Here is a 57,671-nt window from a genome sequence, read left to right as displayed (position 1 = left end):
CCTCAAATTATGACTTTTTACAGGCCCGTATCGGCCACTCGTTTGAAACGGGTATCCGCAGCCGCCTGAGCTATGACGTGAGTGCCGGTGCTTTCCTGACCAGCCAGAAGGTCTATGCGCCGGACTTCAAGCACTTCATGGGCAACGAGTTTTTCCTGCAACAGGGCGATCCGGTAAGTGTCTTCCGGATGCTGCCGTATTATCAGTACAGTACCGGCAAACGCTTTTTTGAAGCCCACGTGCTGAGCGAGCACCGCAAGTTCCTGATTACGCAACTGACCATGGCCCGTCTGGTTGGCCTCAAAGAAAACCTGTTTGTGCATTATCTGGCGACACCACGCTCACCACAATACACCGAGGTGGGTTACGGACTCGACGGCCTGATTCCGGGCGTGCTGCCGTTTTTCCGCGTGGAGGTCATCAGTCAATGGGAGAATACGACCTACAAAGGACTTGGCTTCCGCGTGGGAACAACGCTGAAGTTTGGCAGGAACTAAGCCCACTGCCGTACCTCCCCGAGGGTTTTAAACTCTCGGGGAGGTAAATCCGTTACCTAACCATGAAAGCCAATCACCTGTTTCTTATCGGCTGCCTGCTGCTGATCGGCGGGATACTCGGCTGGCGGTGGCTGCATCCGGAACCGGCCCGTAAATCTGCGTTCGAGCGCTCGGGCGTGGTGCCCCCACAGGGTCGCCGTGTGGTAAAAACGGATGCGGAGTGGGAAGAGCTGCTGACCGCGCCTCAATTTTATGTAACGCGGGAGAAAGGCACCGAAGGCCGCAACAGCAGCCCCCTCACCCACCTGCACCAGGCTGGCGTTTATGAGTGTGTTTGTTGCCACAATCCGCTGTTTGCCTCCCGAACCAAGTTTGACTCCCGCACCGGCTGGCCCAGCTTTTATGTCCCCATCGCTCCGAACGCCGTTTATACCGACTTCGACGGCCGCCGCACCGAGGTGCTTTGCTCCGTCTGCGATGCGCATCTCGGCCATGTTTTTACCGATGGTCCTGAACCGACCGGGCTCCGGTATTGCATGAACGGAACCGCTCTGACCTTCAAACCGGCCCGCTAGGGCGTGAGCCGAATCGTTTTTTCGGCCACCGACTGCACTTTTTCTTTTGAGAAATACACCGGAAAATACCCGTTCTCGGCCCACAACCCGAACAGGTCGCGGTAATGCGGGCTATCGGGATCGCCGGATTGACCGGGCGTATTGATGCCCATGGTCCGGTCCCAGTCTTCGGTATCCACCAATATCCGGAACGACGCCCCATGCGTCTGGTTCAAGGCCGGACCCGTTACATTGGGCGTTTCGGCGTAGCCGCCCCGCGCAACCGGTCCCAGATTAATCTTCTTCTGCATGCCGGCATCTACCAGCCCGCTCAAGGGATGTGTCAGGGTAATGTGTTTATTTTTGGTTTGCCCATACTGCCACTCATCCATATCAGGACCAAGGCGTTTAGCCAGCTCATCGGTAGCGCGGGTCAGGCTCGTCAGCAGCAGGCTGTCCCGCCGGGCAACCGGAGCCGCCACTACGCGGTCAATCATGCGTTTAACAGGCAGTGTCGTAAAATAGGCACGGGCCTTTTCCGGCACCGCTTCTTCATACAGCAGCCGGCGCAGCTGCCCTTCCCAGGCCACGTAAATGGCCGCCGGTACCGAATTTGGTTCTAACCGGTAGTCCCAGCGCCGCAAATAGCTTAAAGCCCGTTCGGTTTTATCGTCGGACGAAGAAAGCAGGGCCAGAAACGGCACCAGTGTCCGGGCAGGCAACGAAAGGTAATCGGACTGAAGCTGCATGAAATCAGCCATCGTTTTGCGCTGCCCGTTTTTAAGAACTTCTTCGATCCGGTGTGCCCGCGACGGCCCCGACCAGATCCAGCCTACTGTGTTCCGGTATGGGTAGTCGACCGGTGTGAGGTTATTATTTGCCGTAACGATAATACCATCCGCCGGATTGGCTTTCGACGGCCGTTTCAGTACCGGCAGATAGCCAGCCCATTCGAAGCGTCCGTCGCCCGGAACCGGCACCAGCCCCGTCCAGTTTTTGCGAACCGGTGCCAGTCCGACAGCCTGCCAGCCGATTTCGGCCTTTTGCCCGGCAGTCGGGCGGGTGGCCCAGATCATGTTTTCGCCGGGAATGTAGCTATAGGTACAAGCCTGCCGGAACTCCGTCCACGACTTCGCCTGATTCATCCGCAGACTGGCCAGATAGGGAGCGCTGCCTTTATCAAGCCAGCCGGCCCGCACCGCATAGGCCTTGCCACGGGCTTTGTCCTCAAAAACAACCGGTCCGTGACGCGTATACTTCAACTCCACCGTTACGTCGGGCTGCCCTTTCACCGGAATGGTTTCCTTCCGTGTCCGCATGGTTTCCCAGGCACCTTTGTAGCGATACTGAGCCGGATTTTTCGGATTAATGTCGTATACGTAGAGGTCTTCGTTATCCGTATCGAAGATGGTCAGCCCCCAGGCGCCGTATTCGTTGTGGCCGATAGAAACGCCGGGCAGTGTCGGTTCTCCCCCACCCGCCACATGCCAGCCGGGCGCATCGAGGTGGACCCAGTACCGGAGCGAAGGCGTCGACTGCGTCCGGTGCGGATCATTGGCCAGCATCGGATATCCGCTTGCCGACTGGTTGCCATCGATCACCCAGTTATTCGAACCGACATATTGTTTTTCGGTATCGAACCACTCCTGCACTTCCTGAGCCGACAGGCCTACTTTGTCTTGTTCTTTCTGAAACGTCAACGGTAAGCGGAAGGCTTCGTAGAGTTCCAGAATGGGCTGAAACAAAGCCTCCCCGTCGACGTGCAGCGTCAGATCCGGCTCACCGTCTTTCGTGATCGGGTGAAACCACTGCAGCTCTTTCACCTTTTTCTCGCCCAGCAAGTGTACCAGCCGGCCGTAGTTCAGCTCCTCACGGATATTACTCAGCAGCCCCTGATGCCGGCTGATTACTACCTCCGGTGTCCAGAAACCAGGTTGGGTGTTCAGTACTTTAAATTCGAAGGGCAGCTTTTCGGGTGTTTTCAGTATGTCCCGGATATAGGCGTTGACGCCCTCGACAAACGCCCGGACAATCAGCGGGCCATGCGGGTGGTAATGCCGCAGTTCCGCATCCAGGTCTGTCGTTCTGAACGAAAACAACCGCGTCCCGATATCCCGTTTGAGTTCCTGCGGACCCAGCAGTTCGGCCACCGTACCGGTCGCCTGGCGCCGCCACAGTTCAAACTGGAACAGCCGGTCCTGAGCGGCGGAGTAGCCTTGCGCAAAAAACAGATCGTGTTCGTTTTGTGCATAAATGTGCGCGATTCCCCATTTGTCGCGTATGATCTCAACCGGCTTTTGCAGGCCGGGTATTTTTTGAGCCATGCCCGGGGTCAGGGCAAAACAGAGTAGATGTGTCAGCAGGCAGCGTATAAGCATCGGATGAAGCGATTGTCGGTTTGTAAAGATAAAATTCAGCCGACAAATACCTACGGTTCGTTGTCCGTACTTGGCGAATCAGCGGAAAAGCCTTAATATTAACCGGCTATTTACTGCTGTATGACTTCTGAGCCAGACGATATCACGCCCTTTTCCGGCAACGACCTGCAACCATATCTGCAGACCCCTGCCCTGCTACAGGCATTATTGAAGCAATTGATTAAGGATTTTTCGATGGCACGCGTGCAGTTGCCCGTAACCTGTGAGGAGCCCTATTCCTTTGAAGGGCTGAAGCAGGTTATTGCCGATACCCTGCGCGCGCAGGCGCCGCACGCTGCGCAGCTCCAGAATGTTTTTTACCGGGTCGACTTAACAGAAAAACTGGTAAGGAAGGCCCTGCATAACCATCAGGGCGATACCTTACCAGTGATCGCAGCATTAATTATCAAACGTGAATTACAAAAAGTAGTTATCCGTCATTGGTATCAGCAGAATGATTCGTCGACTTAGAGTTGTTTACGCAAGCGGGCTACCGGAATATTAAGTTGTTCGCGGTATTTAGCCACTGTCCGGCGGGCAATGTTGTACCCCCGTTCATTCAGCATTTTCTCCAGCTTATCGTCCGAGAGCGGATTCACTTTCGGCTCATTATCAATCAGTTCCTTCAGGATATTCTTTACTTCACGGCTACTGACATCCTCGCCCGAATCTGTCGAAATACCTTCTGAGAAAAAGTATTTAAGCGGATAAATGCCGAATTCGGTCTGTACCGATTTGCTGTTTGCTACCCGCGAAACCGTCGAAACATCCATGTCAATAAGGGTCGCGATGTCTTTCAGGATCATCGGCCGCAGCTTCGACTCATCGCCTGTCAGGAAGAAATCGTACTGAAACTTCACGATGGCATTCATCGTCTTCAGCAGGGTCTGCTGGCGCTGTTTGATAGCATCGATAAACCACTTGGCGGCATCCAGACGCTGCTTCACAAACGTTACTGTTTCGCGCAGGTTTTTATTATGTTTTGTGCTCTTGTCATAGGTATCGAGCATCTCTGCAAACGAACGGCTGATTTTCAGCTCAGGGGCGTTTTTCGAGTTCAGGGTCAGTTCAAGTTTTCCGCCGCTGTTGGTCAGGATAAAATCCGGAATGAGGTACTGCGCGGTACCGTCTTCGCCTTCAACCGATCCCGGTTTCGGGTTCAGCTTGGTAATGATGGCAATCACTTTCTTCAGCGTTTCATCGCTGATATTGAGTCGCTTCTGAATCTTATCGAAGTGTTTCTTCGAAAACTCATCAAAACTTTCCTGGATGATTTTGCTTGCCAGCCGTACACACTCATCGGTCTGGTCTTTTCGCTCCAGCTGCAGCAACAGGCATTCCTGCAAGGTACGGGCACCGATGCCGGGCGGATCGAATGTCTGGACCTTTCTTAAAACGAGTTCCAGCTCTTCTACATCCGTATAAATTCCCTGGGCAAAGGCCAGGTCATTGACGATGGCCTGCAGCGAACGCCGGATGTAGCCGTCACTCTCAATACTGCCGATTAGCTGCAACCCGATTGCGTGCTGCTCAGGGTCTAACCCCAGATAACCAAACTGCTGAATCAGTGAATCCGACAAGGTGGACCGCATAGCAATCGGCATCTCACGGTCTTCTTCCCCGTAAGCATCGCCCTGCATTTTGTACCCTGTATAGTCTTCGTTATGCAGATAGTTATCGATGTCTAAATCATCGGACCGGTCTTTGTAATCATCATCATAATCATCTGCAAACGGATCATCCGACTGACTGTTGTCGTCGTAATCCTCTGCGCCTTCTTCCAGGGCCGGGTTAATCTCTAATTCCTCCTCGATTCGCGCATCCAGCTCGGCAGTCGGTATTTGCAACAGCTTGATAAACTGTATCTGCTGGGGGGACAGCTTCTGTTGCAACGACTGGTTTAGGCTCAATTTCTGCATAGTACATAAACGGGATTAAGGTCTTATAGAACGTTGAGTCGTATGAAGCGGGCTGCATCTAAGCCCAGCCACAATTATTAGACCAATTTTACATTTTTTTTGTTTGCTGCGAAGAAAAATCTCAAAATATCTTTTTGTGTATCCTTGACGCTTTGCCCCTAAAAACTACTCAACATCCTGATTTAAGCCATTTTACCCACATTATTATCGCTTTATTTTCTGATTCAGTGGTACTCAGAATTAAGTATATCTAATAGACGCTTAATTAATACACCTGTAACAGGATTTGTAACAGATTTACCCCATTCTTTTTACGTATATGGATGTAGATAGTTTCACCGGAATGACTAATTCGTTAGCACAGGATTAAAATCTGTGCTTTTTTTGCAGACAGGCTTGTTATAGCTCTGTATTAGCTGCCAAACACCCGCAGGGGTTACGTATGAAATTGATCAAAGTTGCCGCCGGCGTACTGAATCAGATTCCGCTGGCGTGGGAACATAACCAGAAAAATATCATTGCGGCCATCGAAACGGCCCGTAAACAAGAGGTCAGCCTTTTATGTCTGCCAGAGCTCAGCATCTGTGGTTATGGCTGCGAAGATGCCTTTTTCGCGCAGAACACCATTGACCAATCGGTGGCCTCACTGTTTGAGATTTCGGAGCACACACACGACATGGCCGTGGCGCTCGGGCTGCCATTACGCTATAACAACCGAACTTACGATGTGGTTTGTCTGGTGGCCAACAAACAGATTCTGGGCTTTGCCTGTAAGCAGAATCTGGCCAACAACGGCATCCATTACGAGACCCGCTGGTTTCAGCCCTGGACGCTCGGCTTCCGCGACGAAATCCGGCTGGCAGCTCCCGGCCACAGCGAGATGTCGTACCCCATCGGCGACCTTGTCTTCGATCTGTCGGGAGTCCGGATCGGTTTCGAAATCTGTGAGGATGCCTGGATTGCCAGCCGACCCGGCCGGGCTTTGTATGAACGGGGCATCGACATTATCATGAACCCTTCGGCCAGCCATTTCGGCTTTAACAAGTCAGTGGTCCGGGAGCGGTTTGTGATTGATGCGTCCCGTTCGTTCGGGGTGAGTTATGTCTATACCAACATGCTGGGTAACGAAGCCGGCCGGGCAATCTACGACGGTGATGCCATGATTGCTTCCAACGGCGAACTGCTGGTATCGAGCCCGCGCCTTAGCTACGAAGACCATCATATTGTTACGGCGGTTATCGACGTCGACAGTACGCGCCTGAACCAGACCCAGAACCGGGTGAATATGGCCATGGCGTACCCTGCTCTGAAAGTACAGTCGCTTTTTCATTTCCCCGACATACGACCGGTACTGCAACGGGCCGAACTCGAATCATGGGAACGCGGTGGCTACATTAAAGAGGAAGAGTTTGCCCGTGCCGTGGCGCTCGGCCTCTTCGACTACCTACGCAAGAGCCGGTCACACGGCTATGTGCTTTCCCTCAGCGGCGGTGCTGACTCGTCGGCCATTGCCGCAACCGTTTTCCTGATGGTTCGTATGGCCATTGAAAACATCGGTATTGAAGGCATCAAACGAAAACTGAGCTACATCAAAGCCCTTCAGGATTGCCAGACCGCCGAACAGATTGTCGGCAAGCTCCTGACGGTGATCTATCAGGGCACGGAAAACTCGTCGGAAGACACGTATCTGTCGGCTAAAGAGCTGGCAGACAGCATCGGCGCTACATTCTATACCATCAACATCAACGGGCTGGTCGAAACCTATCGCGGATTAATTGAGGAACAGCTGGGCCGTACACTCAGCTGGGATACCGATGACCTGGCGCTGCAGAATATTCAGGCACGGGTGCGTGCCCCGGGCGTCTGGATGCTGGCTAACCTACAGAATGCATTGCTGCTGTCGACCTCTAACCGGTCGGAAGCGGCGGTTGGTTACGCCACCATGGACGGTGATACAGCGGGTAGTATCAGCCCGATTACCGGCATCGACAAGCATTTTCTACGCAGCTGGCTACGCTGGCTCGAAACAACAGGGCTGAACATTGCCGGCACGCCGTCGGCCGAAACCGCCATTAAACTATCGGGGCTGCACCGTGTGAATACCCTTCAGCCAACGGCCGAACTTCGCCCACTCGACAAAAAGCAAACCGATGAAGACGACCTGATGCCATACGATGTGCTGAACCAGATCGAAAACGCAGCCATCCGCGACAAGCAGGCACCGGTTGATGTGCTGAAGCTGATGGAGGTCCACTTCGAAGATGTTTATACGCGTGACCGGCTGATGTTGTGGGTAGAGCGTTTTTTCCGCTTATGGAGCCGCAACCAGTGGAAGCGGGAGCGTTACGCCCCATCGTTCCACCTCGACGACCACAACCTCGACCCGCGGACCTGGTGCCGTTTCCCGATTCTGTCGGGTGGTTTCGACAAGGAGATTGCGCAGATGAAGGAATGGGCCGCGGGCGAAAGCGGGAAAGGGCGCAAGGGGAAAATTGGATTTTGACCCATGAAACAACTTGTTCCCGGCCTGCTCTTCGCTGCCCTCTGGGCGTCGGCGTCGGCAGCTACCAAGTTTGGGGTCAAGGTGGCGCACCCGTTTATTCTGGCCAATGTCCGTTTTTTCATTGCCGGAGGCGGCATGCTGCTCTTTGCCTACGCCATCAAACGGTATGACAACGCGTGGCCAACGCGGACCGAATGGCAACGGCTGACGATCTTCGCCTTACTGAATACGACGATTTACCTCGGCGCGTATGTCCTCGCGCTTGAGCAGGTTTCGGCAGGGATTGGTAGCCTCTCAACGGCTACCAATCCGCTGTTTATCTCGGTGATGTCGGCCATATGGCTGCGCCGGCCTCTGCGCCTGAACGAAGGTATGGGCCTGCTGCTCGGGCTGCTGGGCGTGGCCGTGGCGACCTATCCGCTGCTCGAAAAAGCCTATGCCACCGTTGAGGGGCTGCTGATTCTGCTCTTCGCGATGGTGTCGGTCTCACTGGCTACGGTCTATTATGCCCGCTTCGAATGGCGTCTGCCCAATGTAGTTATCAATGGCTGGCAGGTATTCATCGGCGGTATCCTCCTGCTGCCCGTCACTCTCCTGACCGCCGACTTCGGGCAAAGCCAGTTCAATACCACGTTCTGGCTGTCGGTGATGTGGCTGATTATCCCGGTTTCGGTAGCAGCCCTGCAACTTTGGTTTTACCTCGTCCGGCAGGATGCGGTGCAGGCCTCACTCTGGCTGTTTCTCTGCCCTATCTTTGGCTTTGTTTATTCGTCATTATTGCTGAATGAGCCCATTACGGTATATACCGTTGCCGGTACAGCGCTCGTCATCGGTGGATTGTGGCTCGGGCGGACGGGCAAAAAATAACAATAAAAAAGTTACTCAACCACAATATCGACCCGTCGTTTCTGAGGAAGGGCAGTATTCAGATCAGCCTTGTTACCCGCCTGATTTATCCGGATACGCTCATTCAGGATACCGTTTCCGATGAGAAACGACCGGACAGCCTCTGCCCGGTCACCGGCCAACAGCTCGTTCAATACTGCATCTCCCTGACCGTCGGTATAGCCGATAAGCACAACCTGCTCCTTTGAGCCCTGAAGCCGCGTCAGAAGCGATTGTAAGGCCTGAACGGCCACCGTGGTCAAAGCGGCGCTGCGTGGCATGAAATAGACGGAAAGGGCCGAAGAACCGGTCATTGGTCCGGAGACGCGGGCAACCGGCGAGAGCTTAAACCGTTTACCGGTCACATGATTAACATAAGGCACTGTAAAATCGAGCACATCCTGTTCTGTTTGATAGCCCTCCGCCTGCACGTCAACCGTGTAGCGTTGTTTCGGACTGAGCCGGACACGGAAGGTCCCGTTGACCGGCGTTTGCTGGCGCGCGACGGTTTGCCCTTGCTCATTCAGCACCGACAAAGTTGCATACGCAATAGGTTGCCCTGTTTGCCGGTCTACGATAACCCCCTCAACCGACGCCAGCGACGGTTGCCCGTTCTGACCCGATACCGGTATCCATCCCATCAGCCATAAGCAGAACCAACCGATGGTATGGGCTGAGTTCCGGAAAATTACCCTGTTCATATTGTGCTCCGGATTAGTCAATCAAAGATATAGCGATTTGCCGGTACAGCCTGCATACCAGTGTTTTTAAGCGGGCGGAACCAAGGCCCGGAAAAGACCCTAAAACCACACACAACCAACTGTATAACAGCACATTACAAAGAAATATTTATTCCCTGAAACCGAACAGTTTTTCGCGTTTTTTTGTTAATTTTATAGGTAAACAACAATACTTCTGGCGATGAACACAGTAAACAATCAAGTGCCTCTGGCCAATGGTCAGATCATGGACGAAAACTGGCGGAAGAGCATACCGGCACAGGTGTTTCTGAACCATTTTTTTGCCATGGATTACCATATCCAGCATCAGAACGATCTCTTTGAGCTGATAAAATTCCCTGTTTTTCAGGATTTCACATCGACGGTGACGGATGAACAGCGTAAATCACTCGAAAAGCTGCTACTCAACAGCTGGAGTGCCGAGTATGCGCTGCGTATTACCCCTGTCGTTAACGACGAGCAATATTTACAAAGCTCCCTCCACTGGACATTTCCGCAGGCCTATTACAGCGTGTTGTTCAGTGCCCGCGCTTTTTTGACCGTTCAGGGCATTCATGTCAGCAACGAAGAGCTGATCCGGAAACGGATTGGCAGCAGTGTGGTCCGTGGTTTTTATCCTGCTTCGGTAGGGTACTATGCGTTGGGGCCATATAACAGTTACCGGATTCAGCGGTTACCTATGGCCAGATATAAACCGGAACTGGCCCTGCCCTCCCGCGAAAATCAGGCCCAGGCCGAGGTGGCGCAATTTCTGAAAACAACCCGTGATCAGCGTGTGAAGGCATTGCGGACCATAATTCAGAACAACCCCAAAACAGCCCTCCGGAGCGAACGTACCGGCGAAGTATTGCAGAAGTTCGGCGTGGAACAATACAAACTACTGGCCCGGCAGATTGGCTATACAACCTATTTCGATCTGCTCAGCCGGTTACGTATTTCGTCGAACAACCGCGAGATCGAACGATTCGTAGATTCCTCTATTGATGTGCGGCTTTTCCACCAGAGTCTGGTAAACATCGTGGCGCATGTCAATGCTGTACACGAGGTCTACATTGCCAAGGCGCTAGGGGCCGAAGTATATCAGCAGCTGATCAGTAAACTTCCGGCTTATTTACAGGAAAACTTTGTGCGGGAACGACTTCAATCAGTTATCCTGCCTATGCTCAGCAGCCCGGAAAAAGGGCCAAAACAGCACGAAATTGGCCGGATGATGCCCGGAATGGCTGCTTAATAAAATATGATTCTTATCAGAACTATAGCCGGAAACACCATCCGGCTATTTTTTTTATATCCGAATAATCATATTCTCCCGGGTATATATAGCACCCTGCAAACATTTGCTTTCACTATTAGAAGCTGACTGTTTTTATCTATCACTCATAGACAGAATTGATAAGGTTTCGGATTTGTTATGACTTATTTTTGTACAGTCGAATATGCTTCAATTCAATACAATCTGATAGATAACTATGAAAAATCACATTGTTTCAGTTGGTTCTCAGTTTCCTGAGTTCAAAAAATTAGCCGTTGTATCACTCGAAAAAGGCAACGAATTTTATGAAATCTCTTCTGAAGATCACAAGGCAAACGGCCAATGGCTGGTTATGTTCTGGTGGCCGAAAGATTTCACATTCGTTTGCCCGACAGAAATCGCTGAATTCAACAGCAAATACGAAGACTTTGCTGACCGTGACGCCGTTCTGATCGGTGCGTCTACCGACAGCGAGTTTGTTCACCTGGCATGGCGCAAAGACCACGACGATCTGCGTGGCCTGCGTTTCCCGATGCTGGCCGATACGTCGAAGTCACTGGCCGAAGAACTGGGTATCCTGGAAGCAAACGAGAAGGTAGCTTACCGCGTAACCTACATCGTTGATCCGCAAGGCATTGTCCGCTGGGTATCGGTTAACGACCTGTCAGTAGGCCGTAACGTAAACGAAGTACTGCGTGTGCTTGACGCCCTGCAAACTGATGAGCTTTGCCCTTGTAACTGGGTTAAAGGTCAGGAAACGCTTACCGTATAACTCAAATTGAGCGAATGGGTGGCAGTTGCTTATTAATTAAGTTAATCCGCACTCTTTCACATTTCTTTTATACCCGTGGCTGTTGTCCGTTCACTCATCCGCTCAATTACTCAATCACTCAATTAGTATGGTTTCAACACAAAACGAAACGGTTGTATCGTTGCTTGGGCTGGTAGGTCTGGAGGCATCGGCTGAATTCCCGGTTCTGGATTCGCTGAGCAAATCAGACAGCCGGTTTCTGCGCGACCTGAAAATAAACGTCGGAAATGCACTGAACAGCGGCCAACATCTGAGTAAAAAAGAAGCGCGTTTGTTAGCACTTTCGGTAGCCGCCAACGAAAAGCACCAGCCCCTGATTGACTCCCTGAGCGAGGCTGCCCGTCAGGAGGGTGCTACGGAAGCACAGATTGCGGAAACACTGGCGTGTACGTCGCTACTGAGCACCAACAATGTCTTCTACCGCTTCCGTCATTTTGTTGGTAAGGACTATTATAACAACACGCAGGCCGGTATCCGGATGAGCATCATGATGAATCCCGTGCTGGGCAAGGAGTTCTTTGAACTGATGAGCCTGGTTGTTTCGGCGATCAACGGTTGCGAAATGTGTGTCCGGTCCCATGAGGACAGCGTATTGAAGCACGGAGCCAGCGAGGCACGGGTTTTCGAAGCCATCCGCTTAGGCGCTGTGATTAAAGGATTGATTACTGTGCTGTAAACTTACTGCCGGTATGGATATGCAGAGGGCGGGTCTTGCGACCCGCCCTTATTTTTTAGCTAAACAGAAGCATTGAATTCAACACCTTCGTAAATCTCCGATACCGGAATCTGTACACCTATCGATTCCAGTAAAATCAGATCATCCATTTTCTGATAGGCCGAATAACGCCACAAATGGGCATCGGTTTTGTAATGCACAATGACGATTGGCTCCTCCTGGTCAATCAGAACATACTCACGAAAGGTTGGTATCTGTTGATAAAGGAAAAACTTTTTGTCTTTGTTGTACCCCTTATAACCTCAACAATAAGCGTCGGGTTCTTCACGGCGTTTTTATGTACCTCGAATGTCTCTACCGGCCCGCATACCACGCTGGCATCCGCAAACAGGTACCGGGTCTCTGAAACTGCGATCACAAGATTTGCATTAAAAACACGACAAGTGGCGTTTTTGAGCGCATTGCCTAAAGTGCCGGTAATGTTTGCCGCAATTAAGCTATGTTTGGGAGAGCAAGGCTTAAATGCATACAGCCGGCCATCGACATACTCCCATTTTGTTTGCGATTCGCGTAATAAGGAAACGTATTTCTCAACGCTTATATACGCTTTCCGGTCTTTGATTGCAGTTCCCATGCTTCATGCGGGTTACAGACCTGAAATAAACGTCATACCCGCGACTTAACCAAATCGGCCAGCAGCTCAATCCAGAGGGGGCTATCGTTCAGGCTTTCAACAAGATCCCACTGCTCGCCACCGTGTTCTTCGAAGAGCTCCTTGTATTCTTCCCCAACTTCGATGGTTGTCTCCAGACAATCGGCGACAAAGGCCGGGGAAAACGCCAGCACCCGCTTCATGCCTTTTTTGGGCAGTTCTTTAACCAGATCTTCGGTATACGGCTGAATCCACGGATCTTTACCTAAGCGTGACTGAAAACAGGTGGTGTATTGGCCTTCAGGTATACCGAGCTGCTTCACCAGACGGCGCGTCGTTTCAAAACACTGTGCCCGATAGCAGTACTGGTTCATCGCATTCAGCGAATCGCAGCAACTGCCTAGCTTACACACCTGTCCCTTTGTCACGTCACCTTTGCGGATTTGCCGTTCGGGCAGGCCGTGGTAACTGAACACAAAATGATCGTAGTCGGTTTGCTGAATGAATTTCTGCGCATTCCGGACGAAGCCTTCAATGAATTTCGGATGATCCAAGAAGCTGCTGACAAAGGTAAGATCAGGAATGATCTGCCATTCCCGCACAATTTCCATTACCTTATCATGGATGGAACCGGTTGTTGCCGACGCATACTGCGGGAAAAACGGAATAACAATAATTTTGGTAAGACCCTGCTTTTGAAAGATTTCCAGCCCGGACTGAATACTCGGACTCTGGTAGCGCATGGCCAGTTTTACCACAAATTCATCGCCCAGCACGCGTTGCAGTTCACGTTCGGCTACTTCACCGTAATATTTCAGCGGGGACCCGTTTTCGGTCCAGACTTCCTGATAGGTTTTGGCTGATTTGGGCGCACGAAACGGGGCAATAATGCCGTTTACAAGCAACGTTCGGGGAATCAGCGGGATGTCGATTACCCGCCCGTCCATCAGAAATTCACGCAGGTATTTGCGTACATCCGGTACCGAGGGGCTATCAGGTGTACCTAAATTAACCAGCAGTACGCCGGTTTTTCCTAGTTGTTTAGTTGCAGCAGGTTTTTGTAGAACAGAAGCTTCCATACGTATGTAGATAAGGTATCCAGGCGCTGATTAGTTCATTACTTTGCCTGTGGATACCGCGTCAGATCGGTTCTCGGGAAATCCGTAAAAACCTCACCCGGCAACCCGGTAAATACCATAATATCGGTGATATCGCGGTCACCACGGTCACCGCCCAGCAGAATCTGTCCATGCCGCTGATAATCACCCCACGGGCGGATAAAGCCCGGTTTTTCGTCGGTAAATTTCGGGAAGTAAGCCCACTGTGAGACAAGGTGGGTACTCTTGTCGATCCAGACTTTGTATTTGTTATCGGGCGTATTACCAACGCTTTTAAAGGTCATTTGAATGACGTCAGCCGGCTTGTTTTCCTGCGTATTTTCTTCGCCCAGGTATTTCAGGGTTACCCCTGAATCTTTCAGTTTGAAAGGCATTACCAGCCAGTAGGAATCATTGATCCAGGCGCCTTTTCCTTGTTTGACATATTTGGCCACGGAGTCGGCATCGGTTAGTTCAGCACCGTTTTTAAAAACACGGCCCTTATCGGTAAAAATATTCAGAATAACGGTCTGATCGTTTTTCAGGTTGTCGATCCGGACGTTACCCCGCCACTTGTCCCAGATCAGCCGGCGGTTTCCAAAGAAATTCCAGCTGATAAAATGGGTATTATCCCAGGCTTTACGACCGCCCATGGCTTTCATGGCACCATCAGCCAGTTCAATAGCTTTGGCATCCGAACCAGCCAGATCGAAGCCTTCGGCGTGTGGATTTGATTTATCCGGCTGGCCATACCCCGTCAGGGCAGCATAAAGATTAATGAATACAAATAAGGTGATATATTTAGCGGGCTTCATGGAACGAAGTTTTTCTTTTAAAATTAACAAATACGGCACTTTGTTTTGCCTTTATCGGTTATTTTGTAACATTAACTAAAGCAGGTAAAGAATTTTTTTCTTTTTTCGCACCCTTTTTCAAAAACTTGTCCGCAGGAACGACCCCGCTGCCGGGCCATTCGTATGACTCTTACACAGCTTGAGTACATTATTGCCGTAGACACGTATCGCCACTTTTCTGCTGCTGCGGAAACGTGCCATGTTACCCAGCCCACCTTAAGCATGCAAATCCAGAAGCTTGAAGATGAACTGGGTATCCTTATTTTTGACCGCTCCAAACAACCCGTCGTACCGACCGAAACCGGTCAGTTAATTCTTGCCCAGGCCCGCGAAGTGATCCAGGCGGCGCGTCGTATTCCGGAAATTGTCCGGGATGCCAACAATGATCTGAGCGGTGAGCTAAAACTAGGAATTATTCCTACACTGGCTCCTTACCTCCTCCCTTACTTTATTGGTAGTTTTATCGAAAAACGACCGGCCGTTACGGTTCAGATTCAGGAGCTTACTACGGAGCAAATTCTGGAACGCCTGCGGAACGGTTTACTGGATGTCGGCCTTGTTGTAACGCCGTTACACGAATCGGGGCTTTATGAACAACCGCTTTTTCATGAACCGTTTGTTGTCTATGCCTCGGATAATCACCCGCTTGCCGGAAAAGAAGTACTCCATGACAGCGATCTGAACAACGAAGGGCTCTGGCTCCTGACCGAGGGACATTGTTTCCGTGATCAGGTCATTAACCTGTGTAGCACTGAGCGGCTGTCGAATGCCCATGCCCATTCGCTGCATTACGAGACCGGTTCACTTGAAACCCTCATCAAACTCATTGATAAACAAGACGGTTTCACGCTTCTCCCTTACCTGGCAACCCTGGATCTTGACCCGATCCGTAAAAACCGGTTACGCCCCTTTCTGGACCCTCAACCGGTTCGGGAGGTTAGTCTGGTCGTGCATCGCCGGTTCCTGAAACGCAAACTGATTGATGCCCTGCAACGTGAAATCATTGCCCACGTGCCCCGCGAGCTGCTAACGCCGAAACGGAATCACATAGTCTCGATTAAATAACGGGGTTCAACCGTAGCGATAGGGCATGTCGTATCGCTACGGTTGCCAACCGGATTATTCTACCGTAACCGATTTGGCCAGATTTCGTGGCTGATCTACGTTCCGGCCCCGCATCACGGCAATGTCATAGGCCAGGATCTGCAACGGAATAACCGATATCAGCGGCAACAGTACCTCATGCACTTTCGGAATCTCAATGACAAAATCGACCATGTCCGGCAGGTGTTTATCCCCTTCTGTGGTAATGGCAATGACGCGGCCCTTCCGCGCCTTCACCTCCTGAATGTTTGAGACAACCTTCTCGTAGGAACTGTCTTTAGTCGCAATCACCACCACCGGCATATCTTCGTCGATCAAGGCAATCGGGCCGTGCTTCATTTCTGCCGCCGGATAGCCCTCCGCATGGATATACGAGATTTCTTTCAGCTTGAGGGCTCCCTCCAGCGCCACCGGAAAGTTCATGCCCCGGCCAAGGTAAATGAAGTTACGGGCGTAGGTAAAGATCTGGGCAATCTCACGGATCTTCGCCGCACTTTCCAGTACTTTCTCCACTTTCGCCGGAATACTGTCCATTTCGGCCAGTAACTGCCGCAAAAGACTATTCGAGATGGTTCCTTTGCGTTCAGCAGCGGCTAAGGCCATTAGTGTCAGAACCGTTACCTGTGCCGTAAAGGCTTTGGTACTGGCCACACCGATCTCCGGCCCGGCGTGCGTATAGGCACCGGCATGCGTTGCCCGCGCAATCGACGAACCAACTACATTACAAACCCCGAAAATGGTCGCTCCTTTGGCCTTTGCCAGTTCAATCGCCGCCAGGGTATCGGCGGTTTCGCCCGATTGGGAAATAGCAATCACCACATCCCGCTCCTTAATAATCGGGTTCCGGTAACGGAATTCAGAAGCATACTCTACCTCCACCGGAATGCGGGCCAGTTCTTCAAAAATGTATTCAGCCACGAGGCCGGCATGCCATGACGTACCGCAACCGATAATCACAATACGCTGTGAATTAGCCAGCTGATCCATATAATCGCGCAGACCGCCAAGTTGCAGATAACCTTCTGCCGCCTGTACACGTCCCCGCATGCTGTCAGCAATCGAACGAGGTTGCTCAAAAATCTCCTTCAGCATGAAGTGGTCGAAACCGCCTTTTTCGATGGCCGCCAGTTCAAGCTCAACTGTTTGCACATAAGGGACTGTCTGCGTATTGTCCAGCGTCAGGATTGTCAACGCTCCGTTGCGTACAATGGCAATCTCATAATCGTTCAGATACACAACTTCTTTCGTGTACTCGATGATCGGCGTGGCATCCGACGCGAAGAAAAACTCATTTTCGCCGACTCCGATCACCAGCGGACTCCCTTTACGGGCCGCAATCAGCTGCGTCGGATCATTCTCCGACATCACGACAATTGCGTATGCGCCCACCACTTCCTGAAGTGCCAGCCGAACGGCTTCTTCCAGCGAGCAGGCCGCGTTTTCCTGAATGTCTTCGATAAACTGAATCAGGACCTCTGAATCGGTCTCCGAACGAAACTCCCGCCCCTTTTTGATCAGGCTTTTCTTAATAGCCGCGTAGTTTTCGATAATGCCGTTGTGAATGATAGCCAACCCGCGGTGAAATGAGTAGTGCGGGTGCGCATTGACATCATTCGGCTCGCCATGGGTCGCCCAGCGTGTATGCCCCATGCCGATGGTGGCGTGCAGATCTTTCCCGGCCAGCTCCTGTTCGAGGTCAGCGACTTTTCCCTTTTTCTTGTAAACCTTCAGGCCTTCCCCATTCAGCAAGGCCACACCGGCACTGTCGTAGCCCCGGTATTCCAGCCGCTTTAATCCTTTAAGCACAAGCGGACACGCTTCACGCGGTCCGACATAGGCAACAATTCCACACATGATTTTCTTGTTAAGTAGACGCTGTAAAATAACAGCAATCCCGTGAAATGGCCTAAAAGATGTACTATTTTGACCGGAAAATATAAGCCCGGTACCCTCCGAAGAGAATACCGGGCGCTCAGTCTATTAGAATTGTCTTATAGCGTATTGGTATAGAACACGATCACTTTTACGCTCGCCTTCCCATCAAGGATCATCCGCCACAGGCGGTCGTTCAGGTAATAAGGGGCCAGGTTAGAGGCAACACCGGTACTGACATCGACCAGATTGCCCGTGCTTGGTGTCATCAGCAGCAGCCCGTTATTGGGTGTCAAGCCCGACATAATCGTCTGAAAATAGCCGGTCATGTCAAACGTATATGATTTATTGCGGGTGTTATAGCCACTCACCTGCGGATAGTACCAGGACGAAGCTGTACGGTTAAAGACAGACGTTGCAACCGGAACAAACTGAACGAAGTCCGTAGTCTGGTATCGCAGTAATTGATTCTGCGCATTTACCTCGGCCAGCGCCAGGTAAGGCGGCAGATTTAGTTGTGTACTTGGGGCAGCTACCGGTGTAATCACCAGGTCAGCACGGTTGATGGCAACACGGCGTTTTTTGAGATCGGAAAGGCCCGGAATCTCAATTTTTGTCGTTACGCCTGTCCCGGGCTGTACAAAGGTCTGTCCTTTCGTTTCCACAGAAGACGTTGCCTGTCCGGCTTTCAGAGTCGAAAGCAAGGTACCGGCACGGGTTGGCACAATACGGTTAAACCGGCCCTGAGCCATACTAACCATCAGCGTCTGACTCAATGCCGTGGTTTTTCCCTGAATATGATAGTAAACCTGTAAAACGGATGTGTAAGCGCCTGATGTCCCCATAGGGTTAAACGCCAGCACCGACGGGTTATTCGCCCCCGGAATCAGCGCAAGTCCTTTCACCGATTGCTGGAAAATACTATCGGCCTTACCAGCGTCTTTATTGGCGACAGCCACAATCTCTTTGCCAAAAGCCGCATCCATCGGAATCTTGACGTATGCGCTGGTTACCGGCGTTGGTTTAAACGCTAATTTGCCAAGCGGCTGCGGACTGTAGGCAATCGAAGACGTATAGTTGTAGTTTTTTGTACGCGATATATCTTCCGTTAAACGATGTACTGAAACTTCATGCGTCTGTAACGTATCCCCGCCATAGACCGGGGCATAGGTATATTGCAGATACAGAAATGTGGAGTCGTGAACAATCTGTCCTGCAGGGATATCCACTTTGAGGGAGTCCTGAACAATAAACTGACTACCCAGCGACAGCTGGGTAAAGGCACTTGCTGTTACCGGTCCGAAAACAGGATCTGTATAACGGCCAACCAGCAACGAAGCAGCCTTATTGGTCCGGACTGAGTCGAAAAGAATCGTTGAGCGGTTAATCGTTAGCGTATCGGTATAAAAAACCCCTACCGGTGAGGTGGGATCTAAACCAATTTCTTTCGGTTCCTGGCAGGCAGCCAGCGCCACGATACTTCCTGCAAACAGTGTGGCTTTAGCCAGCAAGCTGCGTGTAGAGGTTGTAGTACCGGCTGGCAACATCTGCGTCATCTTCTGTACGACCGAGTTTATTTTTGGGAATGTCATTGAGGATAGCAATCAAACTTTCACTTACTTCATCTTCTGCCTTAACAACGGCATCCGCATAGGTGGCACCCAAACGGACAAAGCCCTCGAAATCAGCAGATTTCAGATGAGCCAGCATTTCGTCATCAATATCCATCATTTTGGCTTTTTCGATAAGCTCATCCTGATTGAACCGGTGATCGAAGCTGTTGTTATAAATGGTGAACACCGACTTGGTGTCCTTAAACATCGGATCGTTTTTATATGTGGTTTTCAGATATAACGGAATCAGTGCCGTCATCCAGTCATTACAATGGACGATATCAGGAGACCAGCCTAATTTTTTTACGGTTTCCAATGCCCCTTTACAGAAGAAAATGGCCCGCTCATCGTTATCTGCATAGAAACGATCTTCTTTGTCAAAGAAAACGTACTTCCGCTGGAAATAGTCTTCGTTGTCAATGAAATAAACTTGTAATTTGGCGCTCGGAATAGATGCCACCTTGATAATCAGTGGTTTTTCCTCGTCACCAACCGAAATATTAATACCCGATAAGCGTACGACTTCGTGTAACCGGTTCTTGCGTTCGTTGATAAGCCCGAAACGAGGCACCAGAATCCGGATTTCCATTCCTCGCTCCTGCATGGCCTGGGGTAACTTTCGCACAAAGTCTGCGACTTCTGATGTCTTCAAAAAAGGATAAATTTCACTGGCAACGTACAAAATACGAAGTTTGCTCATAGACAATGGGAGGGAAAAAGTCCAAACGCTTGACCTAAAAAACTTGCAAAATTATACAATTTTTTCTCGTATTTCAATAAGAAATGTGCAAAAAGATTGCCCGACCTGCGTGATTTCGTTCATATGGTTTGTAAAACGAGAATGTTGTCCCGACCTTTGGCCCGGAACTTACACTTGACAACATGCTCACAGTTCAGACTGTATACGATCTCAGGCAGCAAATACGCGCGGCGCAGGCAGCCGGACAGCGTATTGGCCTCATCCCGACGATGGGGGCGTTGCACGAAGGTCATATTGCCCTGGTTGAACGCGCCCGCCGCGAATGCGATCTTGTCGTTTGCAGCGTTTTTGTGAACCCTATTCAATTCAATAACCCTGATGATCTGGCCCGCTATCCGCGGACTCTGGAAGCGGATCAGCAGATGCTGGAAAAGGCAGGCTGTGACCTCGTCTTTGCTCCTTCGGCTCAGGAAATGTACAGCGAACCGGCCCGGCTCAGGATTAATTTCGGCGAACTGGAAACCGTCATGGAAGGTGCTTTCCGACCCGGCCACTTCAACGGCGTCGGCATTGTTGTCGCCAAACTATTTAATCTGATCCAGCCGGATAAAGCTTATTTTGGCCAAAAGGACCTTCAGCAGGTAGCCGTAATCCGCCGGCTGATCCGCGATCTGAGCTTTCCGGTTGAACTGATCCGGTGCGACACGGTTCGTGAGCCCGACGGTCTGGCGATGTCATCGCGGAACCGGCTGCTGTCGCCCGAAGACCGCGCCGCCGCACCGGCCCTTTACGAAGCCCTCACCATGGCCCACGAACTAATGGCCGAAGGCCAGAGTCCGAGCCTTGCCAAGGCATCGGTTACCGGCTTTTTCAGTCAGCGCCCCGGCTTTACCCTGGAATATGTTGACGTAGCCAATGCAGACACCCTGCAACCGGTTCCGGAAATGCAGGCACCCGGTCAGACGGCCATCTGTATTGCCGCACATCTGGGTAAAGTCCGGTTAATTGATAATTTAGTGTTCTGATTTTAAACTGTCTACCAGTATGAATCCGCGAATTACCATTGAGCCGGATGTTTGCCATGGTAAACCCACCATCCGTGGTTCGAGACTTTTAGTTAGCACAATTCTGGAACTTCTTGCAGGGGGTGCAACATGGGAAGAGCTTATGGATGATTATCCCAATCTGGAATCTGAGGATATTAAGGCTTGTCTTGAATTTGCCGTTCGTTTAGTGCATTTCAGGTCATTACCACTAGCCGCATGAAGTTTATCATTGATGAACAACTGCCGTTTTTGTTGGCAGAGTGGCTTCAGTCAAAGGGGTATGATGCCATTCATGTGAGTTCACTTAGTACTGGCAATCAGATTTCTGACAGTTTTATCTTTAAGTATGCAGGAAAAACGAATGGTTATTACCAAAGATCCTGATTTTCTCAACACCTACATCGTCAAAAATCAACCTTATAAACTCATTTATCTGACAACAGGAAACCTTAGAAATCGTGCTTTGCTGGATCTCCTCGTTACAACAGCTGATCAACCATCTTGAGGAATCAAACGTCATTGAGTTAAATCATCATATGTTAAAAGTCTGGTTTTAACTACCGGATCAGCAATGGAACCCGCAGGACCTGGTTTTCTGTTCTGACGACATGCAGGTGAGCGCCTGATTTTACATTACCTTTGCGCGCCAACTACCACAAATCATGTTTCTTAACGTACTGAAATCAAAAATTCACCGGGTTAAGGTCACACAGGCAGAGTTGAATTATGTCGGAAGTATTACCATCGACGAAGACTTAATGGACGCTGCCGGACTCCTGGAAAATGAACAGGTTCATATCGTCAATAACAACAACGGCGAACGGCTGATTACCTATGTTATTAAAGGTGAACGGGGTTCGGGAATTATCTGCCTCAACGGCGCTGCCGCGCGCCGGGCTCAGGTCGGCGATATCGTCATTATCATCGCCTATGGCCTGATGACGCCGGAAGAAGCCGGAACGCACAAACCAACCGTTATTTTCCCCGACGAAAATAACCGGCTGGTGAAAGGATAGTTGCGATACATTCCGCTCAGAAATAGTAACGCGACAGTTTTGGCCAAACCCTGTTACTTTGCGACGGGGTTTGGCTTTTTCTTGTCCTGACATCGTTCACCGTTTATCCTCTTTGTTTATCCGACGGGCTGAAGCCCCATTATCTTATGACATTTGATCTGAAAAGCATCCTGAAGCTTCTGATTTCACTTGGCCTGGCAGCGGGCCTGCTCTGGTTATTCTTCACGTACAGCGGCATCCGCGTCGACGAGATTGTCGAACGGTTCAAACAGGCGGATTACCGCGTTGTGCTGCTTTCGGGTGCACTTACTATTGTGGCCCATTACAGCCGCGCCCTTCGCTGGCGAATGCTGATGGAGCCGGTAGGCTATAAACCAACGGGCAGTAATGCTTTTCTGGCCGTTCTGACCGGCTATTTCGCCAACACGCTCGTCCCGCGTCTGGGCGAGGTAACCCGTTGTGGTACACTCAACCGGCTGGAGGATGTACCGGTCAATGTGAGCTTCGGCACCGTTGTTGCCGAACGCATCATCGACGTACTGATGCTGCTTTTTCTGCTGGGTGCCACCTTCCTGCTTGAATTTGAGCGGCTCAGCACCTTTTTTATCGACTTTTTTTCGGCCAAATTAGGTGGCAACAGCAGCAAATCTGCCGGTAGTTCGCCGGTGCTGCTCTACCTTGCCGGTGGCCTGCTGGGAATGGCCATCGTTGCCTGGGTATTATTTCAGAAATACAAGGAAGTACTGCGGCAGAAACCGTTTTATCAGAAGATTGAGAAATTTGCGATTGGCCTGCTTGAGGGGCTGACGAGCGTGCGGAAGCTGAAGAATCCCGGGCTGTTCCTGTTTCATACGGTACTGATCTGGACCTCGTACTACCTGATGTCGTATATCCTGTTCTTCGCTATTCCGCAGACGAGCCACCTTGGTCTGCTGGCCGGTCTGACGTTTCTGGTCGTGGGCTCTATCGGGATGGCTACTCCTACCCCGGGCGGCACCGGCTCATTCCAGATTCTGGTTGGCAGTGTGCTCGTGCTCTATGGCCTCGACAGCAAAGACGGTGGCCTGCTGGCTACGTTTATCTGGGCTGTGCAAACCATTTCGGTCCTGATTCTGGGCGGTATCAGCTTTGTACTGGTCATGCTGAAAGCGCCCCGCAAAACTGAGCCCGTCCCGCAGAATTCATCCGTTAATACCCGCATTTAATCCTTTATCCGATGACGGAAACCAAAATACTCACCCGCCAGCAAGCCGTTGATCAGGTTGCCCGATGGCACCATGACGGCCTGAAAGTCGTTTTTACCAATGGCTGCTTTGACATTGTTCACCTGGGCCACATTGACTACCTCGAAAAAGCCCGCCACCTGGGCGATAAGCTGGTGCTTGGTCTGAATACTGATGCATCCGTAAGCCGCATCAAAGGCCCGCTGCGGCCGGTGGTAAACGAATATGCCCGCGCCCGGCTGATGGCTGCGCTTTCGTTTGTCGACGTGGTCACGCTTTTTGACGAGCCGACCCCCAAAGAGCTCATTGAAACCGTTCGGCCCGACATTCTGGTGAAAGGCGATGATTACACGGTCGACAACATCGTCGGGGCAGACTTTGTACTGGCCAACGGTGGCAGTGTGCAGACCATTTCACTGGTGAAAGGCTATTCAACAACCGCCCTGATTGAACGAATTAAGAACAGTTTTTAGGGTTAAGCGGTTGTTTAGGTATGTAAACGGACACTGGTGCGGGACGTTTTTCGGCAAACAATTGTTTTATTTGTACGCAGTAACCAACTTTTCAACCATTAACTGCAACCCTAAAAAGAAGATAAACATATGGCTGGTGCTTATTTAATTGGCATAATTGTCATGATCGTTAGCTGGATTGTCAGCTGGCGGTTAAAGAGTAAATTCAACGAGTATTCACAAATCGGGCTGGCCAACGGCCTGAGCGGGGCCGAAATTGCCCAGAAGATGCTCCAGGAAAACGGTATCTATGACGTCCGGGTGCTTTCGGTAGAAGGTATGCTGACCGACCACTATAACCCGCAGGACAAAACAGTTAACCTGAGTGCAGATGTTTATTACGGCCGGTCGGTGGCGGCGGCGGCAGTAGCGGCCCACGAGTGCGGTCACGCCGTGCAGCATGCGACAGCCTACGGTCCGCTGCAATTCCGTTCGGCGATGGTACCGTTTCTGACCATTTCATCGCAATGGATGCAGTGGGTTATTCTCGGCGGTATCCTGCTGATTAACACCACTACGATTCCGCTGGCGATTGGCGTGGCCCTGTTTGCGGTAACGACCCTGTTCAGCTTCATCACCCTGCCGGTTGAGTTTGATGCCAGCCGCCGGGCGCTGGCGTGGGTGCAAAACCGCGGTGTGGTCACACAACGCGAATATGGCTATGCGAAAGACGCCCTTTGGTGGGCCGCTATGACTTACGTAGTCGCTGCGGTAGGCTCTCTGGCCACGTTGCTGTACTACGTCAGCATTCTGATGGGAGCCAGCCGCCGGAGCGATTAATCAGACATTTTTTATAAAAGCCGAAAGCCCCGCTAAGAATTCTTAGCGGGGCTTTCGGCTAGTTATAAGAACAGAGCTGTAAATGCTGCGCCCTTCAATGCTTAACGTCCTCAGCAACAATCTGCCGGATCCAGGTCATGGAGTCATTGATAACGGTGTCATCAAACGCTGTTACGTAGCTGCGCGTGAAGTCTTTTCGGACAAAGTCAACGTACCGGCTCTTTTCGTGGTTGTGGAACAGCAAGACCGGATGCCCGTTTATCGGGAAAAACTGCACCCCTTCGCCGTGGTTAAAATACGAGACCGTCGGGCAGAGCGCCGAGCATAAATGAGCAGGCAACGAATCAATCGTAACGGCTACAGCGGCTTTTGAGGCTAAAGCCGCGAGTTCATACAGCGTTAACGTGTTGACCGTATCCAGTATATCCGTGGCGTATAGGGGCATTTCTGCCTGCATTTTAGCGGCCAGCTCTTTTGTGGCTGCCAGTTGCCCGCATACAATGAGCCGGCAATCCGTTTCTGACAGTATTCGTCGGGCCAGCTCCAGCCAGAATGCATCCGGCAGGAAATGGCCCGGCGATCCGCTCTCGGGGCAAATCAGCGCAATCCGTTTTGCCGGCTGCGTCTCCGGTCCTAGTTTTCCGGCCAGGGTCTCCCTTGCTTTTTCGGGAAAAGAGAAGTAAGGCTTGATACTTGACAGATTTACGTTCACCGAAGCCGGTTTCAGCAACGCCGTAATCACATCCAGATGATGAAACTCCGTATCCGGTAAAAAATATTCGTGGTCCAGCCAACCCCCCAGCCCTCGCGAGCCAAACCCAATCGTTTTACCGACCTGAATAAACGGGAGCAGAAAATGCATCGGGGCGCTGGAAAATCGTATATCGATTGAGACGGTATACGATTCCTTTTGTAATTCGCGGATAGCACTGCGGGTAGTGCGGATATGCTCCTGCCATTTTGCCGGGCTGCTTTTCCGGCTCCGGTTAGTCAGTGCATGATTGAGGTGGATGATTTTACGGATATACGGATTGTTGATCAGAATCGGATCGCACCAGCTACCTGCTACCACATCAATCACACAACCAGGCAGCTGCTCCTTAATAAACGGAAATAGATACGAGAGTGTCAAGGCATCGCCCAGGTGACCGGATGTCAGCAACAACACCGCAGGTTTGTTACTATCTGTGTTAGGGCGGGAACGTTTTTTATAGATATATTCTCCGTAAATATCCGCGAATACGTCTATAACCTGAAGTGGATAACTTACGCTTCGGGGTGCACAATATTTTCGATGGGTACCCATTGTTTTTGCTGGTATGCGATTACGGCTAGCCTAAGCACAAGCCGTAATCGCATGTTATATGTAAAAAGTACAGGATCAGCCCGACAGGCTAATCCTGATGACGGCATTACCTTACCATGGTAACGGTAGTCGGTTCAATCTCGGGCTTTGCCAGCGATTCGTCGATCAGGGTACCGGCCAGGGCAACCGCCAGAGCAATGACCAGGGCAGGCCAGAAACCCGCAATCGTAAAGCTGGACATGAGCTTATCTACCAACTTTAACATCAATGCCGTTACAACCAGCCGCACCAAAAAAGGCATCAGGAAGAAGGTCACCAAGTGCAGCGGATAATAAATCAGCCAGCCCAGAAAGAAATTCAGAACGGCCAGCAAAAAGGCTACCAGCAACGCGCTGGTAAAGTTCTTGACCTCAACCTGAGGCATCACATAGGCAAGCCCGAAAATTACGGCTGCGTCGATGAGTAGATGTAAGATGAAATTCATATGAACAGGAGGTATACGTTTACCAAATCTAACAACTTACTCACCGAACGTCAATAAAAGCCGTTTAACAAATCAGAAACTTTCGCCAACGGGCTATTTGTGGGCCAATTTACTCTGACGATACCCGTATGAGAAGTAAATTACCAGTCCGATCACCAGCCAGACAACAAAAATCAGCCAGTTGCTCACGCCCAGTTCGGTCATCAGATAGAGGTTTGTCAGGATACCGAGAATGGGTAACAGCGAGAAACTATGCATAAAACTCAGCACCGCCAGTACGGTCCACGTAATCCAGAAAATCCCCATTAATGGTTTCTCTTCAATCATCCCGATAAAGTCACCGGAATTGATGGCAAAGGCCAGCGCAATCAATAAGCCGAATCCAACGATAAACTTGCCGTTGATGTATGGTACACGGAATTTCGATTCCTGCGAAATGCCTCTGGCATCCAGATACAGAATACCGCCACATACCAGAATAAAAGCAAAAAATGTACCCACACTGGTGAGGTCAATAAAAAACTGCATGTCGAGAAACAGCGACGGGATGGCTACAATGGCACCGGTCATGATCGTTGCGAAGGACGGTGTCTTGTATTTCGGGTGAATCTTCGAAAACTTCGGCCACAGCAGTCCGTCGCGGCTCATAGTCATCCAGATCCGTGGTTGTCCCAATTGATACACCAGCAAGGCGCTCGTGATAGCGACCACAGCACTTACCGAAATAACACCGGCAATAAAATTCAGCCCCACTTTCTGGAACACATAGGCCAGCGGATCATCAACGCCCAGCTCTTTGTAGTTTACCATACCCGTCAGCACTAATGTGATCAGGACATAGAGCACCGTACAGATAATGAGGCAGTAGATCATGGCCCGTGGTAAATCACGCTGCGGGTTCCGGCACTCCTCGGCCGTTGTCGAAATAGAATCAAATCCGATAAAGGCAAAGAAAACGGAGGCAACGCCGCTTAATACCCCTTTCACCCCGTTTGGTGCGAAGGGCGACCAGTTTTCGGGTTTTATGTAAAACGCACCGGCCAGAATAACCAACCCGATAACGGCCAGTTTCAGCACAACCAGAATGTTGCTCGCAGTCCGCGATTCTTTGATACCGATGTAGACCAATGCTGTTATCAACACGGTAATGATACCGGCCGGTAAATCCATAATCAGTTTAAAGCTTCCCAGGTCCGGCGCGGAGGCATAGGCCTGTGCCAGGTATTTAACCCCTTCATCGGCCGGCTCTCCGGCCATAACCGCTTTATGCGCTGCCGCCGCCGACCCATAGTCGGTGGCCAGGTACCCGGGGAAATTTATTCCGAAGCCTTTGAGCATGGAGGTAAAATACTCCGACCACGATATGGCAACAACCATGTTGCTGACGGCATATTCCAGAATCAGCGCCCAGCCAATAATCCAGGCAAAAATTTCGCCAAAGGCCACATAGGCATAGGTATAGGCGCTGCCACTTACCGGTACGGTCGAGGCAAACTGCGCGTAGCTAAGCGCCGTAAACACACAGGCAATGGCCGTAAAGACAAACAGCAATGATACGGCCGGACCACCGTCGGCACTAGCCCGGCCAATGGTACTGAAAATACCTGCCCCGATAATGGCGGCAATCCCGAATGAGGTAAGATCGCGGACACCCAGCACTTTGGCCAGGCTTTTGTCCTCAAAACCACCGCTCTCTGCCGGATGGCCTTCTGTTAAATTTCCGTCTCCGGCATCGCCGAGAGCTTGCCGGACTGACTTTTTACGAAAAAGGGAGGTACTCATGAATTCAGTTTGTATATGTCGTGAAAGTGAGAAACGTTCCGGTTTAAAATACTTAATCCTCACAGGCCAGCGTTGATGTACAGACAGCGGGAAACGCATTTTCAGATCATGCAATTTCCGTCGTACCTTTACTAAAAAAGCCTTTAAACGCTAAAAATAGAAATACTTTCCGGTTTTTTGTACGTTGAGAAGGCAGTGTTTCGCGGATATTTTGTTAAAGGTATCAATGGTTTTCCGGTAATCTGCCGTATTCCTGATCTTAAACCGAACTGATAAATATGTCTATTGAGGTCAACCAACTGACCAAGCAATACGAAACGGGGCAGCGCGCCGTTGACCAGATTTCGTTTTCGCTCAATGCCGGCGAAATCGTTGGTTTTCTGGGCCCTAACGGAGCCGGTAAGTCTACGACCATGAAGATCCTGACGGGATATCTGCCGGCAACACAAGGTTCTGTTATGGTCGAAGGATTCGATGTCAGCAAATCGCCGATGGATGTCCGGCAGCATATTGGTTACCTGCCCGAACACAACCCGTTGTATCTTGATCTGTACGTCAAAGAATTTCTGCGGTTTTCGGGCCGTCTGCACGGATTGAACGGCAGCCTACTGACCCGACGGGTTTCGGATATGATCGAACTGGTGGGCCTGACCCGCGAGCAGAGTAAAAAAATTGGTCAGTTGTCAAAAGGGTACCGGCAGCGCGTCGGCCTGGCCCAGGCACTGCTGCACGATCCGGCAGTTCTGATTCTTGACGAACCGACCACCGGCCTTGACCCGAATCAGCTGGCCGACATCCGCAGCGTAATTAAGCAGGCCGGCCGGAATAAAACGGTCCTGTTCTCGACCCACATTATGCAGGAAGTCGAAGCGCTCTGCGACCGGGTGATCATCATCAACCGTGGTAAGATCGTTGCCGACGGTGCGCTGAGTCAGTTACGCGCTACGGCCGGCCATAAAGCCACTGTGGTTGCAGAATTTGAGCACGACCTCGCCCATACACAGGAACTGTCGGCACTTCCCGGCGTCGAACAGGTTGACTCCCTGGGCAATGGCCACTACCGCATTACGGCAACGGCCGAAACGGACCTGCGGGCTGCCATTTTCCGCCTGGCCGCCGACCGGGGCCTGACGCTTGTCGGTCTCCGGCAGGAAGCGAGCTCGCTTGAAGGCATCTTCCGGAGTCTCACCCAAGGGTAAGTAAATACTATTACTGAGTTTGTTCCTGTAAAAAAGTGGTGGCACGACTCTAAGTCGTGCCACCACTACAGAACTCACTATGTAGACCAATGAGTAACCGGCTTTATACCAGCACTACGTTAGTTCTTCGTTGTAGCCATCAACGGATACTGGTCGAAGATGGAGCGGACAATGCCCTTGAAATAATTGTTCTTGAAGTTGGGATTACGCATCATTTTAGACGCATACCCTTTCCAGATAACCTGATACGTTTCGGCATCGATGAGTGAAATCATCAGCGTACCCTCATCCAGATTGTAGTCAATCCGTTTGTATGTTGCTTCGTCGTCTTCACGCACCACCCAATCCTTGATCACCGGCTGCTGATAGCCACGGAAACGCAGGTCGCTGCGGAAGATGTTGTATGAAATCAACAGGTTCGGGCTGCGGTTACTGATTTTGTAGCCCCGTGCTTCCATCTGATGCCGGATAGCATCCTGAATGTCGGAACAAAGCAAGGTAGAATCAATGTACTCGCACTCCAGAAAGTTGAAGGATTTGTAATCTTTGAAGTGACCCTCATAGCTGTAATCGTGCTCTACAAACAGCTTACCAGGCATACAACCAGCCAGACTGAGCACAGCCAGTACAAACAGAACACCGAAGACGTTTCTCATGAGTAACCGATACGTTTAGATAGAAATAATCAATATGTTACAACTGCTGTTTTATTTGTTGAAAACTGTAATATAAGCTTTTTTGTTTGATAAAAACAAGTATTCGGGGCGTGTTTATTTGGCACTAACCCCGATAATAATCAAGCGCCTGCTGCATTTCGGTTTTGGTTACGGCAATGTCATAGGCGCAGCTGCCATACCCATCCAGCAAGGCCATCCTTACCTGCTTGCCTTTATTTTTCTTGTCCTGTAACGTCAATGCCAGAATCGGTTCTATGTCGGCATCGGTAAGCGCTACGCGACCATATACGGAAAATACATACTCTTCGATTTGCGCCAGCAACCTTTCCTCAATCATTTGCCGCGTAAAAGCGATATAGGCTTCGGCGATCATCCCGACAGCAATAGCTTCACCGTGTAACAACCGGCCGGTTTGTCCGCCCCGCTTTGGCGCCGCTTCGGCTGACCTTGTCAAAAAATAGGTTTCAACCGCGTGGCCCAGCGTGTGTCCGAAATTGAGGATTTTGCGCAACCCTTTTTCGGTCGGATCCTGTTCGACCACCCGCTGCTTCACTGCCACCGAATGCGCCACCAGATCCTGCCAGTCCTGATCAGCCAGCTCTTTCCGGCGGATTTCGTCCCATTTAGCCCCGTCGGCAATCAGGCAATGTTTGATGATCTCGGCAAAGCCTGAACGCAGTTCGCTGGCCGGCAGCGTTTTCAGAAACGCCGTATCGATCAGTACTGTTTCGGGCAACTGAAACACACCAATGTGGTTTTTGAAGCCCTGAAAGTCGATTCCCAGCTTACCGCCTACACTGGCATCTACCTGCGATAACAACGTAGTCGGAATCTGCGCAAAGGTGATTCCCCGTTTATAGGTAGCCGCGCAAAAGCCTCCCATATCACCGATTACGCCCCCGCCCAGATTCAGAACCAGCGCATGGCGGTCGAAATTGGCCTTTGTCAACGCCTCCCAGATGGTCTCACAGGTTTGCAGGTGTTTCTGCTCCTCGCCCGACTTAATCCGGATCAGCGTGTGCTTATTTAACAGCGGTTTAATTGCCGGATAACAGTGACGGTACGTATGGTTATCGACAATGGTTGCGATGAATGAGAAATTATTTTTCTGAAGAAAGGCCGCTAAACTTTCGGCAATCGGAGCAATGACTACTGATGACATACGAATTTAAGGTTCGGCCGCTGATAATCAGATGACCGCTTTTTACTTTTTTGCAAAGAAACAGAGTTTTTGGCTAAGTCTTTTGTAACCAGACAAATCCCTTTATTTATTTAGTAGGACCAAATTTATTCTTTGTCATTTATTTGTTCAGGCGAATTAATCTTTGAAAATTGTAAGTTCATTAACAATTTTTTAATCTAATTACTCTTATAATCTACTTTTTAAACTACTCCCATGCAGAAACTTCTACACAAGTGGTTATTTGCGCTGCTCGCTGTAGCGCTGACCACTCTCCAGGTGATGGCACAGGAGCGTACCATAAGCGGGCGGGTCACGTCGGCTGAGGATAATACGCCGATCCCGGGTGCCAACGTCGTTGTTAAGGGCACAACCCGTGGTACTACCACCGACGCCAACGGGCGTTTTACCATTTCGGCCAATGCGGGCCAGACATTACGCATCAGCTTCATCGGCACAGTACCACAAGAAATTCAGCTTGGCAATGCGACGTCTCTGAACGTTTCGCTGAAAGCCGAAGCGTCTAGTCTGAACGAGGTTGTTGTTACGGCCCTTGGTATCAAGCGCGAAAAACGGCAGCTAGGTTATGCCGTAACCGAAGTAAACGGAGCTGACCTCGCTAACTCACAGCGCGATAACTTCATTAACGCCCTGCAAGGCCGCGTGGCCGGTTTGCAGGTGGGTACATCCAGCGGTATGCCGGGCGCTTCGTCGGGTGTGATCATCCGTGGGGTAAACTCCATCAGCGGCAACAACCAGCCGCTCTATGTGATCGACGGGATGCCGATTGATAACCGGACGGCTCAGAACAACCAGTTCGTTGCCGGTGGTATCTCCGGTCAGTCATTCGAAAACCGGAACATCGACTTCTCGAACCGTGCCCAGGACATTAACCCGAACGATATCGAGACCATTACGGTCCTGAAAGGCCCTGAAGCGGCAGCTCTCTACGGTGTTGAAGCGGCCAACGGCGCCATCGTGATCACGACGAAAAAAGGGAAAGCCGGTCAGGGACGTATCACTTACTCCGCTACCTTTACCAGCCAGCAGGTTGGCCCGCTGCCGGAAACACAACGCGTTTACAGCCAGGGCGTAAACGGCTCTGCCAATAACACCAGTTTCACGGCCTTTGGTCCGAAATATGCAGAGACCACGCAGTTCTACAATAATGCCGACGGCTTCCTGCGCGACGGAACCGGACAGCGTCATAACATTTCGTTCGACGGCGGGTCTGAACGCGTTACCTATCGTTTATCAGCCGGTTATTTCAACAGCAAGGGCGTTATTCCTACCACAGAATACAAGCGTCTTAACGTAAGTCTGGGCGGAACGGCTAAGATCAGCAACAAATTTTCGGTAGAATCGACGTTACAGTACATCAATACGGATAACCAGAAGGTGTCAAAAGGGACAAACTCATTCCTGCTTGGTTTGCTGTCGTGGCCTGCCAACGATGATATGGCCAGTTACCTGAATCCGGACGGATCACGCCGCAAAGTAACGACCGGCTCGTCTGAAATCGAAAACCCGTATTTCGACGTTTACAAGAATAAACTGCAGGATAAAGGCAATCGCGCGATTACCAACGTTGGTGTAAATTTCACGCCAACTGACTGGCTGACACTGACGGGCCGTGTGGGTCTGGATGTGTACTCAACACAGTATCTTTTCATGTACCATCCGGAATCTAACCGCGCGGGCGGTGTTATCGGTGGTTCGCTGGATCAGGCAACGGATAATAACCGTACGTTTACGACCCAGTATTTTGCTACAGCCAAGAAAAACTTTGGTAAGTTAAGTTCATCTCTTCGGGTTGGTCAGGCCATCTACGATTATAACTATAACTCGCTGGCTTCACGCGGTGAGAAATTCCTCGACCCTAACTTCGTGTCTATCAACAACACGGATCCGCTGACCCAGAAGTCGAAGAACTTTATCCGCCAGCGTCGCCTCATCGGTGTGTTTGGTGATCTGACACTGGGCTACAACGACGTTGCGTTCCTGACCGTAACCGGCCGGAATGACTGGTCGAGTACGTTCCCGAAGGCCAGCCGTTCGTTCTTCTATCCATCGGCTTCATTCAGCCTGATCTACACGGATCTGCTGCCGGCGGGTAAATTCAAAGACGTATTGAGCTACGGTAAATTCCGGATTTCGGCCGCACAGGTGGGTAAAGAAGCACCGGAATACTCAACATCACAGGCGTATGAGAGCCAGACAACAACCGGTGGTGGTTTCAGCTACGGCTTTACTGCGCCCAACCCGTATCTGGTACCGGAAAAAGTAACGTCGTTTGAGGTCGGTACCGAAATGAAGTTTTTCAACAACCGGCTGGGCGTTGATCTGGCCTACTACAAAACAACGAGTGTTAACCAAATCATCCGTGACCTGCGGATCAGCTACGCAACGGGCTTCATCCTGAAGACCATCAACGGTGGCCGCCTCTGGAACAACGGGGTTGAGTTATCCATCAATGGTGAGCCGATCCGTACAAAGGATCTGACCTGGAATATCGCGGCCAACTTTACAAAAACCAACAGCAGACTTGCCGAATTACCGTCAGGACAGTCTGAGTTCTACAACTCAGATACCTGGATTTACGGTAACGTCCGGAATGGTATGCGGTTAGGCGGTACGCTGACTACGCTGACGGGTAACTCATACATGCGCAATGCCAACGGCGATATCCTCATCAGCCCATTGACTGGCTTACCTTTTACAGAAACGGTATGGAACGTGGTGGGTGACCGGAATCCCGACTTTGTGATTGGTCTGGTCAACAACCTTACCTACAAAAATGTTGGCCTGAGCTTCGTGCTGGATATCCGGAAAGGTGGCGATGTGTATAATGCAACCGAGTCATACCTGTTCCGCAATGGATTAAGTATGAAGACCCTAGACCGTGAGCAGCCGCTCGTTTTCAAAGGTGTCCTGAAAGATGGTCTGGAGAACACGGCCACTCCTACGCCAAACAACATTCAGATTATCCCTTATTACAACACCGCCTATTACTCAGGTCTGTCTGACCAGAATTTTATAGAGCGTGATGTAAACTGGGTGCGTCTGAAAGAAATTACGCTGCGTTACAGCCTGCCAAATACACTGCTGGCACGTACGAAGTTGTTCAAAACAGCTAACCTGTTCGTGACCGGTAACGACTTATTTATTCTCACCAACTATACGGGTGGTGATCCGGGTGTAAATGGTGCTAATACAGCAACCGGTGGCTCTGGCGGTCAGGGCATTGACTTTGGTAACCTGCCATTGCCACGCGTGTTTAACGTAGGGATCAACATCGGTCTTTAAACATTTTTGATCAATGACATTCAAGAAACTTTCTGCCCTGCTGGTTGCCGGTCTTGCACTGACCCTCAGTGGCTGCGATAAATATCTGGATATTAATAAAAACCCTAACAACCCTGATGTAGTCGAAGCGCCGTTATTGCTCGCACCCATTCAGAATCAATACGTGTTAGGTATTCAGTTTGATGCCCGCTACATCGGCTCATACGTACAAAACTGGCATCATAACGTAGCTGGTACAACATGGGATATTCACGGTTATGTACAAAACAGTGATGCCGGTGGCGAAATCTGGCGGAACGTCTACTGGCGCGGTGGCCGTAACCTGCTGAACATGATGGATGATGCCACGGCCAAACAGCGCTGGGATTATCTGGGCGTCGGACAGGTATTTCAGGCATGGGGCTGGCAGATGCTGACCGACATCCACGGTGAGATTATCATTAAGGAAGCCTACGATCAGGACCCGAACAAAAACACGTTCAACTATGATACGCAGGAATATGCTTATGCAGAAGCCGCCCGTCTGTTGCAGGAAGCCATCAAAAACCTGAACCGTTCAGACGGAGCGGTATCAACTGCATCACTGGGTCGGGGTGATATCATTTACAAAGGTGACCGGATCAAATGGAAGAAATTTGCCTATGGTTTACTGGCTATCAATGCCCACCATTTGTCTAACAAAAAATCGATCTACAAACCCGATCAGGTTATTTCTTACGTAGACAGCGCCCTGAGCAGCAATGCAGACGATGCTATGTTTACCTTTAATGGCTTGAGTACGGCCGATGGCAGCTTCTTCGGACCATTGCGCCAGAACCTGCAGGTATATGGTCAATCGGCCTTTATGCTTCGCCTGATGGACGGAACAGTCTTTAATGGGGTTAAAGACCCTCGCCAGCCTGTTATGTTATCAGCCAGCGGCGATGGTACATACCGTGGCATTATTGCCGGCCTCGGTCAGTCGACTGCTACCAGCGTACCGGTTGCTACGCGTGTCCCTAACCTGTGGGGTGGTCAGATAGCGGTCTTACCTCCTGTCGGTACGACCGGTAAATACTTCTTTACCGACAAAGGCCCGTTCCCATTGATGACGTATGCCCAGCTCCAGTTCATCAAAGCCGAGGCGGCTTACCTGAAAGGTGACCTGGCCACCGCACTGGCCGCTTACCGTAAAGGGATTGAAGCGCACCTGACATCATCGTATGTCAACGTATCTGCCGCTGACCGTACGGCCTATCTGAGCAATCCCGCTATCGTTCCGACAGCGGCGGGCGACCTGAAATTAAGCCAGATCATGCTGCAGAAGTATATCGCGCAGTGGGGCTGGGGCTTCCTGGAGCAATGGGCCGACCTTCGCCGGTATAACTACAGCCCGGATGTATTTACCTCATTCCAGTTACCGACTAATTACCCTACGGCTAATAACGGAAAACCAGCTCAACGTCTGCGGCCGCGCTACAACTCCGAGTATGTGTGGAACGCCGCTGCGCTTCAGCCATTAGGGGGTCTGGAACCGGATTATCATACAAAACCAGTCTGGTTCACTCAGCCTTAATCTGCGACAATCGCCTACTTTAAACAGACTGTAAAGCAATGTTCAAAAATATCATCTATATTCTGCTGGCGTCAGTGCTCTTCATTTCCTGCGAAAAGAATGCCCTGCAATTGCCGATTGAGACAATTACAACGGGGGCGCGGATTAAATTTATCCACGCTGCTCCGGATACCCCTCCTGTTGATTTTTATATCAACGGAGCGAAGTTTACGGGTTTCACGCCAACTGGTGCAACCTCAACCTTTGCCGGTAACCCGGTTGGCCTGCCCTACAATACTACATCGCCTAGCTTTGCGTCTAATTATGCCATCGTAACGCCCGGGACTGTATCACTCAGCGTTACAGCTCCGGCAACAACAACTGCTGCCAGTGCAACGGCCGTTGGTTCGCAAAGTCTGACCCTGGAAGACAACAAGTATTACTCGTTGTTTGTCGCCGGTCCGACAACCAAACCGGAGTTACTTCTGGTCAATGATGACTTTAGTGCTGCCATTGATCCAACCAAAATCTATGTCCGGTTTATCAACCTGACGTCAGGCCAGAACTACGATATCGGTTTGGGTACCGGAACAATTCTGGCACCAAACCTGGCCTATAAAGGTGTAACAGGATTTATTGCCGTTGATGCCAACACAGTACCTACGTTTACGTTTCGCCTGCCAGGTTCGGCTACCAACGTTGGTACGGTTACACTTGGGGCGACTTCTTCGGGCCGCGTTCTGACGGTCTTCACCCGCGGAGTAGCAGGGCGCACCGGTACACCGGCACCGGGGATCAACTTATACGTAAACCGTTAGTCTGAATCGCGGTATGTTTAGCATCCCCCGGCATGGTCTTCTTTGCCGGGGGATTTCTTTTTTACTACCTTGCTGCCCTTGATCCGCTAACTTCCCTTTACCATGAAAAGGACGATCCTATTCCTTTCTTTCTGTTGCTGTTACCTTACGTCATTCGCCCAGAAAGGCCCTGTCCGCGTACATGCTCACAACGATTATGAAAAACCAAAGCCGTTTCAGCAAGCCTATGAATCCCGGGCCGATTTTATCGAAGCCGACGTATGGCTGCACAATGGCAAGCTCGTTGTAGCCCATACACGTGAAGAAATTAATCCTGCGCTAACCCTTGATTCACTGTACATCAATCCGATCATTAAGCGTTATTCGGAACATAAGGACCGGATCAGCAGCGACCGTTCGTATGCACCGGCGCTGGTAATTGATGTGAAGGACAAGTTTGAGGAGGTGTTCCCACTGCTGTCAACTCAGATACAGAAATGTATTAACTGCTTCAACCGGACGGCCAATCCGATGGCTGTCCAGCTGATTATCAGTGGGAACCGCCCTAAGCCGGATGTGTTTCTGGACTATCCGCCCTACATCTGGTTTGATGGCCGCCCTACCGAACTGTATGATGAAGAAACGCTGAAGCGTGTAGCGCTGGTGAGTGATAACTTTAAAAGCTATTCGCGCTGGGATGGTACTGGTGAGATTCCGGAAGCAGACCGCGAAAAGCTGAAACGCATCATTAAACGGGCCCACAACGACGATAAACCAATCCGGTTCTGGGCCATTCCTGATTCGCCGAACGGCTGGAAACAGCTACGCAAACTCGGTGTCGACATCATCAATACCGATAAGGTTGCCGAATGTATCGGGGAAATGAAATAAAACGGAGCCGGTAAGATTTACCGGCTCTGCTGCTTTAATCCAGTTGTTTTTCAATCCAGTCGAGCCCACGGTCAAGCATGGCTTCGGCTAGCCGTACCCGGTTATCAAAGTCCAGGTTTCCGGTTACGCGCTGCGTCATAAATTTCCGGATCAGACGGGCATTTTCATCCGGCAACAACGCCTCAACCACATCATCTGATTCAGTTTTGTAGGACTGAAAACCGGGAACCGTTGTGTCAAAATGCTGGAAGAACAAATGTCCTTTTGCCGTCCGGACGGCACACAGAATACCGGATGCCCGGCTGGTAGATGGCGCCAGTGTTCCTTCGAGTCCCCGTTTCATAACAATCACCCCGTCAAAGCCAGCCAGCAAGGCCAGCTCAGCCATCTTCATCTGGTAAGTAATGTGAAAGACCGACGTAACCAATATACGTGCGTGGCAGGGATTCAGTAGTTTTTCCATGGTCGCCAGAAACGGCCGTTTCAGGAGCAGACGCCGCCGGTCAACCCAATGGTCTAAAGCCGGCGAGAGCGCTTTTTGATCGACTACCCAGCCATAGGGCCCCGGATCATCGCACAGTTCATGATTACTTTGCGCAAACGTACAGCCCAGATGCACAAACAGGTCATACGCATTCAGGGTATATTTAGGCCCACCCGACCGGCTGACCATCGAAACCGTGCCGTATCCCCGGCTTTTTATGTAGCGGGCCAGCAAGGGGGTAATCATGAAACTATGGTCTGCCCCGTCGAAAGGTTCGGCAATCTGCACCAATGGCCGGTCTGCGCAGCTCATGGTTTTAAAGCCCGGGGTAAACGTCCGTTTAGCGGCTTCCATCAGTCCGAGATATTCATCGTTAGTCTCGTGACGAACACGCAGAATACTGGCGGCTAGCCCTCTAAAAAGTTCACTTCCGCCTTCCCTGAATAAATACTCGCCTAACTGATGGGCCTCACTTACCCGCAGGGTATGTCCTTTCAGCAGTTTTGTTGCAATCGGCAGCATGCCCATCGGTAAGTCCGGGCAAACTTTATGAATAAAAAACGTAGGATGCGAAAAGGCTCCCCTGCCAACCAGCGTTTCAAGCTGACGCTCAGCCGGTGTCGGACCTTTGGTCATTAATGCGCCCCAAAAGGCGCCACGTTGTAATGGATGTGTATTACCGGATTGTAATTCAGCCAGACACGAACGGATAAGTTCGTCAGGTAAAGGTTTGCTTCCGTTTTTACCTACCCCAATCAGCCGGATGGCCTGCATGAGGGATGAATCTTCCGGAACCGCTGAAACGTTTTCTGGCCATGTAGCAGTCATGACTAATGCATAGTATTGGGTCCGGAGGCAAATATATTAAATTTTTATATTTCCATTATTGATAATATATTATTTCAAGTATATAAAAATAATTAAAATTTTATTTTGACATTTTAATTATTACCATTACTTAACTTCTCATTCAGGACAGGTGATTTTATAGAATGTATAGCTCAGTGTAAAGGCCGCATACGTATACTTATCTTTTATGGCAAGATTACCCTGCTGAAGTTTCGCCAAACTTGCCGTTGGCCCCAGGCCATCTAATGTATCGTTATTTGTAAAACGGGTACCGAACTCAAACCCAACACTCCATGGACGGCGGAATTCGTACTTAAAACCGACTCCCAATGGATACATCATACGTTTATCTTTTACCGGGCGCGGCGAATACACCATATACCCAATACCGGCAAATACGTATGGCGTCCAGTTTTTAGGCCAGCGTACCATTCTGAAATCCCTGAAATTATACTCAACATCGGCAGAAATTTCACCGATCGTTGTGCGAAATGAGTAATCACGGGCTTGTTGAAACGGATCATTGCTCACACGGTCTTCTGCCTTGATTGCGCCTATCCCGATACCAGCCCTTGCCGAGAAGGAGCGGGTCGCATTATACCGGAAAAAGAGATTACCCGCCGGCAGGGCAAATCGCGGATTAATTGACGGGGATATGTCTCCCTTATAGAGATAAGTCCCTAACCCACCCCCAATTTCAATTTGTTGCGCCAAGGCCAACGGGGTAAAAAAAAGTCCGGGTAGCATCAGCAGCCAGACCTGAAAACCTGATTTCAAAATAGTTTTACGTTTATGTTACGTTCGTTACCGGATTGGGGGGCATTTAATTTTAGCCGGAATGACATATGTCAGTTGTAAGCTCGTCAGCAGATACGAATCCGGCAAGATACCTTTCGTACCTCTGGTTGTTTCGGCCGGTAAAGAGCCTGGCTGCAGTTTCTGCAAGGCAGCCGTACGATCATCGCCTTTCCGGGCGGCAATGACTTCGTTACGCCGGTCACTCATCGTGAGAGCCAGTCCACTCAGTTGCCCGGCGGCCGGATAGGCTCCTCCGGCATCGTCCAGATAATCGGTAAACGTATAACGGAAACCGGCTTCAAAGGAGATATTAAAGCTTTCGTTCAGGGCATATTTTACACCGATCCCAACCGGAATCGATAACGTTACCAGCGAATAAGGTTTTGCCATCCCCGGCTGACCTTGTCCTTCTGTATTCAAGGGCTGCAACTTTACCCAGCGGCGCGAGGAGTCGGCATTGGTTGCGCTATAAGGCGTCCTTGCCTGAGGGCTATGGGCTAATAGGGCAATACCGGCAAACAGATACGGATTGATTTTCGGGCGTTGCTCCGGCGTTCGCCCGTCCGGTTTAAACTGATAGATCCCTGTGATCGCAAACTCTTTTAAGTCATTCCGGAAGTGAAGATTACGGGCAAACTGTATCGGATATTTTCCCGGGTTATTCTTATTAAACGTATAATCATCACCGGAAATGCGTGCCCATGTAAAAGAAGCTCTGGCAGCAAGTTTCGGTGTGAAATGCCGTGTATAGTTAATCCCCGCATTCCAGCGCATCATCAGAAACGTTGCCTTAACCGGCTGACGATATGAGGCTAATTCACCATAATAGCTGGATGTGCCGATGCCTCCTCCTACTTCAGAATATGGTAAGAAATGGGTATTTCTACGAGCTTGCCCATGACTGTGATGGATCAGGCCACCGGCCAGCAGCAGAGCGAGCACCCCTCTTTTTAAATAATAATTACGTTTCATAAATGACTGTCCCCTCCGAACACTGGTTTCCTGTACAGGATTATTGAACCTACTTCGGAAACGGCTAAAAGGATGTTTTTATTGAACATTCAGGCTAAAATTATGCCAGGCTTATTAAACCGCCCGTTAATTCCGGACATCAAATCCCCAATTGAGCTTACTACGGAGGGTATTCAGGAAATTATCGTCACTAAGTTTAATCAGACGGGCCTTAAACTTTTCTTTCCGGAGCGTAATCCGCGTTGAGGTATCTACTGTCCGGGAGCGCGAGTCGAGGGCTACCAGAAAGTTTCCGCTCCGGCTTGCGACTTCAAAGGATAGCTGGCATGTATCCATGATAATCATCGGGCGGACATTCAGGTTATGCGGACTAATTGGTGTTATGATAAAGTTGTTATTGTGCGGCAGCAGAACAGGTCCTCCGCAGCTCAACGAATAGCCCGTCGAGCCCGTGGGTGTTGAAATAATCAGGCCATCAGCCCAATATGAGTTCAGAAACTCGCCATCCAGATACGTATGTACCGTAATCATGGATGACATTTCAGTACGGGTAATGGTAAAGTCATTTAAGCCAAACGGAATCCCGTTAAAGATATCATGGTCGGCCTGAACGTGTACCAGTGAGCGTTCATCAATCGTAAAATGCTGATTGAACAAGGCGTGAATCATCCCTCTGATATTGTTTGGCGAAACCGTCGCCAGAAAACCGAGGCGGCCGGTGTTAATGCCCACAATGGGCGTTTGCCGCGCGCCTACGTGTGCTACTGTTTCCAGCAGGGTACCATCTCCGCCAAGGCTTAAAACAAAATCAGCGTCGAAGACTTCCTCCGGCGCATGATAAGTGGTTTGGCTATTATGGGAAACACCGGCAAAGTTGAGAAACTCGCGGTATGTGTTCGATAGTTGGATTTCGGTTCCCCGCTCGTTCAGATCATCAAACATAGCCTGTATAAACGGCTTTGTCTGAACGGTAAAGTTTCGCCCGTGAATGGCTATTTTCATTGTTCGCGGAATTTGTCACAACGCAGGCTGACTACACAATGCCAGCGCACCGGTGACTATGTATTTAAATAACGAAGCAACAGGTCCAGCCGCTCCTGATCTACACTTTCAATTGGCTCATTGGCAAAGGCAGCGTCTATCTGATAGCCAAAGCGCTCAAGTGTTGATACGACAGCGGTAATGTCTCTCCGGTTGAGTTTCAGTGTAAGACGGGATTTGTCCGGCATTCCATAGGCAGCACTTGAAAAATAGCAGCTTATGATCTTGACATTATTCGATTCGACCAACCGGCTAATTTCTGCCAGGGAATAATCACGTTCATCAATACTCAGGATCAGAATAGCGCCCGGCTCCAGTATACCCAGATCGCGGACAAACTGTTTGATCAGTTCACTGACCGAGATTGTTCCCATGAAATCATTATTGTCGCTCAGGACAGCAATTACGCCAAGGCGATTTTCGAGTGCCGTTTGCAGGACTTCGTAGAGGTGCTGATGTTCGAAAACGAAAAGCTGCTCATGACGGGCCATAACGTTGGAAAGCAGCAGCATATCATCTGATACGTCCATCAATCCATCTTCGTCAAGCAGCCCTTTGTACTCATCCTGATCGGTAAGTACTAATTGCCCGATGCGGTGTTCCTGCATCCAATCCAGCGCTTTGCCGACGGTATCCGTTAGCTTTAAAGCGGGCAACATAGGATCTATTAGTTCAGCAGCGAGCATAATGCAGTTAATTTAGCTAATCTGTATGGCAGAAAACTAAGAAATTTCTTTCTTAGTTTCCAAACCTTATTAAGCGAAAAGTTTTGCACACCCTGCCAACGGCTTATTATGGCCTTATTCCCGACTGCTTTTCTGTAAATATGTTTCAGGAAAGCTCAGCCGGAACCGTAACCGGATTGCGTTCTAACCAGTCAATAAGCAATTCATTAAAGCGCTCAGGGTGCTCCATCATTGGGGCATGACAGCATTTATCAATAAAATGAAGCTCAGATCCGGAAATCAGCCGGTTAAATTCATGGGCAACCTCAGGCGGTGTAATGGTATCGTTTAATCCCCACACCAATAACGTCGGTACCTGAATTTTTGATAAATCCTTTGCCACATTATTCCGCTGCGCTGACTTGGCAATTGCCACAATATTCATACACTTCGGGATACTGCTGGTGATGTCAAAAACCTCATCGATTAATTCCTTCGTCGCCACTTTCGGATCATAGAAGGTATAGGCGACCCGCTCAGCAATGTAATCATAGCTGCCACGTTTCGGAAACGATCCGCCCATTGAGTTTTCAAACAACCCCGAGCTGCCGGTCAGGACCAGCCGCTTTACCTTGTCAGGGTGTTTAAACGTATACAATAACCCGACATGACCACCCAACGAATTGCCAAGCAGTGTCAGATCATTCAGGCCCTTAAAAGCCTGAAAACGTTCGATAAATGCAACAAGGCCTTCCAAACCAGCTTCCCTCATCGGCATGGTATAGATCGGCATCATCGGAATTACCACTCTATATTGTTTCGAAAAGACATTGATAACACTATCCCAGTTACTCAATGCGCCAAATAAGCCGTGCAGCAATAACAGCACATCGCCCTGACCTTCATCTACGTAGTGGAATCCAGCTTCTTCACGGATTTGGTAATTCATATCTGCTGAAGTATTAATTGTTAATTATTCAGTTAGGCAATCATACAACTAATCCACTGTAAAATACTATTTAAAACAAAATATTGTTCAGCGGCCTGTGTGTCAACCGATTAACTTTTATGGGATTATATGATTGTCCTCTCGTTTTGCAAAAATACAAATTCTAAAAAAAAGTAAGTAATTAATTTTTCTCTAATCTGATTATCAACTAATTAATTATTAAAATCAATAAATAATCCTAAATTCCTAAAAAAAGTACTAATGTTATTTATTGTTACATCGTTCATTTTCAATACCTTTTTAATTTTTCAGCTACCGATTAACAAAAAAGCCCTGCTACTATGAAGTAACAGAGCTTTATCTGACGTATAGCCTGATCAGTGATCGTGATGCATCGGGCTGTCTTTTTTGCAGCAGCCCGGCAGTTTTTTATACCCTGTCTCATCGGCCACTACATCATCGGCATCATATCCGGTTTTCGAAATATTGGCTTTCAGTTTAGCCACGTCTGTTTTTTTCGGATTGTACTTGATCGTCACTACTTTGGTTTTAACGTCAAGCGTTGCCTCTTTCACCCCTTTTTCATACGATAAATTGCGCTCGATGCGTTCCTTACACATTTCGCACACAGCTGATGTCTTGATTTTGATCTCTTTGTCATCGCCTGCTACAGACCAGGTGGCTACCAACGCCAATGCTGTAATAAACAGCGTCATCAATCCTTTTTTCATGTTACGTGACTAATTTATTAAACTGAAAAACAACTATTTACATTAATCTGTTCCTGCCATTTTGCGGCATTCCTCAGCACAGGCGCGGCAGGCATCTGCGCATGCTTTACAGTGGGCATGATGGGCGGCATGTTTCTCACATTCCTCAGCACAGGCGTCGCATACATCGGCGCAAAGGGCCATAAATTGGCTTGAAAAAGCAGAACCGCGGGCATCCAGCCGGCCACACATCATGCAGAAATCAGCACAATCGCGGCATAATTTCATACAGGCAGTCATGTTGTGCCCTTTGCTGTCAGAAGCGCCCATCTCAAGGCAAGCCGTGAGACAGCGTTCGCAGGCTTCAACGCAGGCAAAACAAGTGTCTGCGTGTGTCTGGTTGTGTTGCATTGTTTCCATAACATTGATCGTTTTCCTATTAACTTCTTTGGCAACCAGCCGCTTACTTTTTTGCCACAAATTAAGCTTACGGCCAATCACGAATACAAAGCTATCGTCATCCAATCAATGTTTCTGTACAGAATTTCAGGTTCAATGTATAGGATTCCGGCTTTCTACAGTCGATCCAGCGGCTGCCGGATGGCATTATCTGTCTTCCGGAACTGCCCCGGGGTTAAGCCCGTCAATTGCCTGAACTGAGTAGACAGATGCTGGGAGCTGCTATACCCCAGCTTAAAGGCAATCTCACTCAGGGTCATCTCTCCGTACTGAAGCCATTCCTTTACTTTCTCAATTTTCAGGGCGATGATATATTTTTCCAGCGTCTGCCCTTCTGAAGAGGAGAAGAGATGACTCAGGTATGAGTAATCATACCCTAGCTTGCGTTCCAGAAAAGCAGAGAAATTTTCAGCTTCTTTTTTTTCAGTTACCTGATGCTGAATTTCAGAAATCAGTAATGCCTTGGTCTGTTCAACCAACGTTTGACGCTTGTCATCAATCAGGTCAAACTCCTCGTTCTGCAATGCCGTTCTGAGGTCGGTTACTGTAAGTCTGGACGGCCAGTCTGCAATTTCTGCATGCCCTAAATCAATGGACAGTACGGTAAAGCCAAGCTTTTCCAGGGTTTCCTGAACCACCCGTTTGCAGCGGTTGCACACCATGTTTTTAATCTGTATGGTCGTCATACCCGTCAGGTTTGTGGTTTAAACCGGAAGCCAAGATAGACAACGCTGCCCGTCACCGGTCCCCATACATGGGAGGCGGCATCAAAATTAGGCCCGAACGGATTTGCGGCCGACATAATCGGATTTGTTTGCCGGAAACCGGTCAGGTTCTCTCCACCCAGATACACTTCCCATCCGCTTTTGAAGCCTCTCGATACCTGTGCATTGAGGTTATAAAAGCCCGGAGTGACACTCAAAGGCATAGTCCGGTAACTGTCATGCACATAACCCGGCGCCATATAAGGTATCCGTTTAGGGCCGTTCCATTGCAGCGTTGCATCAAATTTCCATTTATCATATGGCAAGGCATAACCTGCATTGACCAGCATCCGATCGCGGCTGATCATCATTTTTTCCAGCAACACGCTCTCTCCTAACGGTGCGCCCATGCTCTGCCGCACATCAAAAAGCCGGTAAGCGGCTTTTACTTCCATCCGTTTGATCGGAACATAGTTTAGTTCAGCCTGAAAACTATTCGCGTAGGAACGTCCGCTCAGGTTATAAAAATTAATTTGCTGCGGATGCTCCAGATCCACAATCAGCTGATTCCGGAAATCGGTCCGGTAATAGTCGGTAATAAAACTGGCTTTTTTACCTAACAGCAGAAATTCGTACGTTAAACTCCCGCCTATGTTCCATGAAACTTCGGGTTGCAGCTTGTCACGGAAAATTACAGAACGCGAGCTTACCAGATAGCCAAAGTTTTCGGCCAGCAAATTAGGCACCCGCCAGCCACGGCCGACGGAGAAACGCAGCGTCAGCATCTCATGAATGTGGTATTTGGCATGCATACGCGGTGTCCATTGCCAGCCAAACAGATTATGATAGTCGACCCGGTTACCCAGCACAATCGCGAGCCGTTCTGATGCGGTGTAAGCATACTCGGCAAACGCCCCTGCCACTGACTCTGTCCGGTTCGTCGGGAGCGGGGTATTTCCAAATTGTTCGTTGTAGTTATCCAGCAGATAACTTGCCCCTGCCTTTAGCGTATGATTTGTATTATCGATAATGGTTTGATAGATCAGATTGGCGTATACTGATCGCTGCACCCCCGCGTACGGCTTAAACCCAAAAACAGCCTTCTGATCATGATTGAGCGCACTGATAATTAAGCCCAGCCCTTTATAGGGTTTATCCGGAAACAGCCTGGCCAGTTTTGAAAACGCTTCAATGCGTTTGGTTTCGTTTGTAAACTGATAGAGCGGATTACCGTTCTGCGCCGTCAGCTGCCCTCCGGTCCGGTCTTCATACAGTGCCTTAACCCCAAACTGAGCCATCCAGCGCTCACTGGTATATTTCCAGCGGTTAATCCCATTGTATTGCCGGTACATCGGCAAATCCATGAAATTGTCGCCGTTCTGGTCTATTTTAGTCCGTAGTGCACTCACATGTCCCAACGCTCCGACACTCCATTTTTCATTGAGCGCTCTGGAAAAGTTGACATTTCCTTCGACCCGGCCAAAGGAGTTGACATAGCCGTTCAGCAGCCACTGCGACTTTTGCGTTTCTGCGCGAAAATCCGGCTTCTGTAGTTCCACATTCAAGGCACCGGTCATACCCTCATAGCCATTTACGACTGAGCCAGCGCCCTTGCCGACATCAATCGACGTGATCCATGTTCCGGGCACAAAATTCAGCCCGAAGGTTGTGCCCAGACCGCGGATTGTCGGAATATTCTCAACGTTGGTTTGCACATACTGTCCGCCAAGGCCCAGAAACTGTATTTGTTTTGCTCCCGTTACGGCATCGGCGTATGAGACGCTGACAGACGCATTGGTTTCAAATGTTTCTGATAGATTACAGCAAGCGGCTTTTGCCAGCGTCCGGGTTGTTAACACCTCCGTATGGATCGGATTGATCTGATCAATGGTGGTTGAACCACCGGAAACCGTAACTTCCTGAAGGGTGGCTTCCTGCCGCATGGTAATATTCAGAAACTGTTCTGTAGAACCAACGCTGATGGTATCTGTCCGATAGCCAATGTAACTGATTATGAGCTTGTTTGAATTTTCAGGTTTAGGTACGGTAAAATTACCGGTGGAGTCTGTAACCGCCCCTGTAGACGTGCCCGCCCATTGTAGAGTAGCGCCGTTTAACGGCGTTAATTTATTATTGAGTTGTTCGGTCACGCGACCGCGAACAACCTGGCCGAATGCCGCAGAGGCGCTCAGGCACATAAAAAATAATAAAAATCGCATGATGATAAGTAAACTGTAAAACAATAGATATAGCCCATACCGGAACGGTATCGGCAGTCTGACAGAAACTTATCGGTTTATAGGAGAAAACGCTGTACTATGGCTAATAAAGCGCGGCCATAGGCAGGTGGAGGAGCATTGGGTAAGATGAGCGCAGCATCGGCTTCCCGGTCATAAATCCAGTTGAACAGCCACGTTATAACCGATACAACAGCAACGGTTACCGCCTCAGCAACGGATTTCAGAAATTTCGCAAAAAGCTGGCTTAGCGAAGAAGTAATATCTACATTTTCAAAACGGGCCTCTTCTTTACAGCAGTCTGCTTTTTTGACTATTGTCTTTCCGTCTGAATGAGCTCCCTGCCCGGCAGGACAGCCTTTACAAGCCGGATCATGGAGCCCGATTAGCTGCACTTTTTTTCCGCGCATCTGACAAGTATGTTCCAGCAAGCCAAACCCTGTACTGCTGATCAGTACAATGCAGGCCATTAGTAAACAGACTATATTTTTGAGTGCACGTTTCATGATGGGTCAAAAGTATGGGCTCATTTTCAAATAAACAAGTAGTTACCTCATAAAAAAACAAAATGGGTTATCAGGCGGCTAACGCCCGACAACCCATTTTATATCTGACTAGCAAAAATTATGTTTGGGCTTAATAGCCAGGGTTTTGCTTCAGAACATCCTTACCTAACAAGTCGATCTGATCCTGCGGAATTGGCAGAAGCTCATTCTTGTTAGGAGTAAACTTGGCGCCACCCAATGCACCGGTCAGCAGTTTGCTTTCGTAGGTCAGGTAGTTGTTAACTTCTGTATTGGCCGTTCCCCAACGTACCAGGTCATAGAAGCGGTGGCCTTCACCTGATAATTCAAGCTTACGCTCAAACTGTACAGCAGCGCGGGCAGAAGCCTTCTCGGCAAATGCAGATGCAGGGAACTCGCTGATCACATATTTTGCCGCAGGAGCGCCACCTTTTGTTACGAAACCTGCCGCATTAGAGGCCCGGCGGCGTACCGTATTTACGTACTCTAATGCCTTCGTCAGTGAACCTACTTCGACCTCACATTCGGCAGCCATCAACAGGACGTCGGCAAAACGGATAATCGTAAAGTTCTGCGCGGTATAACCAGGTGTCCATGAGCTGTTATCCTGTAATGAACCTACGTCAGACTTGTAGTATGTATACTTCTTCGGCGAGTACGGGCCACCATTTGGCTGGTTACGGATCCAGTCAGCACCAGGGTGGTCCTGCCAGTCGAGGAACGGAATACCACGACGGCCAACAGCCCAGTCAAGGCGAGGGTCAACGTTACCGGCATCCGGTGTAAAGGCTGTTTTTGAGTCCAGACCCATATCCGTTTTCAGGGCATTGGCAGCACTGTTGTATGAACCATCCAGCAAAGGCAGACCATTGGCGTTGGTACGGTATGAGTTGGCTAGTTCGAAGCTTGGCTGGAAGAACCCGCAGCAGTTACCCGGACCGTTAGGACCTGTGTTGTATGGGTAGTTCAGATCAAACTCAGGGAAGGCGTTGTTAACCGAACCCGTGTTCGCTGCATTCTGGATAGCAAAGATCGACTCTTCGTTGTTATCGTTTGATGCTCTGAAAACATCGCCGTACTTGGCAACCAGACCGTATTTTTTACCACCGGACGTTTTACCGTTAGCGATTACCAGATCAAACAGCGTTTTTGCTTCGCTGTATTTTTTCTGATACAGATATACCTTTGCCAGATAAGCAGCAGCAGCCCATTTGTTGGCACGCCCTACAGCAGATTGCGTTTCCGGCAGGTTATCATAAGCAAACTTAAGGTCAGCTTCGATTTTTGGCCAAAGGTCAGCATCATTTTTAACCTTCTCAATACCGGTACCGTAATCAACGGATTCGTCAACGTAAGGTGTATTCCCAAAGTTGCGTTTCAGCTGGAAATAATAGTGACCACGCAGGAAACGTGCTTCAGCGGTCATCCGTGTTTTATCCGCCGCAGACACATCGGCAGTTGCCTTAGGCATCAAGGCCAGCAGACTGTTTGCCCGGGCGATACCTTCGTAGTTTCCACGCCATGATTCCAGTAATACGCCCTGCGTTGACAGATACTCGTAACGCTGGATCGGGTTAATATCACTGAAGTCACCAGGGTCAGTACCTTTATTAGCATCCCCGCCCCGGATACTGCCCCAAACCCAGTTTGTAGCAGAAGCCATACGCCATTCGCGACCATTCAGGTGGCTATATACGGAGATCAGAGAGCCTTCCAGGCCTTTTTTGGATGTCAGCTGAGCACTACTGATCTGCCCTGTGGGCGGAACATCCAGGAATGAATCTTTACAAGCAAAAACAATGGCTGCCAGAGAAAGTGATGCCACCACCGCTTTTGTTTTTAATGACATGTTCATAAGATTTCTTTTATGATAAAACGGTTAAGTGTTTCTATTAAAAGCCGAGGTTAATACCCAGGTTCCAGCTACGGGTCAACGGATAGTTTCCTACGTCGATACCGAACTGTGTATCGGCATTACCACCGACGGCAGGATCCAGACCCTGGTATTTAGTAATGGTGGCCAGGTTATTCACCGAAGCAGAGATACGCAGACGGTTGGCTTTTAATTTACCCAATACATTAGCCGGGATGTTATAACCGATTGACAGGTTCTGGAAGCGCAGGTATGAACCATCTTCTACATAGAATGAGTTCGACTGCGTGTTTGTACTGAAGTTAGACGCTGTTTCGAAGATCGGAATAGTAGCGCCTGTGTTCTGAGGAGTCCAGGAGTTTTTCACGCGTTCGCTGATGGCTGCACCGGCAAACGATGGATAGAAATCAGTAAACCACTTCGATACGTTAAAGATTTTGTTACCAACTGAAGCATACATGTATGCGTTCAGATCAAACCCTTTATAGCGAACGGTAAAGTTGAAACCACCTGTGAATTTAGGAACCGGGCTACCCAGATACGTACGGTCATCAGCCGTGATTTTGCCGTCACCATTCAGGTCAGCGTAGCGGAAACGGCCAACACCTTTACCATCCTGCTGAGGAGCAGCATCTACTTCTGACTGATTCTGGAACAGGCCAACCACTTTGTAACCGTAGAAGGCTGACAGTGAATAGCCCAGCTGGTTACGGATCGGGTTAATACCACGGTAGCCAGGGTTAATTGACGTAATATACGTCAGACCATTGGCCAGTTCTTTCACTGTGTTTTTGAGGAACGTACCAGTCAGAGTCGCTTCATAGTTCCAGTCACCGGTGATTTTGCCACGGTTTGTCACTAAGATATCCAGACCTTTATTCTGCATTTTAGCAACGTTAACCGACGGAGCAGATGCACGAGGACCGGCAGTTGCTGTGATAGGTACCTGGAACAACAGGTCACGGGTATCTTTCTGCCATAAGTCAATGCTGGCTTCCCAGCGGTTGTTCAGCAGGGAGATGTCGATACCCAGGTTTTTCGTTACAGCCGTTTCCCAACGCGCATCCGGGTTACCGATACGTGTCCGGTAATATCCTTCCGCAACACTTGAGTTCGTACCATTGATGTCATAAGCCGATGCTCCAACACTTGCCGCATATAAGCTGTACTGGTTATTCGGATCAACACTGTTTGAGTTACCCATTGTGCCATAGCCACCACGGATTTTCAGGTCAGAAACGGCCGGAATATCTTTCATGAAGCTTTCTGACGATACGCGCCATGCAGCCGAGAACGCAGGGAACACACCATACCGGCTGTTGGCACCGAAACGGGATGAACCGTCGCGACGAACAACACCTGTCAGATAATAACGCTCGTTGAAGTTATACTCTACCTGCCCGAATACCGAGTAGAAGTTAACCCCTTTAAAATAGCCGGAGTTTACCTGTTTTCCACTGGCAGATACGGTACTTAATGTAATGTAGTTAGGATCTGTCGAGAATGGGTTCAAACCGTTACCGGAAATGTTTTTACCGCTACCATCATTCAGTGCTTCCTGACCAACAATTGCTTTTACGCTATGGAAGCCAAGCCGTTTTGAATAAGTAGCCTGGTTTGTCAACACCCATGCAAAGCCAAATCCACCTCCTTCATTATAGCTGAAGGCCGAGTTGTTCTCTGAATTCTCATACTGTAAACGACCATAGCTCCAGTTATAGAAATTGCTGTAGCTCCCGCCAATGCTGCTGCGTAACGTCAAGCCGGGAATAGGATCAACTTCTACGTAGATATTACCGAAGCCACTAGTACCAAACCCACGGTTATTGGCGACCCCGTCACGTTCTGCAACCGGGTTACGCGGGTTGTTAAACCCTTTTGCAGCCGTACCGGCATACCCGCCGAACTCATCATATACCGGAATGATTGACGGCATACGGAAAGCCGACAGAATTACGCTTTCGTCATCTGATACCCCGAAACCACCGTTATCTCCGATAGCTCCGTTGGTTGAACGGTATGTAAACTGCAGGTTTTCGCCAATGCGTACTTTCTTCGAAATATCGAATTCAGAGTTTGCCCGGAAGCTATACCGCTTGAAATCGTTGTATTTCAGGATCCCTCCCTGATTCTGCGCATTCAGACCAATGTAGAACCGGCTGTTTTCTGTACCACCTGAGAAGCCCAGTGAGTGGCGCTGCAACGGTGCTACGCGCGTAATCTCCTTATACCAGTCTGTACCCGCCCGGTTGGCTTTTACTACCTGATAGATAGAACCGGCAGTTGGGTCAACATTATACTTTGCTTTTTCAGCTGCCAGGTCAACTGTACCCACTACACCCGAACGGCCACCGACGTTAATGTAATCAGGAATAACAGCCGTTTTACCTGGCCCTAATGTTCCGAATTGCGGGTGAGCATATGTCTGTCCTGAGTTAATGTATGCCTGATTAGTCCACTGTGCAAAATCTGTCGGGTTCATCATCTTCTGGCCTTTACCAGGGTCAGTTGCACCATATAGACCGTCATACGTTACGTTCAGCTTGCGGGCATTGCGTGAACCTTTTTTCGTCGTGTAAACAATTACACCACTGGCTGCACGTGCACCGTATATTGAAGCCGACGCGGCATCTTTCAGTACGGTTGTAGTCTCAATATCGTCCGGAGCAAGAAAATCGATGTTCTGTGTCGGGATACCATCAACAACATACAGTGGACGGTTATCACCAAAACTACCAAAACCACGTACCCGAATCTGGCTGGCGGCACCCGGCTGACCGGTTGCAATGACCGTTACACCGGCAACCCGACCCTGAAGCTGTTGTTCAACGTTACCGGATGGTACTGCAGTAAGGTCTTTTGTTTTGACCGTTGCCACTGAACCTGTCGCATCACGCTTGTTACTCGTTGAGTAACCTGTTACGATTACTTCGCTCAACGCGGTAACATCATCTTCCAGACGAATTGACAGATTAGTCTGATTTCCGACCGATACTTCACGGCTCTTGAAACCGATTGCAGAAACTACTAAAACAGGGTTATCTCCCCGAACATTTAATGTGAATGCCCCTTCGGCATCCGTGGCTGTCCCTGTTGACGAGCCTTTCACCACAACGTTAGCACCCGGCACTGCACCATCGGGACCGCTAACTTTACCGGTAATCCGGCGTTCCTGGGCAAAGGCACTTATACTAAGAAATAGCATAAATCCTACCCACAAAGCAGATGGCAATAACTTGTAAAGTTTTGCTCTCATAGTTGTTAAGGGATTGTTAAGTTTGAAACCGACTCAATTTTATATCAATTCTGTAATACCATAAAATAATTTTAACATTTTTTTTAGTACTACTAGTTACCGATATAATACAATTTTATCACAAACAGCACGAATCATATACATAAAACACTGTAAATCAGATATTTTACCATTATAACTATTCCTATATTTATTAGTGCATACTCATGATAGGAAAACATGAAAACTATGTATTTATTTTTTTACAAATTATTTACTAATAAGAAATAAACTATTTATTCACCAGATAATGTATACAGTAACAAATGGACAAAAAAAAAGGGGACAAATTGTCCCCTTCTTGTACAAAACTAATATTCCCCTGTTTTATTGATACCCTGGATTCTGTTTCAGAACGTCTTTCCCCTGCAAGTCAATCTGCGCTTGCGGAATCGGTAAATATTCATCCTGATTGGGTGTAAACCGTGCGCTACCTAAAGCAACCGGCAGCTTTTGCCCTTCATAAGACAGGTAAGCATTGACACTGGCTTCCACAACTCCCCAACGCAGCAGGTCGAAGAAACGGTGGCCCTCGCCGGAAAGCTCCAGTTTACGTTCAAAACGAACAGCATTTCTGGCTGCTTCTTTAGAAGCAAACGCCGAAGCAGGATATTCACTGATTACATATTTGGCCGCCGGCGCATTATTTTTTGTCACATAACCCGCCGGGTTAGCCGCCCGCTTCCGGACCATGTTTACATACTCAAGTGCCTTGGTCAATGATCCTGCTTCTACTTCAGCTTCTGCCGCCATCAACAACACATCCGCGTACCGGATAATGGTGTAGTTCATGGCCGTATATCCCGGGTGCCAGCCATTACTTTGCTGGTAAGTGCCCTGGTCTGCCCGATAATAGACATACTTCTTAGGCGTATAAGGTCCGCCGTAATCCTGCTTCCGGATCCAGTCATAGCCAGGATGATCCTGCCAATCCAGATAAGGAATACCCCGGCGACCAACAGAGTGGTCGAGACGCGGATCGAGGTTTCCGGCATCCGGTGTAAACGCCGCACTTGACAGGATACCCTGATCGTTTTTCACCTCATTGCCAGCTGCGTTATACGAGCCGTCGAGCAACGGTAACCCGTTTGCATTCGTCCGGAATGAGTTAACCAGTTCGAAACTTGGCTGAAAGAACCCGCAGCAACCGGCTGGTCCGTTTGTACCGGTGTTATACGGATAATTCAGGTCAAATTCAGGGTTGGCGTTATTCGCATCACCGGTATTGGTCGCTGCCTGAATCGCAAAAACCGACTCTTCGTTATTGTCGTTTGAGGCCTTATACAGATCCGCATACTTCGCCACTAAGGCATATTTCTTACCGTTGGCGGTTTTCCCGTTGGCGATAATCAGATCATATAACGTCTTGGCTTCAGTATATTTTTGCTGATACATATAGACTTTTGCCAGCAAAGCAGCAGCCGCCCATTTGTTGGCCCGGCCGGCGGCGTCCTGTGTTTCCGGCAGATTAGTATAAGCAGCCTGCAGGTCCGCAACAATTTTCGGCCATAAGTCCTGATCATTTTTAACCTTCTCAATACCAGCCGCGTAGTCAACCGATTCGTCGACATAAGGCGTGTTATTATAAAGGCGTTTCAACTCAAAATAGTAGAACCCCCGCAGAAACTTAGCTTCGGCACTAATACGCGCCTTATCGGCATCTGTTACATCAGGACCCGCGCTGGCCAGCAGGCGAAGTACGTTGTTGGCGCGGCTGATACCTTCGTATTTAACGCGCCATGCACCTGCCACATCGCCCGTCGGAATGGTTTCAAAGCGCTGAATCGGGTTAATTGATGAAAAATCGCCTGGGTCAGTACCCTTGTTGGCGTCTCCCCCACGGATACTGCCATATACCCAGTTTGACGAAGAACCAAGCCGCTCAGACCGCCCGTTCAACATGGCATAAACCGAAATGACGGCCCCTTCAATGCCTTTTTTCGACGCCAGCTGCGATGCTCCCAGCTGCCCCGTTGCCGGTATATCCAGAAATTTATCTTTACAGGCAAACCCTATACAGGTTAACATGAGGGTAGCCGCAGCTCCGGCAGCCACCTGTTTTATATTTTTAGTCATTTTTCTTTCAGATCAAGTTCAGGTTATCAGAAACCAAGGCTAATTCCACCAATGAAACTCCGTGTGATCGGATAGTTACCAACATCAATACCAAAGTTTGTATCTGCCGACCCGCCTACGCTAGGGTCCAGCCCCTGGTATTTCGTGATTGTAAACAGGTTGTTTGTCGATGCAAACACGCGCAGACGCTGCACTTTCAGACGGCCCAGTAAGCTGGCAGGGACATTATAACCGATCGACAGATTCTGCAGACGGAAGTACGAACCGTCCTCAACATAGTATGAGTTCGACTGCGTGTTGGTGCTGAAGTTAGAGGCTGATTCGAAAATCGGCAGCTTTCCGTCCGGGTTCTCCGGCGACCATGAATCCTTCACCCGGGCGCTGATAGAGGCACCTGAAAATGACGGATAAAAATCGGTATACCATTTCGATACGTTAAAAATCTTGTTACCGATCGAAGTATACATGTACGTTTCGATGTCGAAGTTTCTGTACGTAAACTTCAGGTTAAGCCCGCCGGTAAATTTCGGAACCGGGCTGCCCAGATAGGTACGGTCGTCGGCGGTAATCTGCCCGTCGCCATTGAGGTCGGCATACCGGAAACGGCCCACACCGGTTGGTTTCCCACGGTTCTCGGCCGTGATATCTTTCGACTTCGTAACGCCTTCCTGCGTCGGGGCAGCATCAATTTCACCCTGGTTCTGGAACAAGCCCATCACCTGATAGCCATAGAACGCCGAAATAGAGTAACCCAACTGGTTGCGGATCGGGTTGATGCCCCGGAAGCCAGGGTTTATGGTCGTCAGGTAGGTCAGCCCCTGTGTCAGTTCAACAATTTTGTTGCTCAGCATACTACCGGTAATGTTTGCTTCATAGCCAACTTCACCGTTAATCTTACCACGGGTAATTACCTGCAAATCAATCCCCTGATTCCGCATTTTCGCCGCATTTACGAACGGCGCATCCGCATACGTACCAATCACATCCGGTACGGGTACCTGAAACAACAGGTCTTTGGTATCCTTACGCCAGATGTCGAAAATCACTTCCAGACGATTGTTGAAGAACGAACCGTCAAAACCGATGTTCGAAGAAACGCTGGTCTCCCACTTCGCATTCGGGTTGCCGATACGGGTCCGGTAGTAACCTTCAAACGTACTGTTGTTGGTGCCGTTGATATCGTATGCAGAGTTACCAAGATTAGCCCCGTACAAGCTGTACTGGTTGTTAGGGTCCACGTTGTTTGAGTTACCCATCAGACCATAACCGCCGCGTACTTTCAGGTCGGTGATCCACGGCATATCTTTCATAAAGTTTTCCGAAGAAAGCCGCCAGGCAGCCGAGAACGCCGGGAATACACCATACCGGTTATTGGCCCCGAAACGCGACGAACCATCACGACGGACAACCGCCGAGAACAGGTACTTGTCGTTGTAAGCGTATTTCAGCTGGCCAAACAGCGAATAGAAGTTAATGCCTTTGAAGTAATTACTGCCGACAATACGGTTGGTAGCCGAAACCGTGCTGAGCGTGATGTAATTAGGGTCAAGAGCAAAAGGATTGATACCGTTTCCGGAAATGCCACGGCTGGCCCCGGTATTCAGCGCTTCCTGACCAACCAGTACGTCTACATTATGGATACCAAACCGTTTTTTGTAGTTAATGGTGTTGGTAACGGTCCACCCAAATGAATAGCCGCCGTACTCGTTGTAGCCGAAATCCTTGTTATTTTCAGAGTTTTCGTATTGAATCCGGTTATAACCAACGCCATAGTAATTGTTATACTGCCCGCCGATGCTGCTCCGTAATGTCAGATTATCAATCGGGTCAATTTCGATATACACATTACCGAATGCATTGCCGTTGAAGTCTTTGTTATTCCGCAGGTTATCGCGCTCGGCAACCGGGTTACGCGGGTTGTTAAATCCTTTGGCAGCCGTACCGGCATACCCGCCGAATTCATCATAAATGGGGATAATAGTCGGAATACGGAATGCACCCAGAATCTGGTTTTCATCTGCTGCTACCCCCTGACCGCCATTCGCACCACCCTGGCCAACCACGGAACGGTATGTAAACTGAAGATTTTCGCCGATACGGATACGCTTGGTCAGGTCAAATTCTGTATTTGCCCGGAAGGTATACCGCGAGAAATC

The 57,671-nt window shown here is 49.6% G+C and carries 50 protein-coding genes and 1 pseudogene (2 of these 51 cut by a window edge); 21 read left to right on the top strand and 30 right to left on the bottom strand.

Annotated elements, in window-relative coordinates; translation table 11 throughout:
- Both BLX24_RS15620 and msrB read left to right on the top strand, forming a co-directional pair.
- A protein-coding gene (locus BLX24_RS15620; protein WP_083422005.1) for a DUF5686 and carboxypeptidase regulatory-like domain-containing protein crosses the window boundary here: on the top strand, positions 1-497 show its 3' portion. The gene continues 2,230 nt to the left of window position 1, outside the view; the window shows 497 of its 2,727 coding nt (coding positions 2,231-2,727); its start codon lies beyond the left edge, outside the window; its stop codon occupies positions 495-497.
- Between the two features lie 62 nt (positions 498-559).
- Complete coding sequence (gene msrB / locus BLX24_RS15615; protein WP_071504084.1) at positions 560-1,072, top strand: peptide-methionine (R)-S-oxide reductase MsrB; 513 nt, start codon at positions 560-562, stop codon at positions 1,070-1,072.
- Here msrB and BLX24_RS15610 read toward each other — a convergent pair.
- On the bottom strand, positions 1,069-3,429 hold the full coding sequence (locus BLX24_RS15610) for a penicillin acylase family protein (RefSeq protein ID WP_071504083.1): 2,361 nt from the start codon (positions 3,427-3,429) through the stop codon (positions 1,069-1,071). The genes msrB and BLX24_RS15610 overlap by 4 nt on opposite strands.
- 120 nt (positions 3,430-3,549) lie before the next feature.
- Here BLX24_RS15610 and BLX24_RS15605 point away from each other — a divergent pair, with 120 nt between their 5' ends.
- A complete protein-coding gene (locus tag BLX24_RS15605) occupies positions 3,550-3,939 on the top strand; it encodes a hypothetical protein (protein ID WP_071504082.1) in 390 nt (129 codons plus the stop codon).
- On the opposite strand, the gene rpoN is transcribed toward BLX24_RS15605, so the two are convergent.
- Positions 3,936-5,387 carry an RNA polymerase factor sigma-54 gene (gene rpoN / locus BLX24_RS15600; protein ID WP_071504081.1) on the bottom strand — a complete coding sequence of 484 codons (1,452 nt, stop codon included), beginning with the start codon at positions 5,385-5,387 and terminating at the stop codon, positions 3,936-3,938. The two genes, BLX24_RS15605 and rpoN, sit on opposite strands and share 4 nt — an antisense overlap.
- 442 nt (positions 5,388-5,829) lie before the next feature.
- On the opposite strand from rpoN, the gene nadE reads away from it, so the two are divergent.
- Together nadE and BLX24_RS15590 are read left to right on the top strand one after the other, a co-directional pair.
- On the top strand, positions 5,830-7,890 hold the full coding sequence (gene nadE / locus BLX24_RS15595; protein ID WP_071504080.1) for an NAD(+) synthase: 2,061 nt from the start codon (positions 5,830-5,832) through the stop codon (positions 7,888-7,890).
- A gap of 3 nt (positions 7,891-7,893) precedes the next feature.
- Positions 7,894-8,757: a DMT family transporter gene (locus BLX24_RS15590; RefSeq protein ID WP_071504079.1), complete on the top strand. Its 864-nt coding sequence runs from the start codon at positions 7,894-7,896 to the stop codon at positions 8,755-8,757.
- A gap of 11 nt (positions 8,758-8,768) precedes the next feature.
- Here BLX24_RS15590 and BLX24_RS15585 read toward each other — a convergent pair whose 3' ends face one another.
- Positions 8,769-9,476 (bottom strand): OmpA family protein, encoded by a 708-nt coding sequence (locus tag BLX24_RS15585; RefSeq protein WP_071504078.1) that lies wholly within the window; start codon positions 9,474-9,476, stop codon positions 8,769-8,771.
- Positions 9,477-9,696: 220 nt separating this feature from the next.
- Here BLX24_RS15585 and BLX24_RS15580 point away from each other — a divergent pair, with 220 nt between their 5' ends.
- The 3 genes from BLX24_RS15580 (at position 9,697) to BLX24_RS15570 (ending at position 12,254) form a co-directional block, all read left to right on the top strand.
- A complete protein-coding gene (locus tag BLX24_RS15580; protein ID WP_071504077.1) occupies positions 9,697-10,746 on the top strand; it encodes a hypothetical protein in 1,050 nt (349 codons plus the stop codon).
- Positions 10,747-10,984: 238 nt separating this feature from the next.
- Positions 10,985-11,539 carry a peroxiredoxin gene (locus tag BLX24_RS15575; RefSeq protein ID WP_071504076.1) on the top strand — a complete coding sequence of 185 codons (555 nt, stop codon included), beginning with the start codon at positions 10,985-10,987 and terminating at the stop codon, positions 11,537-11,539.
- A gap of 127 nt (positions 11,540-11,666) precedes the next feature.
- The gene (locus BLX24_RS15570; RefSeq protein ID WP_071504075.1) at positions 11,667-12,254 is read left to right on the top strand and encodes a carboxymuconolactone decarboxylase family protein; all 588 of its coding nucleotides are present in this window, start codon (positions 11,667-11,669) and stop codon (positions 12,252-12,254) included.
- 59 nt (positions 12,255-12,313) lie between these two features.
- Here BLX24_RS15570 and BLX24_RS32730 read toward each other — a convergent pair whose 3' ends face one another.
- Genes BLX24_RS32730 through BLX24_RS15555 form a run of 4 tightly spaced genes read right to left on the bottom strand, consistent with a single transcriptional unit; the run spans position 12,314 to position 14,818 of the window.
- Positions 12,314-12,454 carry a hypothetical protein gene (locus BLX24_RS32730; RefSeq protein ID WP_177225852.1) on the bottom strand — a complete coding sequence of 47 codons (141 nt, stop codon included), beginning with the start codon at positions 12,452-12,454 and terminating at the stop codon, positions 12,314-12,316.
- 26 nt (positions 12,455-12,480) lie between these two features.
- Complete coding sequence (locus BLX24_RS15565) at positions 12,481-12,888, bottom strand: Uma2 family endonuclease (RefSeq protein WP_071504074.1); 408 nt, start codon at positions 12,886-12,888, stop codon at positions 12,481-12,483.
- A gap of 32 nt (positions 12,889-12,920) precedes the next feature.
- Positions 12,921-13,985, bottom strand: coding sequence for a ferrochelatase (hemH, locus tag BLX24_RS15560; protein WP_071504073.1), 1,065 nt, complete (start codon positions 13,983-13,985; stop codon positions 12,921-12,923).
- A 38-nt stretch (positions 13,986-14,023) separates the two neighbouring features.
- Positions 14,024-14,818, bottom strand: coding sequence for a hypothetical protein (locus BLX24_RS15555; protein WP_071504072.1), 795 nt, complete (start codon positions 14,816-14,818; stop codon positions 14,024-14,026).
- A 162-nt stretch (positions 14,819-14,980) separates the two neighbouring features.
- Between BLX24_RS15555 and BLX24_RS15550 the strand changes: the two genes are divergently transcribed.
- Positions 14,981-15,922 (top strand): hydrogen peroxide-inducible genes activator, encoded by a 942-nt coding sequence (locus BLX24_RS15550; protein ID WP_071504071.1) that lies wholly within the window; start codon positions 14,981-14,983, stop codon positions 15,920-15,922.
- Positions 15,923-15,976: 54 nt separating this feature from the next.
- Here the strand turns inward: BLX24_RS15550 and glmS are convergent, their stop codons facing one another.
- From glmS to BLX24_RS15535, 3 genes are all read right to left on the bottom strand, one after another.
- Entirely contained in the window at positions 15,977-17,815 is a 1,839-nt protein-coding gene (gene glmS / locus BLX24_RS15545; protein WP_071504070.1) for a glutamine--fructose-6-phosphate transaminase (isomerizing), read from the bottom strand.
- Positions 17,816-17,952: 137 nt separating this feature from the next.
- Positions 17,953-19,389 (bottom strand): DUF4270 family protein, encoded by a 1,437-nt coding sequence (locus BLX24_RS15540; RefSeq protein ID WP_177225851.1) that lies wholly within the window; start codon positions 19,387-19,389, stop codon positions 17,953-17,955.
- The gene (locus BLX24_RS15535; RefSeq protein ID WP_071504068.1) at positions 19,334-20,146 is read right to left on the bottom strand and encodes a glycogen/starch synthase; all 813 of its coding nucleotides are present in this window, start codon (positions 20,144-20,146) and stop codon (positions 19,334-19,336) included. Before BLX24_RS15535 ends, BLX24_RS15540 begins: the two co-directional genes overlap by 56 nt.
- 182 nt (positions 20,147-20,328) lie before the next feature.
- Here BLX24_RS15535 and panC point away from each other — a divergent pair, with 182 nt between their 5' ends.
- From panC to BLX24_RS15505, 7 genes and pseudogenes are all read left to right on the top strand, one after another.
- Entirely contained in the window at positions 20,329-21,171 is an 843-nt protein-coding gene (panC, locus tag BLX24_RS15530; RefSeq protein WP_071504067.1) for a pantoate--beta-alanine ligase, read from the top strand.
- A 19-nt stretch (positions 21,172-21,190) separates the two neighbouring features.
- Positions 21,191-21,412, top strand: coding sequence for a DUF433 domain-containing protein (locus BLX24_RS15525; RefSeq protein WP_071504066.1), 222 nt, complete (start codon positions 21,191-21,193; stop codon positions 21,410-21,412).
- Positions 21,409-21,697 (top strand): annotated as a pseudogene (locus tag BLX24_RS34075) (DUF5615 family PIN-like protein). Before BLX24_RS15525 ends, BLX24_RS34075 begins: the two are co-directional and overlap by 4 nt.
- A gap of 157 nt (positions 21,698-21,854) precedes the next feature.
- The gene (panD, locus tag BLX24_RS15520) at positions 21,855-22,208 is read left to right on the top strand and encodes an aspartate 1-decarboxylase (RefSeq protein WP_071504065.1); all 354 of its coding nucleotides are present in this window, start codon (positions 21,855-21,857) and stop codon (positions 22,206-22,208) included.
- A gap of 146 nt (positions 22,209-22,354) precedes the next feature.
- A complete protein-coding gene (locus tag BLX24_RS15515) occupies positions 22,355-23,413 on the top strand; it encodes a lysylphosphatidylglycerol synthase transmembrane domain-containing protein (RefSeq protein ID WP_071504064.1) in 1,059 nt (352 codons plus the stop codon).
- A gap of 11 nt (positions 23,414-23,424) precedes the next feature.
- A complete protein-coding gene (rfaE2, locus tag BLX24_RS15510) occupies positions 23,425-23,904 on the top strand; it encodes a D-glycero-beta-D-manno-heptose 1-phosphate adenylyltransferase (RefSeq protein ID WP_071504063.1) in 480 nt (159 codons plus the stop codon).
- Positions 23,905-24,033: 129 nt separating this feature from the next.
- Entirely contained in the window at positions 24,034-24,723 is a 690-nt protein-coding gene (locus tag BLX24_RS15505; RefSeq protein WP_071504062.1) for a zinc metallopeptidase, read from the top strand.
- A gap of 94 nt (positions 24,724-24,817) precedes the next feature.
- Here the strand turns inward: BLX24_RS15505 and BLX24_RS15500 are convergent, their stop codons facing one another.
- From BLX24_RS15500 to BLX24_RS15490, 3 genes are all read right to left on the bottom strand, one after another.
- On the bottom strand, positions 24,818-25,891 hold the full coding sequence (locus tag BLX24_RS15500; protein ID WP_177225848.1) for a glycosyltransferase family 9 protein: 1,074 nt from the start codon (positions 25,889-25,891) through the stop codon (positions 24,818-24,820).
- Between the two features lie 244 nt (positions 25,892-26,135).
- Positions 26,136-26,513, bottom strand: a complete 378-nt coding sequence (locus tag BLX24_RS15495) for a phage holin family protein (protein ID WP_071504060.1) — start codon at positions 26,511-26,513, stop codon at positions 26,136-26,138.
- A 93-nt stretch (positions 26,514-26,606) separates the two neighbouring features.
- Positions 26,607-28,295 (bottom strand): amino acid permease, encoded by a 1,689-nt coding sequence (locus BLX24_RS15490; protein WP_071504059.1) that lies wholly within the window; start codon positions 28,293-28,295, stop codon positions 26,607-26,609.
- Between the two features lie 278 nt (positions 28,296-28,573).
- Here BLX24_RS15490 and gldA point away from each other — a divergent pair, with 278 nt between their 5' ends.
- Positions 28,574-29,494: a gliding motility-associated ABC transporter ATP-binding subunit GldA gene (gldA, locus tag BLX24_RS15485; RefSeq protein WP_071504058.1), complete on the top strand. Its 921-nt coding sequence runs from the start codon at positions 28,574-28,576 to the stop codon at positions 29,492-29,494.
- A gap of 119 nt (positions 29,495-29,613) precedes the next feature.
- Here the strand turns inward: gldA and BLX24_RS15480 are convergent, their stop codons facing one another.
- Both BLX24_RS15480 and aroB read right to left on the bottom strand, forming a co-directional pair.
- Positions 29,614-30,150, bottom strand: coding sequence for a DUF4136 domain-containing protein (locus tag BLX24_RS15480; RefSeq protein WP_071504057.1), 537 nt, complete (start codon positions 30,148-30,150; stop codon positions 29,614-29,616).
- A 124-nt stretch (positions 30,151-30,274) separates the two neighbouring features.
- A complete protein-coding gene (gene aroB, locus BLX24_RS15475; protein ID WP_071504056.1) occupies positions 30,275-31,333 on the bottom strand; it encodes a 3-dehydroquinate synthase in 1,059 nt (352 codons plus the stop codon).
- A 234-nt stretch (positions 31,334-31,567) separates the two neighbouring features.
- Here aroB and BLX24_RS15470 point away from each other — a divergent pair, with 234 nt between their 5' ends.
- From BLX24_RS15470 to BLX24_RS15455, 4 genes are all read left to right on the top strand, one after another.
- Positions 31,568-34,657 (top strand): SusC/RagA family TonB-linked outer membrane protein, encoded by a 3,090-nt coding sequence (locus tag BLX24_RS15470; RefSeq protein ID WP_071504055.1) that lies wholly within the window; start codon positions 31,568-31,570, stop codon positions 34,655-34,657.
- Between the two features lie 13 nt (positions 34,658-34,670).
- On the top strand, positions 34,671-36,212 hold the full coding sequence (locus BLX24_RS15465) for a SusD/RagB family nutrient-binding outer membrane lipoprotein (protein ID WP_071504054.1): 1,542 nt from the start codon (positions 34,671-34,673) through the stop codon (positions 36,210-36,212).
- Between the two features lie 38 nt (positions 36,213-36,250).
- Positions 36,251-37,009 (top strand): DUF4397 domain-containing protein, encoded by a 759-nt coding sequence (locus BLX24_RS15460; RefSeq protein ID WP_071504053.1) that lies wholly within the window; start codon positions 36,251-36,253, stop codon positions 37,007-37,009.
- 102 nt (positions 37,010-37,111) lie between these two features.
- A complete protein-coding gene (locus BLX24_RS15455) occupies positions 37,112-37,879 on the top strand; it encodes a phosphatidylinositol-specific phospholipase C/glycerophosphodiester phosphodiesterase family protein (RefSeq protein WP_071504052.1) in 768 nt (255 codons plus the stop codon).
- A gap of 34 nt (positions 37,880-37,913) precedes the next feature.
- On the opposite strand, the gene BLX24_RS15450 is transcribed toward BLX24_RS15455, so the two are convergent.
- The 15 genes from BLX24_RS15450 to BLX24_RS15380 form a co-directional block, all read right to left on the bottom strand.
- On the bottom strand, positions 37,914-39,191 hold the full coding sequence (locus tag BLX24_RS15450) for an anthranilate phosphoribosyltransferase (protein WP_071504051.1): 1,278 nt from the start codon (positions 39,189-39,191) through the stop codon (positions 37,914-37,916).
- A 138-nt stretch (positions 39,192-39,329) separates the two neighbouring features.
- Positions 39,330-39,959, bottom strand: a complete 630-nt coding sequence (gene porG / locus BLX24_RS15445) for a type IX secretion system protein PorG (RefSeq protein ID WP_071504148.1) — start codon at positions 39,957-39,959, stop codon at positions 39,330-39,332.
- A gap of 57 nt (positions 39,960-40,016) precedes the next feature.
- On the bottom strand, positions 40,017-40,982 hold the full coding sequence (locus BLX24_RS15440; protein WP_071504050.1) for a DUF6089 family protein: 966 nt from the start codon (positions 40,980-40,982) through the stop codon (positions 40,017-40,019).
- A 126-nt stretch (positions 40,983-41,108) separates the two neighbouring features.
- Positions 41,109-41,984 (bottom strand): NAD kinase, encoded by an 876-nt coding sequence (locus tag BLX24_RS15435; RefSeq protein ID WP_071504049.1) that lies wholly within the window; start codon positions 41,982-41,984, stop codon positions 41,109-41,111.
- A gap of 56 nt (positions 41,985-42,040) precedes the next feature.
- The gene (locus BLX24_RS15430; protein ID WP_071504048.1) at positions 42,041-42,709 is read right to left on the bottom strand and encodes a CBS domain-containing protein; all 669 of its coding nucleotides are present in this window, start codon (positions 42,707-42,709) and stop codon (positions 42,041-42,043) included.
- 145 nt (positions 42,710-42,854) lie between these two features.
- Positions 42,855-43,637 (bottom strand): alpha/beta fold hydrolase, encoded by a 783-nt coding sequence (locus BLX24_RS15425; RefSeq protein WP_071504047.1) that lies wholly within the window; start codon positions 43,635-43,637, stop codon positions 42,855-42,857.
- 377 nt (positions 43,638-44,014) lie between these two features.
- On the bottom strand, positions 44,015-44,368 hold the full coding sequence (locus BLX24_RS15420) for a heavy-metal-associated domain-containing protein (RefSeq protein WP_071504046.1): 354 nt from the start codon (positions 44,366-44,368) through the stop codon (positions 44,015-44,017).
- A 42-nt stretch (positions 44,369-44,410) separates the two neighbouring features.
- Positions 44,411-44,872 (bottom strand): four-helix bundle copper-binding protein, encoded by a 462-nt coding sequence (locus tag BLX24_RS15415; protein WP_310590782.1) that lies wholly within the window; start codon positions 44,870-44,872, stop codon positions 44,411-44,413.
- Between the two features lie 50 nt (positions 44,873-44,922).
- Positions 44,923-45,492 (bottom strand): AraC family transcriptional regulator, encoded by a 570-nt coding sequence (locus tag BLX24_RS15410; RefSeq protein WP_071504045.1) that lies wholly within the window; start codon positions 45,490-45,492, stop codon positions 44,923-44,925.
- Positions 45,493-45,497: 5 nt separating this feature from the next.
- Complete coding sequence (locus tag BLX24_RS15405; RefSeq protein ID WP_071504044.1) at positions 45,498-47,729, bottom strand: TonB-dependent receptor; 2,232 nt, start codon at positions 47,727-47,729, stop codon at positions 45,498-45,500.
- Between the two features lie 77 nt (positions 47,730-47,806).
- On the bottom strand, positions 47,807-48,253 hold the full coding sequence (locus tag BLX24_RS15400) for an HYC_CC_PP family protein (protein WP_071504043.1): 447 nt from the start codon (positions 48,251-48,253) through the stop codon (positions 47,807-47,809).
- 130 nt (positions 48,254-48,383) lie between these two features.
- Positions 48,384-50,120, bottom strand: a complete 1,737-nt coding sequence (locus tag BLX24_RS15395) for a RagB/SusD family nutrient uptake outer membrane protein (protein ID WP_374755007.1) — start codon at positions 50,118-50,120, stop codon at positions 48,384-48,386.
- A 43-nt stretch (positions 50,121-50,163) separates the two neighbouring features.
- A complete protein-coding gene (locus tag BLX24_RS15390) occupies positions 50,164-53,400 on the bottom strand; it encodes a SusC/RagA family TonB-linked outer membrane protein (protein ID WP_071504041.1) in 3,237 nt (1,078 codons plus the stop codon).
- Between the two features lie 366 nt (positions 53,401-53,766).
- Entirely contained in the window at positions 53,767-55,515 is a 1,749-nt protein-coding gene (locus BLX24_RS15385) for a RagB/SusD family nutrient uptake outer membrane protein (protein ID WP_071504040.1), read from the bottom strand.
- Between the two features lie 26 nt (positions 55,516-55,541).
- Positions 55,542-57,671 carry the 3' portion of a SusC/RagA family TonB-linked outer membrane protein gene (locus BLX24_RS15380; RefSeq protein WP_071504039.1) on the bottom strand. The gene runs 1,155 nt beyond the window's last position, so only the last 2,130 of its 3,285 coding nucleotides appear in the window; the start codon falls outside the window, past its right edge; its stop codon occupies positions 55,542-55,544.

The sequence above is a fragment of the Arsenicibacter rosenii genome, assembly GCF_001870735.1.
Taxonomy (GTDB): Bacteria; Bacteroidota; Bacteroidia; order Cytophagales; family Spirosomataceae; genus Arsenicibacter; species Arsenicibacter rosenii.
The sequence above is the reverse complement of the archived record's forward strand: the minus strand, read 5'-3'. Positions and strand labels throughout refer to the sequence as shown.

Excerpts from the sequence above, each read along its gene's own strand:
- panC (WP_071504067.1), top strand. The coding sequence starts at position 20,329 with ATGCTCACAGTTCAGACTGTATACGATCTCAGGCAGCAAATACGCGCG.
- BLX24_RS15575 (WP_071504076.1), top strand. The coding sequence starts at position 10,985 with ATGAAAAATCACATTGTTTCAGTTGGTTCTCAGTTTCCTGAGTTCAAA.
- BLX24_RS15395 (WP_374755007.1), bottom strand. The coding sequence starts at position 50,120 with ATGTCATTAAAAACAAAAGCGGTGGTGGCATCACTTTCTCTGGCAGCC.
- gldA (WP_071504058.1), top strand. The coding sequence starts at position 28,574 with ATGTCTATTGAGGTCAACCAACTGACCAAGCAATACGAAACGGGGCAG.
- BLX24_RS15425 (WP_071504047.1), bottom strand. The coding sequence starts at position 43,637 with ATGAATTACCAAATCCGTGAAGAAGCTGGATTCCACTACGTAGATGAA.
- rpoN (WP_071504081.1), bottom strand. The coding sequence starts at position 5,387 with ATGCAGAAATTGAGCCTAAACCAGTCGTTGCAACAGAAGCTGTCCCCC.
- BLX24_RS15430 (WP_071504048.1), bottom strand. The coding sequence starts at position 42,709 with ATGCTCGCTGCTGAACTAATAGATCCTATGTTGCCCGCTTTAAAGCTA.
- BLX24_RS15605 (WP_071504082.1), top strand. The coding sequence starts at position 3,550 with ATGACTTCTGAGCCAGACGATATCACGCCCTTTTCCGGCAACGACCTG.
- msrB (WP_071504084.1), top strand. The coding sequence starts at position 560 with ATGAAAGCCAATCACCTGTTTCTTATCGGCTGCCTGCTGCTGATCGGC.
- BLX24_RS15385 (WP_071504040.1), bottom strand. The coding sequence starts at position 55,515 with ATGACTAAAAATATAAAACAGGTGGCTGCCGGAGCTGCGGCTACCCTC.
- aroB (WP_071504056.1), bottom strand. The coding sequence starts at position 31,333 with ATGTCATCAGTAGTCATTGCTCCGATTGCCGAAAGTTTAGCGGCCTTT.
- BLX24_RS15390 (WP_071504041.1), bottom strand. The coding sequence starts at position 53,400 with ATGAGAGCAAAACTTTACAAGTTATTGCCATCTGCTTTGTGGGTAGGA.
- BLX24_RS15400 (WP_071504043.1), bottom strand. The coding sequence starts at position 48,253 with ATGAAACGTGCACTCAAAAATATAGTCTGTTTACTAATGGCCTGCATT.
- porG (WP_071504148.1), bottom strand. The coding sequence starts at position 39,959 with ATGCTACCCGGACTTTTTTTTACCCCGTTGGCCTTGGCGCAACAAATT.
- glmS (WP_071504070.1), bottom strand. The coding sequence starts at position 17,815 with ATGTGTGGAATTGTTGCCTATGTCGGACCGCGTGAAGCGTGTCCGCTT.
- BLX24_RS15450 (WP_071504051.1), bottom strand. The coding sequence starts at position 39,191 with ATGACTGCTACATGGCCAGAAAACGTTTCAGCGGTTCCGGAAGATTCA.
- BLX24_RS15590 (WP_071504079.1), top strand. The coding sequence starts at position 7,894 with ATGAAACAACTTGTTCCCGGCCTGCTCTTCGCTGCCCTCTGGGCGTCG.
- BLX24_RS15490 (WP_071504059.1), bottom strand. The coding sequence starts at position 28,295 with ATGAGTACCTCCCTTTTTCGTAAAAAGTCAGTCCGGCAAGCTCTCGGC.
- BLX24_RS15585 (WP_071504078.1), bottom strand. The coding sequence starts at position 9,476 with ATGAACAGGGTAATTTTCCGGAACTCAGCCCATACCATCGGTTGGTTC.
- hemH (WP_071504073.1), bottom strand. The coding sequence starts at position 13,985 with ATGGAAGCTTCTGTTCTACAAAAACCTGCTGCAACTAAACAACTAGGA.
- BLX24_RS15480 (WP_071504057.1), bottom strand. The coding sequence starts at position 30,150 with ATGAGAAACGTCTTCGGTGTTCTGTTTGTACTGGCTGTGCTCAGTCTG.
- BLX24_RS15410 (WP_071504045.1), bottom strand. The coding sequence starts at position 45,492 with ATGACGACCATACAGATTAAAAACATGGTGTGCAACCGCTGCAAACGG.
- BLX24_RS15540 (WP_177225851.1), bottom strand. The coding sequence starts at position 19,389 with ATGACGCAGATGTTGCCAGCCGGTACTACAACCTCTACACGCAGCTTG.
- BLX24_RS15565 (WP_071504074.1), bottom strand. The coding sequence starts at position 12,888 with ATGGGAACTGCAATCAAAGACCGGAAAGCGTATATAAGCGTTGAGAAA.
- rfaE2 (WP_071504063.1), top strand. The coding sequence starts at position 23,425 with ATGACGGAAACCAAAATACTCACCCGCCAGCAAGCCGTTGATCAGGTT.
- BLX24_RS15420 (WP_071504046.1), bottom strand. The coding sequence starts at position 44,368 with ATGAAAAAAGGATTGATGACGCTGTTTATTACAGCATTGGCGTTGGTA.
- panD (WP_071504065.1), top strand. The coding sequence starts at position 21,855 with ATGTTTCTTAACGTACTGAAATCAAAAATTCACCGGGTTAAGGTCACA.
- BLX24_RS15460 (WP_071504053.1), top strand. The coding sequence starts at position 36,251 with ATGTTCAAAAATATCATCTATATTCTGCTGGCGTCAGTGCTCTTCATT.
- BLX24_RS15495 (WP_071504060.1), bottom strand. The coding sequence starts at position 26,513 with ATGAATTTCATCTTACATCTACTCATCGACGCAGCCGTAATTTTCGGG.
- BLX24_RS15555 (WP_071504072.1), bottom strand. The coding sequence starts at position 14,818 with ATGAAGCCCGCTAAATATATCACCTTATTTGTATTCATTAATCTTTAT.
- BLX24_RS15580 (WP_071504077.1), top strand. The coding sequence starts at position 9,697 with ATGAACACAGTAAACAATCAAGTGCCTCTGGCCAATGGTCAGATCATG.
- BLX24_RS15505 (WP_071504062.1), top strand. The coding sequence starts at position 24,034 with ATGGCTGGTGCTTATTTAATTGGCATAATTGTCATGATCGTTAGCTGG.
- nadE (WP_071504080.1), top strand. The coding sequence starts at position 5,830 with ATGAAATTGATCAAAGTTGCCGCCGGCGTACTGAATCAGATTCCGCTG.
- BLX24_RS15435 (WP_071504049.1), bottom strand. The coding sequence starts at position 41,984 with ATGAAAATAGCCATTCACGGGCGAAACTTTACCGTTCAGACAAAGCCG.
- BLX24_RS15515 (WP_071504064.1), top strand. The coding sequence starts at position 22,355 with ATGACATTTGATCTGAAAAGCATCCTGAAGCTTCTGATTTCACTTGGC.
- BLX24_RS15405 (WP_071504044.1), bottom strand. The coding sequence starts at position 47,729 with ATGCGATTTTTATTATTTTTTATGTGCCTGAGCGCCTCTGCGGCATTC.
- BLX24_RS15610 (WP_071504083.1), bottom strand. The coding sequence starts at position 3,429 with ATGCTTATACGCTGCCTGCTGACACATCTACTCTGTTTTGCCCTGACC.
- BLX24_RS15570 (WP_071504075.1), top strand. The coding sequence starts at position 11,667 with ATGGTTTCAACACAAAACGAAACGGTTGTATCGTTGCTTGGGCTGGTA.
- BLX24_RS15440 (WP_071504050.1), bottom strand. The coding sequence starts at position 40,982 with ATGAAACGTAATTATTATTTAAAAAGAGGGGTGCTCGCTCTGCTGCTG.
- BLX24_RS15455 (WP_071504052.1), top strand. The coding sequence starts at position 37,112 with ATGAAAAGGACGATCCTATTCCTTTCTTTCTGTTGCTGTTACCTTACG.
- BLX24_RS15525 (WP_071504066.1), top strand. The coding sequence starts at position 21,191 with ATGAATCCGCGAATTACCATTGAGCCGGATGTTTGCCATGGTAAACCC.
- BLX24_RS15550 (WP_071504071.1), top strand. The coding sequence starts at position 14,981 with ATGACTCTTACACAGCTTGAGTACATTATTGCCGTAGACACGTATCGC.
- BLX24_RS15470 (WP_071504055.1), top strand. The coding sequence starts at position 31,568 with ATGCAGAAACTTCTACACAAGTGGTTATTTGCGCTGCTCGCTGTAGCG.
- BLX24_RS15535 (WP_071504068.1), bottom strand. The coding sequence starts at position 20,146 with ATGAGCAAACTTCGTATTTTGTACGTTGCCAGTGAAATTTATCCTTTT.
- BLX24_RS15465 (WP_071504054.1), top strand. The coding sequence starts at position 34,671 with ATGACATTCAAGAAACTTTCTGCCCTGCTGGTTGCCGGTCTTGCACTG.